Origin of the sequence: Pseudomonas sp. NFIX10 (genome assembly GCF_900111955.1) — a bacterium.
In the GTDB taxonomy this organism is placed as follows: domain Bacteria; phylum Pseudomonadota; class Gammaproteobacteria; order Pseudomonadales; family Pseudomonadaceae; genus Aquipseudomonas; species Aquipseudomonas fluorescens_AA.
The window spans coordinates 1-56,956 of sequence record NZ_FOKH01000010.1 but is presented as its reverse complement, the minus strand read 5'-3'; the positions used below and the strand labels follow the sequence as shown (position 1 = coordinate 56,956).

The 56,956-nt window shown below is 62.3% G+C and carries 51 protein-coding genes (1 of these 51 cut by a window edge); 25 read left to right on the top strand and 26 right to left on the bottom strand.

Annotation, left to right across the window (positions count from 1 at the left end; genetic code table 11):
* On the bottom strand, window positions 1-937 hold the 5' portion of the coding sequence (locus tag BM321_RS11410; protein WP_063323627.1) for a methionine ABC transporter ATP-binding protein. The gene continues 71 nt to the left of window position 1, outside the view; 937 of the gene's 1,008 nt are visible here — the first part of the coding sequence; it begins with the start codon at window positions 935-937; the stop codon falls past the left edge of the window.
* 262 nt (window positions 938-1,199) lie between these two features.
* On the opposite strand from BM321_RS11410, the gene katE reads away from it, so the two are divergent.
* Window positions 1,200-3,338, top strand: coding sequence for a catalase HPII (gene katE, locus BM321_RS11405; protein WP_092442587.1), 2,139 nt, complete (start codon window positions 1,200-1,202; stop codon window positions 3,336-3,338).
* Window positions 3,339-3,447: 109 nt separating this feature from the next.
* On the opposite strand, the gene BM321_RS11400 is transcribed toward katE, so the two are convergent.
* The 4 genes from BM321_RS11400 to zur are packed head-to-tail and all read right to left on the bottom strand — an operon-like array spanning window position 3,448 to window position 6,244.
* Window positions 3,448-4,161, bottom strand: coding sequence for a PA5502 family lipoprotein (locus tag BM321_RS11400; RefSeq protein ID WP_092442586.1), 714 nt, complete (start codon window positions 4,159-4,161; stop codon window positions 3,448-3,450).
* A 37-nt stretch (window positions 4,162-4,198) separates the two neighbouring features.
* Entirely contained in the window at window positions 4,199-4,987 is a 789-nt protein-coding gene (gene znuB, locus BM321_RS11395; RefSeq protein ID WP_092442585.1) for a zinc ABC transporter permease subunit ZnuB, read from the bottom strand.
* Window positions 4,980-5,762, bottom strand: coding sequence for a zinc ABC transporter ATP-binding protein ZnuC (znuC, locus tag BM321_RS11390; RefSeq protein WP_060739886.1), 783 nt, complete (start codon window positions 5,760-5,762; stop codon window positions 4,980-4,982). Before znuC ends, znuB begins: the two co-directional genes overlap by 8 nt.
* Window positions 5,762-6,244, bottom strand: a complete 483-nt coding sequence (zur, locus tag BM321_RS11385) for a zinc uptake transcriptional repressor Zur (RefSeq protein ID WP_092200115.1) — start codon at window positions 6,242-6,244, stop codon at window positions 5,762-5,764. Before zur ends, znuC begins: the two co-directional genes overlap by 1 nt.
* 64 nt (window positions 6,245-6,308) lie before the next feature.
* Between zur and BM321_RS11380 the strand changes: the two genes are divergently transcribed.
* Window positions 6,309-7,238: a zinc ABC transporter substrate-binding protein ZnuA gene (locus BM321_RS11380; protein WP_092442674.1), complete on the top strand. Its 930-nt coding sequence runs from the start codon at window positions 6,309-6,311 to the stop codon at window positions 7,236-7,238.
* Between the two features lie 156 nt (window positions 7,239-7,394).
* Here BM321_RS11380 and BM321_RS11375 read toward each other — a convergent pair whose 3' ends face one another.
* On the bottom strand, window positions 7,395-8,345 hold the full coding sequence (locus BM321_RS11375) for a homoserine kinase (protein WP_092167876.1): 951 nt from the start codon (window positions 8,343-8,345) through the stop codon (window positions 7,395-7,397).
* Between the two features lie 59 nt (window positions 8,346-8,404).
* A complete protein-coding gene (locus tag BM321_RS11370) occupies window positions 8,405-8,692 on the bottom strand; it encodes a DUF2782 domain-containing protein (protein WP_025211087.1) in 288 nt (95 codons plus the stop codon).
* A gap of 74 nt (window positions 8,693-8,766) precedes the next feature.
* On the opposite strand from BM321_RS11370, the gene polA reads away from it, so the two are divergent.
* Complete coding sequence (gene polA, locus BM321_RS11365) at window positions 8,767-11,535, top strand: DNA polymerase I (RefSeq protein WP_092442584.1); 2,769 nt, start codon at window positions 8,767-8,769, stop codon at window positions 11,533-11,535.
* A gap of 437 nt (window positions 11,536-11,972) precedes the next feature.
* Here polA and yihA read toward each other — a convergent pair whose 3' ends face one another.
* Window positions 11,973-12,614, bottom strand: a complete 642-nt coding sequence (gene yihA / locus BM321_RS11360; protein ID WP_092442583.1) for a ribosome biogenesis GTP-binding protein YihA/YsxC — start codon at window positions 12,612-12,614, stop codon at window positions 11,973-11,975.
* Between the two features lie 191 nt (window positions 12,615-12,805).
* Here yihA and BM321_RS11355 point away from each other — a divergent pair, with 191 nt between their 5' ends.
* The 7 genes from BM321_RS11355 to BM321_RS11325 all read left to right on the top strand — a co-directional run bounded on the left by BM321_RS11355 (window position 12,806) and on the right by BM321_RS11325 (window position 20,102).
* Window positions 12,806-13,096: a c-type cytochrome gene (locus BM321_RS11355; RefSeq protein ID WP_092333455.1), complete on the top strand. Its 291-nt coding sequence runs from the start codon at window positions 12,806-12,808 to the stop codon at window positions 13,094-13,096.
* Window positions 13,097-13,142: 46 nt separating this feature from the next.
* Entirely contained in the window at window positions 13,143-13,754 is a 612-nt protein-coding gene (locus BM321_RS11350) for a c-type cytochrome (protein WP_092200103.1), read from the top strand.
* Between the two features lie 186 nt (window positions 13,755-13,940).
* Window positions 13,941-14,582, top strand: a complete 642-nt coding sequence (locus BM321_RS11345) for a thiol:disulfide interchange protein DsbA/DsbL (protein ID WP_092442582.1) — start codon at window positions 13,941-13,943, stop codon at window positions 14,580-14,582.
* 15 nt (window positions 14,583-14,597) lie between these two features.
* Window positions 14,598-15,476 (top strand): endonuclease/exonuclease/phosphatase family protein, encoded by an 879-nt coding sequence (locus BM321_RS11340; protein WP_092333449.1) that lies wholly within the window; start codon window positions 14,598-14,600, stop codon window positions 15,474-15,476.
* Window positions 15,473-17,530 (top strand): GGDEF domain-containing protein, encoded by a 2,058-nt coding sequence (locus BM321_RS11335; protein WP_092442581.1) that lies wholly within the window; start codon window positions 15,473-15,475, stop codon window positions 17,528-17,530. Before BM321_RS11340 ends, BM321_RS11335 begins: the two co-directional genes overlap by 4 nt.
* Window positions 17,531-17,633: 103 nt before the next feature.
* Window positions 17,634-18,413, top strand: a complete 780-nt coding sequence (locus tag BM321_RS11330; protein ID WP_092442580.1) for an N-acetylmuramoyl-L-alanine amidase — start codon at window positions 17,634-17,636, stop codon at window positions 18,411-18,413.
* Between the two features lie 75 nt (window positions 18,414-18,488).
* Window positions 18,489-20,102 carry an EAL domain-containing protein gene (locus BM321_RS11325; RefSeq protein WP_092442673.1) on the top strand — a complete coding sequence of 538 codons (1,614 nt, stop codon included), beginning with the start codon at window positions 18,489-18,491 and terminating at the stop codon, window positions 20,100-20,102.
* A gap of 18 nt (window positions 20,103-20,120) precedes the next feature.
* Here BM321_RS11325 and BM321_RS11320 read toward each other — a convergent pair whose 3' ends face one another.
* The gene (locus tag BM321_RS11320) at window positions 20,121-21,911 is read right to left on the bottom strand and encodes an ATP-binding protein (RefSeq protein WP_092442579.1); all 1,791 of its coding nucleotides are present in this window, start codon (window positions 21,909-21,911) and stop codon (window positions 20,121-20,123) included.
* 10 nt (window positions 21,912-21,921) lie between these two features.
* Window positions 21,922-23,268, bottom strand: a complete 1,347-nt coding sequence (algB, locus tag BM321_RS11315; protein ID WP_053126909.1) for a sigma-54-dependent response regulator transcription factor AlgB — start codon at window positions 23,266-23,268, stop codon at window positions 21,922-21,924.
* Window positions 23,269-23,706: 438 nt separating this feature from the next.
* Here algB and BM321_RS11310 point away from each other — a divergent pair, with 438 nt between their 5' ends.
* From BM321_RS11310 to BM321_RS11290, 5 genes are all read left to right on the top strand, one after another.
* The gene (locus tag BM321_RS11310) at window positions 23,707-23,991 is read left to right on the top strand and encodes a hypothetical protein (protein ID WP_092442578.1); all 285 of its coding nucleotides are present in this window, start codon (window positions 23,707-23,709) and stop codon (window positions 23,989-23,991) included.
* Between the two features lie 80 nt (window positions 23,992-24,071).
* Window positions 24,072-24,236 carry a DUF1328 domain-containing protein gene (locus tag BM321_RS11305; protein WP_003177151.1) on the top strand — a complete coding sequence of 55 codons (165 nt, stop codon included), beginning with the start codon at window positions 24,072-24,074 and terminating at the stop codon, window positions 24,234-24,236.
* Window positions 24,237-24,238: 2 nt separating this feature from the next.
* Window positions 24,239-24,703 (top strand): inhibitor of vertebrate lysozyme family protein, encoded by a 465-nt coding sequence (locus BM321_RS11300; protein WP_092442577.1) that lies wholly within the window; start codon window positions 24,239-24,241, stop codon window positions 24,701-24,703.
* A gap of 703 nt (window positions 24,704-25,406) precedes the next feature.
* On the top strand, window positions 25,407-26,738 hold the full coding sequence (gltP, locus tag BM321_RS11295) for a glutamate/aspartate:proton symporter GltP (protein WP_092442576.1): 1,332 nt from the start codon (window positions 25,407-25,409) through the stop codon (window positions 26,736-26,738).
* A gap of 203 nt (window positions 26,739-26,941) precedes the next feature.
* Window positions 26,942-28,171: a nucleoside recognition domain-containing protein gene (locus BM321_RS11290; RefSeq protein WP_072407729.1), complete on the top strand. Its 1,230-nt coding sequence runs from the start codon at window positions 26,942-26,944 to the stop codon at window positions 28,169-28,171.
* Window positions 28,172-28,176: 5 nt separating this feature from the next.
* On the opposite strand, the gene BM321_RS11285 is transcribed toward BM321_RS11290, so the two are convergent.
* The 10 genes from BM321_RS11285 to BM321_RS11240 form a co-directional block, all read right to left on the bottom strand.
* Window positions 28,177-28,809 carry an ABC-type transport auxiliary lipoprotein family protein gene (locus tag BM321_RS11285; RefSeq protein WP_092333435.1) on the bottom strand — a complete coding sequence of 211 codons (633 nt, stop codon included), beginning with the start codon at window positions 28,807-28,809 and terminating at the stop codon, window positions 28,177-28,179.
* A complete protein-coding gene (locus BM321_RS11280) occupies window positions 28,806-29,744 on the bottom strand; it encodes an MlaD family protein (RefSeq protein ID WP_092442575.1) in 939 nt (312 codons plus the stop codon). The genes BM321_RS11285 and BM321_RS11280 overlap by 4 nt, the downstream gene beginning before the upstream one ends.
* Before the next feature lies 1 nt (window position 29,745).
* Window positions 29,746-30,552 carry an ABC transporter ATP-binding protein gene (locus BM321_RS11275; protein WP_092256950.1) on the bottom strand — a complete coding sequence of 269 codons (807 nt, stop codon included), beginning with the start codon at window positions 30,550-30,552 and terminating at the stop codon, window positions 29,746-29,748.
* Window positions 30,546-31,694, bottom strand: a complete 1,149-nt coding sequence (locus BM321_RS11270) for an ABC transporter permease (protein ID WP_092333431.1) — start codon at window positions 31,692-31,694, stop codon at window positions 30,546-30,548. The genes BM321_RS11275 and BM321_RS11270 overlap by 7 nt, the downstream gene beginning before the upstream one ends.
* Window positions 31,695-31,746: 52 nt before the next feature.
* A complete protein-coding gene (locus tag BM321_RS11265) occupies window positions 31,747-32,772 on the bottom strand; it encodes a DUF5924 family protein (protein ID WP_092442574.1) in 1,026 nt (341 codons plus the stop codon).
* Between the two features lie 135 nt (window positions 32,773-32,907).
* Window positions 32,908-34,299, bottom strand: a complete 1,392-nt coding sequence (locus BM321_RS11260; protein WP_092442573.1) for a M16 family metallopeptidase — start codon at window positions 34,297-34,299, stop codon at window positions 32,908-32,910.
* 184 nt (window positions 34,300-34,483) lie between these two features.
* Window positions 34,484-36,142: a Na/Pi cotransporter family protein gene (locus tag BM321_RS11255; protein WP_092442572.1), complete on the bottom strand. Its 1,659-nt coding sequence runs from the start codon at window positions 36,140-36,142 to the stop codon at window positions 34,484-34,486.
* A gap of 325 nt (window positions 36,143-36,467) precedes the next feature.
* Window positions 36,468-37,235: a TerC family protein gene (locus tag BM321_RS11250; RefSeq protein WP_092442571.1), complete on the bottom strand. Its 768-nt coding sequence runs from the start codon at window positions 37,233-37,235 to the stop codon at window positions 36,468-36,470.
* Between the two features lie 75 nt (window positions 37,236-37,310).
* On the bottom strand, window positions 37,311-38,618 hold the full coding sequence (locus BM321_RS11245) for a CitMHS family transporter (RefSeq protein ID WP_092200058.1): 1,308 nt from the start codon (window positions 38,616-38,618) through the stop codon (window positions 37,311-37,313).
* A gap of 381 nt (window positions 38,619-38,999) precedes the next feature.
* Entirely contained in the window at window positions 39,000-39,338 is a 339-nt protein-coding gene (locus tag BM321_RS11240) for a DOPA 4,5-dioxygenase family protein (protein WP_092442570.1), read from the bottom strand.
* 84 nt (window positions 39,339-39,422) lie between these two features.
* On the opposite strand from BM321_RS11240, the gene BM321_RS11235 reads away from it, so the two are divergent.
* Window positions 39,423-40,082: an NAD(P)-dependent oxidoreductase gene (locus BM321_RS11235; protein WP_092442569.1), complete on the top strand. Its 660-nt coding sequence runs from the start codon at window positions 39,423-39,425 to the stop codon at window positions 40,080-40,082.
* 84 nt (window positions 40,083-40,166) lie between these two features.
* On the opposite strand, the gene BM321_RS11230 is transcribed toward BM321_RS11235, so the two are convergent.
* Entirely contained in the window at window positions 40,167-41,117 is a 951-nt protein-coding gene (locus BM321_RS11230; RefSeq protein WP_092442568.1) for a choline sulfate utilization transcriptional regulator, read from the bottom strand.
* Window positions 41,118-41,231: 114 nt separating this feature from the next.
* Between BM321_RS11230 and betC the strand changes: the two genes are divergently transcribed.
* The 3 genes from betC (at window position 41,232) to BM321_RS11215 (ending at window position 45,566) form a co-directional block, all read left to right on the top strand.
* The gene (gene betC / locus BM321_RS11225) at window positions 41,232-42,746 is read left to right on the top strand and encodes a choline-sulfatase (RefSeq protein ID WP_092442567.1); all 1,515 of its coding nucleotides are present in this window, start codon (window positions 41,232-41,234) and stop codon (window positions 42,744-42,746) included.
* A gap of 15 nt (window positions 42,747-42,761) precedes the next feature.
* On the top strand, window positions 42,762-43,682 hold the full coding sequence (gene choX, locus BM321_RS11220; RefSeq protein ID WP_092442566.1) for a choline ABC transporter substrate-binding protein: 921 nt from the start codon (window positions 42,762-42,764) through the stop codon (window positions 43,680-43,682).
* Between the two features lie 315 nt (window positions 43,683-43,997).
* Window positions 43,998-45,566 (top strand): SulP family inorganic anion transporter, encoded by a 1,569-nt coding sequence (locus BM321_RS11215; protein ID WP_092442565.1) that lies wholly within the window; start codon window positions 43,998-44,000, stop codon window positions 45,564-45,566.
* Window positions 45,567-45,613: 47 nt separating this feature from the next.
* Here BM321_RS11215 and aroE read toward each other — a convergent pair whose 3' ends face one another.
* Complete coding sequence (gene aroE, locus BM321_RS11210; RefSeq protein ID WP_092442564.1) at window positions 45,614-46,435, bottom strand: shikimate dehydrogenase; 822 nt, start codon at window positions 46,433-46,435, stop codon at window positions 45,614-45,616.
* Between the two features lie 13 nt (window positions 46,436-46,448).
* A complete protein-coding gene (hemF, locus tag BM321_RS11205; protein ID WP_092442563.1) occupies window positions 46,449-47,363 on the bottom strand; it encodes an oxygen-dependent coproporphyrinogen oxidase in 915 nt (304 codons plus the stop codon).
* A gap of 163 nt (window positions 47,364-47,526) precedes the next feature.
* On the opposite strand from hemF, the gene BM321_RS11200 reads away from it, so the two are divergent.
* On the top strand, window positions 47,527-48,504 hold the full coding sequence (locus tag BM321_RS11200) for an NADPH:quinone reductase (RefSeq protein ID WP_092442562.1): 978 nt from the start codon (window positions 47,527-47,529) through the stop codon (window positions 48,502-48,504).
* Window positions 48,505-48,794: 290 nt separating this feature from the next.
* Here the strand turns inward: BM321_RS11200 and BM321_RS11195 are convergent, their stop codons facing one another.
* The 3 genes from BM321_RS11195 to BM321_RS11185 all read right to left on the bottom strand — a co-directional run bounded on the left by BM321_RS11195 (window position 48,795) and on the right by BM321_RS11185 (window position 51,614).
* On the bottom strand, window positions 48,795-49,352 hold the full coding sequence (locus BM321_RS11195; RefSeq protein ID WP_092205588.1) for an L-threonylcarbamoyladenylate synthase type 1 TsaC: 558 nt from the start codon (window positions 49,350-49,352) through the stop codon (window positions 48,795-48,797).
* 61 nt (window positions 49,353-49,413) lie between these two features.
* Window positions 49,414-50,508 carry a DNA-processing protein DprA gene (dprA, locus tag BM321_RS11190; RefSeq protein ID WP_060739851.1) on the bottom strand — a complete coding sequence of 365 codons (1,095 nt, stop codon included), beginning with the start codon at window positions 50,506-50,508 and terminating at the stop codon, window positions 49,414-49,416.
* Window positions 50,509-50,588: 80 nt separating this feature from the next.
* The gene (locus BM321_RS11185) at window positions 50,589-51,614 is read right to left on the bottom strand and encodes a LysM peptidoglycan-binding domain-containing protein (protein WP_092442561.1); all 1,026 of its coding nucleotides are present in this window, start codon (window positions 51,612-51,614) and stop codon (window positions 50,589-50,591) included.
* 170 nt (window positions 51,615-51,784) lie between these two features.
* Here BM321_RS11185 and def point away from each other — a divergent pair, with 170 nt between their 5' ends.
* The 5 genes from def to BM321_RS11160 all read left to right on the top strand — a co-directional run bounded on the left by def (window position 51,785) and on the right by BM321_RS11160 (window position 56,480).
* Window positions 51,785-52,291, top strand: a complete 507-nt coding sequence (def, locus tag BM321_RS11180) for a peptide deformylase (RefSeq protein ID WP_003196300.1) — start codon at window positions 51,785-51,787, stop codon at window positions 52,289-52,291.
* A gap of 71 nt (window positions 52,292-52,362) precedes the next feature.
* Entirely contained in the window at window positions 52,363-53,322 is a 960-nt protein-coding gene (gene fmt / locus BM321_RS11175; protein ID WP_092205586.1) for a methionyl-tRNA formyltransferase, read from the top strand.
* Window positions 53,319-54,629, top strand: coding sequence for a 16S rRNA (cytosine(967)-C(5))-methyltransferase RsmB (gene rsmB / locus BM321_RS11170; RefSeq protein ID WP_092442560.1), 1,311 nt, complete (start codon window positions 53,319-53,321; stop codon window positions 54,627-54,629). Before fmt ends, rsmB begins: the two co-directional genes overlap by 4 nt.
* Before the next feature lie 24 nt (window positions 54,630-54,653).
* Complete coding sequence (gene trkA, locus BM321_RS11165; RefSeq protein WP_092442559.1) at window positions 54,654-56,027, top strand: Trk system potassium transporter TrkA; 1,374 nt, start codon at window positions 54,654-54,656, stop codon at window positions 56,025-56,027.
* A gap of 141 nt (window positions 56,028-56,168) precedes the next feature.
* Window positions 56,169-56,480 (top strand): tetratricopeptide repeat protein, encoded by a 312-nt coding sequence (locus tag BM321_RS11160; RefSeq protein ID WP_072411121.1) that lies wholly within the window; start codon window positions 56,169-56,171, stop codon window positions 56,478-56,480.
* Window positions 56,481-56,956: the final 476 nt, after the last annotated feature.

The following is a 56,956-nucleotide window of genomic DNA, read 5'->3' as shown; positions in this document are numbered from 1 at the left end:
TGATGGCGAGGGTCAGTTGCCCGTAGGGGGTGTCTTTGATGCGGTCGATGCGACCGGCCAGGATGCTGTAGTCCACACCGGTTTCCCGGGCGACGGTGCCGAGCAATGGCGCGTAGGTCGCATCGCCCTGGAATGTCAGACGCACGATGCGCCCGGGCACGTGGGCGAAGTCGTCGCGCTGTTCGCTTTCGTCGATCTGCTCGTCTTCCTGGACAAAACGCTTGGTGGTCGGGTGCTTGGGGTGCAGGAACACCTCGGCCACCGGGCCTTGCTCGACGATCACGCCGGCGTCCATCACCGCCACTTGATCGCAAACGCGGCGGATCACGTCCATTTCATGGGTGATCAGCACGATGGTCAGCTTCAGCTCGCGGTTGATTTCCGCCAGCAGTTGCAGGACCGAGGCGGTGGTCTGCGGGTCGAGGGCGCTGGTGGCCTCGTCGCACAGCAGGATCTTGGGTTTGGTCGCCAGGGCGCGGGCGATGCCGACGCGCTGCTTCTGGCCGCCGGACAGTTGCGCCGGGTATTTGCGGGCGTGGTCGGACAGCCCTACCCGCGCCAGCAGCTCGGCGACGCGTTGGTCGATTTCGCTGCGGGACAATTCGCCCGCCAGCGTCAGCGGCAGCGCCACGTTGTCGGCCACGGTCTTGGACGCCAGCAGGTTGAAGTGCTGGAAGATCATCCCGACCTGTTGACGGAAACGCCGCAGGCCGCTGGCGTCCAGGGCGGTGACTTCTTCGCCGTCGACGATGATCTTGCCACCAGTGGAATCTTCCAGGCGATTGATCAGGCGCAGCAGGGTACTTTTTCCCGCACCGGAATGGCCAATCAGGCCGAAGACCTGACCGTTCTCAATCGTCAGACTGGTCGGATGCAGGGCGGGGATATCCCTACCGGCGACCCGGTAGGTTTTATGGACGTCTTGAAACTCGATCACGTAGCGAACCTTGTGGGGCGCGTTGGAAAAGGATCAGCGGTTAGCCGGGCGCGCATTTTAGCCTGTCCGTATAGAGGTTCTTAGCATTTATTTGCGATCGGACCAGTCATTTGGCAATAACGCGATCAAAGGCCATAAAAAAGGAACACGGCCAAACGGCATCGGTCACTCATTAAGCCACTCGAAAATGCCCGGGTACGGAACCTGCGGTATCGAACTCAAGAGTCCTGGCCTCCGGGATCGCAAAGAGGAGTTATGCCTGATGAGTACCAAAAAACCCACGGCCAACAAGAGCCAACTGGCCGGGACCGACACCCTGGATCGCGGCAACACCAACGCCAAGCTCGAAAGCCTGGAACAGTTCCGTTCCGACGCCACCGAACAGGCGTTGCGCACCAACCAGGGCGTGAAGATCGCCGATAACCAGAACACCCTGCGCGTCGGCCCCCGTGGGCCCTCGCTGCTGGAAGACTTCATCATGCGTGAAAAAATCACGCACTTTGACCATGAGCGTATCCCGGAACGCATCGTGCACGCCCGCGGGACCGGCGCCCATGGCTACTTCCAGAGCTATGAAGCGCATTCGGCGCTGACCAAGGCCGGTTTCCTACAGGACCCGAGCAAGAAAACCCCGGTGTTCGTGCGCTTTTCCACCGTGCAAGGTCCGCGCGGTTCCGGCGACACCGTGCGGGACGTGCGCGGCTTCGCGGTGAAGTTCTTCACCGACGAAGGCAACTTCGACTTGGTGGGCAACAACATGCCGGTGTTTTTCATTCAGGACGCGGTGAAGTTTCCGGACTTTGTCCACGCGGTAAAACCCGAGCCCCATAACGAAATTCCTACAGGCGGCTCGGCCCACGATACGTTCTGGGATTTTGTCTCGCTAGTGCCGGAATCGGCTCATATGGTGATCTGGGCGATGTCTGACCGGGCCATTCCAAAAAGCCTACGCACCATGCAGGGTTTTGGGGTGCATACCTTCCGCATGATCAACGCCGAAGGCAAAAGCAGCTTCGTCAAATTCCACTGGCGCCCTACAGCCGGGACGTGTTCATTGGTGTGGGACGAAGCCCAGAAGTTGGCGGGTAAAGATACCGATTACCACCGTCGCGATCTCTGGGAGTCGATCGAGATGGGCGACTACCCGGAATGGGAGTTCGGCGTGCAGATCGTTGCCGAGGAAGACGAGCATAAGTTCGACTTCGACCTGCTCGACCCGACCAAGATAATCCCTGAAGAGCTGGTGCCCATTACTCCCCTGGGCAAGATGGTGCTCAACCGTAACCCGGACAACTTCTTCGCCGAAGTCGAGCAGGTTGCGTTCTGCCCCGGGCATATCGTGCCGGGCATCGACTTTTCCAACGACCCATTGCTGCAAGGTCGGCTGTTTTCCTACACCGATACGCAGATCAGCCGACTCGGTGGGCCGAATTTTCATGAGCTGCCGATCAATCGTGCCATCACGCCAGTGCACAACGGTCAACGGGATGCGATGCACCGCACCACCATCGACAAGGGGCGCGCGTCCTACGAGCCGAACTCCATCGATGGCGGCTGGCCGAAGGAAACCCCGCCCGGCCCGGAAGATGGCGGCTTCGAAAGTTATCCAGAGCGTATCGATGCCTACAAGATCCGCCAACGCAGCGATTCGTTCGCCGACCATTTCTCCCAGGCGCGGTTGTTCTACAAGAGCATGAGCCCCCACGAAAAAGAGCACATCATTGCTGCCTACAGCTTTGAGTTGGGCAAGGTGGAGCGGGAGTTCATCCGAGCGCGGCAGGTCAATGAGATTCTCGCCAACATCGACTTGGAACTGGCTGGGCGGGTAGCGAAAAACCTCGGCTTGCCAGCTCCGACCGCGGGTACTGTCGATGTTCCGACGCCATCGTTGGAGGAGTCCCCGGCCTTGAGCCAGGCGAACCTGCTGTCCGGCGACATCAAGACGCGCAAAGTGGCGGTGTTGGTGGCCAACGGTGTCGATGGGGCGATCATCGATGCCCTCAAGCAGGCCCTGGAGGCCGAAGGCGCCCACGCCAAAGTGCTGGGGCCGACCTCGGCACCGGTCACCACGGCCGATGGGCAGGAACTGGCGGTGGATGCGTCCATGGAAGGGTTGCCGTCGATTGCCTTCGACGCGGTGTTCGTACCGGGTGGCGCGGAATCGATCAAGGCCTTGAGCGGCGATGGTGTGGCGTTGCATTACCTGCTGGAAGCCTACAAGCACCTGAAGGCCATCGCGCTGAATGGCGAAGCCCGGCAACTGCTGGTGTTGTTGAAGCTGGAGGCGGATGCGGGGCTGATTCCTGACGCGGATGCTGGCAAGTTCCAGGCGTTCTTCGATGCGATTGCCCAGCATCGGGTGTGGGCGCGGGAACCTAAAGCGAAGGCGATTCCGGCTTGATGGGTGTCTGAAAGCGGCTGGTTGCTGGTAGGACGCTATCGCGAGCAAGCTCGCTCCCACCGGGTGATTGATACCTCACCCTGTGGGAGCGAGCTTGCTCGCGATGCTTTTAAGGCTTACGCGGTGTCAGCACGACTTGCGCCGGCACACTGCGCACAATCTGCTTCTGCAGTTTCAGATCAAACCCGGGATCAAGTTTCTTGACCCGCTTGGTCAGCAACGTCGCCAACCACGGATAATCATCGGTGCGCGGCGCCTGGATGCTGACGTCGCACTGGTAATTCACCACATCCGCGGCAATGGCATCCAGTTGCCGACGCATTTGCTGTATATCGGCGAGGTTGAGCGCAACCGTGGTGCTGGGGGCGCTCGGGTCGATCACTTTGGCAACCGGTTTGGCTTCGGCGGCCTTGAGGTCGGCCTCGGCTTTTTCCAGGTCGGCCTTGCGGGCTTCGGCAATGGCGCTGTTGACCTCGCCGGTAAGGGCCGGGGCCTTGGGCATTAACGCCCGGGCACGGCTCAGGGCGGTGGCTGCGGCGTTTACGTCGCCTTTTTGCAAGTCGATCTGGCTGCGGCGCAAATACGCCTCGGCCAATTGCCGCTGGTAGGGTTCCAGCGGCCGGTCTTCGGGCGACTGGGCTTGCAAGGCGGCCAACTGGTCTTCAGCGGTGGCCAGCTCATTGCTGGCCAGGCTTTGCTCGAGCTGCGCGATGGCCGGGCCCCGCGTATCGGGAGCCTGGGTGACCGGCGGTGTACTCTGGCAAGCGCCCAGCAGCAGGGAAAATGCGACAAGGAGCAGATAACGGGAGGCGAACGGCTTCATTCCTGCGACTCTCTATTTGCGCAAAAAGCGAGCAAGTCTACACCCCTCGACGAGGCAGGACAAAACTCAGCAGAAACAACGCAGCGGCGCTGACCACGATCGACGGGCCGGCCGGGGTGTCCTTGAACCAGGAAAGTGCCAAGCCGCCGCACACCGCGAGCATGCCCAGCAGGCTCGTGCCGAGCGCCATCTGCTCGGGCGAGCGGGCGTGCCGCTGTGCCGCAGCCGCCGGGATGATCAGCAATGACGTAATCAGCAACACACCGACGATTTTCATCGCCACGGCGATGACCACCGCAATCAGCAGCATCAGCGTCAGTCGCAAACCCAGCACAGGCAAGCCTTCGACCCGGGCCAGCTCTTCGTGCACGGTGACGGCCAGCAATGGCCGCCAGAGCGCCACCAGCAACAGCAGCACTGCCGCGCTACCGCCCAGGATCCACGACAGGTCCGTCGGACTGATCGCCAGCAGGTCGCCGAACAGGTAGGCCATCAGGTCGATGCGCACATCATGCATGAAGCTCAGCACCACCAGCCCGAGGGACAAGGTGCTCGGCGCGAGAATGCCCAACAACGTGTCGGACGCCAGCGGCTGGCGATGTTGCAGGGTCACCAGGACCACCGCCAGCAACAGGCAACCGACGGTCACCGCTACCGCCGGGCTGACATCCAGCAGGAACCCCAAGGCCACGCCGAGCAATGCGGCGTGGGACAAGGTGTCGCCGAAATAGGCCATGCGCCGCCAGACCACGAACGAACCCAGGGGGCCGGCGACCAGGGCGAGTGCCAGGCCTGCGAGCAGGGCGTACAACAGAAAATCAGCCATGCTTGCAGCCATCTCCATGAACATGATTGGAAGCGGAAGGGGCGCTGACCACCGAGCCATGCAGGTCATGGGCGTGGTCATGGTGGTGGTGATAAATCGCCAGGCTTTGTGCGTTTTTTCCGAACAGCTCGACAAAGGCCGGATCGCCGCTGACCTGCTCGGGATGCCCGGAACAGCAGACGTGGCGGTTGAGGCAGACCACCTGGTCGGTGGTGCTCATCACCAGGTGCAGGTCGTGGGACACCATCAGCACGCCGCAGCCATGGCGGTCGCGCAGGCGCGTGATCAGGCTGTACAGCTCGGCCTGCCCCGCCACATCGACTCCTTGCACCGGCTCGTCGAGCACCAACAATTCAGGCTCGCGCAGCAGGGCGCGGGCCAGCAGCACGCGTTGCATCTCGCCCCCGGAAACACTTTGCACCGGGCTGTCGATCACCTGTTCGGCGCCGACTTCGTTGAGCGCGGCCAAGGCCCGTGCGCGGTCCACGCCAGGCACTAGGCGCAGGAAGCGCAGCACGGACAGCGGCAGCGTCGGATCGACGTGAAGTTTTTGCGGCATGTAGCCGACGCGCAACCTGGGCTTGCGCCAGACGCTGCCGCTGTCGGGCTTGAGCAAACCCAACACGGCGCGCACCAGGGTGGTCTTGCCGGCGCCGTTGGGGCCGATCAGGGTGACGATCTGCCCCGGCTCGACGCTCAGGTGAATGTTGTCCAGCACGTTCTGCCCGGCGAACGTCACGGCCACCTGCTCGAGGCGGATCAACGCATTGCTCATCAGGCCCCCTGGCAGCCGGAGCAGAGACCGACCACCTCGACGGTCTGGGTGTCGACCACGAAGCCGACGTCCTTGGCGCTGGCGATGATGGCATCGCTGATGGACTTCTGTTCCAGCTCGATGGCGGCGTGGCATTCGCGGCAGATCAGGAACTGGCCCTGGTGGGCGTGCTCCGGATGGTTGCAGCCGACGAAGGCGTTCAGCGACGAAATGCGATGCACCAAGCCGTTTTCCAAGAGGAAATCCAGCGCCCGATAGACCGTCGGCGGCGCGGCACGGCGGCCGTCCTGCTCGCTGAGCACGGCGAGGATGTCGTAGGCGCCCAGCGGCTTGTGGCTTTGCCAGACCAATTCCAGCACGCGCCGCCGCAGGGCGGTCAGGCGCAACCCTTGGCGCGCGCAGATGGCGTCGGCCTCGGACAGCGCGGTATGCACGCAGTGGGAGTGATCGTGGGGACGACTGGCAAGGGGCGTAATAGGCATGGGCAGCGACGAGTTTAGTGAGAGACGTTATTATGTTACCCGTTCGCCTCTTCGAGTGGTCATCGTGTCCCGATTTTTTTCGCTCTTTGTCGCTTTTATCGCAAGTTTTCTACTGATTGGCCCGGCCCAGGCCGAGGTCAAGGTCCTCACCAGCATCAAGCCGTTGCAGTTGATTGCCGCCGCCGTGCAGGACGGCGTGGCCGTCCCGGAAGTGTTGCTGCCGCCAGGGGCTTCGCCGCATCACTATGCGTTGCGGCCATCGGACGTGCGCAAGGTGCAGGCGGTGGACTTGCTGTACTGGATTGGGCCGGACATGGAAGGTTTCCTGCCGCGCGTGTTGAACGGTCGTACGCTGCCGTCGGTCGCGGTGCAGGCGCTGCCGGGGCTCAAGTTGCGTCACTTCGCCCAGGACAGCGCGTCCCACGAGGACGATGATCATGACGGCGATGAGCACGATCACGACCACCGCCCCGGCTCCGTGGATGCCCACCTGTGGCTATCGTCGCACAATGCGCGGGTGATCGCCGCGAAAATGGCGGCTGACCTGAGCGCCGCGGATCCGGCGAATGCGGCCCGCTACCAGAGCAATCTCACGGGTTTCAACCAGCGTCTCGACGCCTTGGACGCGCGCCTCAAGACGCGTCTGGCCGGGGTCGCGGGCAAACCGTATTTCGTGTTCCACGAAGCGTTCGACTATTTCGAAGACAATTACGGCCTCAAGCACGCCGGGGTGTTCGCCGTGGCCGCCGAAGTCCAGCCCGGCGCCCAGCACGTGGCGGCGATGCGCACGCGCTTGCAAGCGGTGGGCAAGACCTGCGTCTTCAGCGAGCCGCCGTTGCGCCCGCGCCTGGCCGAAACCCTGGTGGCCGGGTTGCCGGTGAAACTGGCGGAGCTGGATGCACTGGGCGGCTATACCCCGGCGACGGCGCAGGGGTATGAGCAGTTGTTGGAGAAGTTGGGGAATGATCTGGCGGGATGCCTGGAGTCGCTGTGACCCCGGCACGTCTCTCCTGCCGAACATGGATCCTGTGGCGAGGGAGCTTGCTCCCGCTGGGGTGCGGAGCAGCCCCAAGATCTTGCGGTCGCTGCGCAACCGAGCGGGAGCAAGCTCCCTCGCCACAAAAGCATTTAGCTTCGCGCTTGCCTGCTGTTACAGGGCGAACGGCAACAACGCGTGAACCGTCTGCCGCTGCGCCAGGCGCTGCTGGAACTCCATCGGATCGTGAATCAACACATCCTGCCCGGCGAACGACTCGGCGGCGATCAATCGCGACAGCCAGAACCGCACGCACGCCACGCGGAGCATGGTTGGCCATAGCTGGGCCTCGGCGGCGGTGAATGGCCGCAGCGCCGCATAGGCACCCAGTAAAGCTCGCGCCCGCGGGCCATCGAGCACACCGTTGTCATCCGAGCACCAGTCATTCAAGGCGATGGCGACGTCATACAGCATCGGCCCGGAGCAGGCGTTGTAGAAGTCGATCAAGCCGGTCAGGTGCGTGCCTTCGAACATCGCATTGTCGCGGAACAGATCGGCATGGATGTTGGCGCGCGGCAGCGCCAGGATGCCAACCTTCTGCTGCGCGATTTCATCCAGCGCCGTTTCGAGCAGCCGACGCGGCTCAGCGTCGAGGTGCGAGAGCAGCTTGGCGCCCTCCTCCTGCATCCAGTCCAGGCCGCGATCGGTCTTGCGCTTGATCATGTTGTCCCGGGTCGCCAAGTGCAGATGCGCCAGCAACTCCCCGACCTGGGCGCAGTGCTGGGCGTTGGCCTGCTTGATGTGCTTGCCCGCCAGGCGCGGTTGCAACAGCGCCGGCTTGCCCGCCAGCTCCCGCAGCGCCACGCCGTCGGTGGTGCGCAAGGCGTAAGGCACCGGCAGGTCGGCGTCATGCAGCACGTCCAGCAGTTCGATGAAGAACGGCATTTCCTGCACCGGACCGCGCTCGACCAGGGTCAGGACGAACTCGCCCTGCTCCAGGCTGATGAAGAAATTGGTGTTTTCGCTGCCGGCGGCGATCCCCTGGAAATCAAGCAGGCGGCCAAGCCCATAAGGGGCGAGAAAGGTTTCCAGCTCGGGCCGAGCCAGGGGCGTGAACACAGACATGGTTAAAACTGCCAGTACGGGCGCCCTTCAGCGGGCGCCGGTTGAAGTGCAGAGCGGTATTACCACTCAAAGATTTTCCAGGACGGAATCAGCATATCCGGCTGGTCCGAACGGATGAAGTTTGCATCGCTGCCGTCGGCGCGCACCAGGAAATAAGGCTTGCCGTTCTTGGGCGTGACCTTGATCGCGTACAGAAATCCGTTTTGCCGATACTCCTGAATGGTTTTATCGCCTTCGGTGCGGATGGTGACATCCGGGTCCGCCGAGGGGGCGTCGTCCGCTGCCATGACGGCCAACGGGGTGATTGCAAACAAGCCAGCCAGTAACAGGCGATTTAGTGTACGCATGATAACCTTGTCCCTTTGTCGTCAACGGTCCCGCTATTCTAGCCCCGGACCCGCCGAAAAGGTTGATCCTGCTCATGAGCCAAGCCCCCCTCGTCCTGGTGGACGGTTCTTCTTATCTGTACCGCGCCTTCCACGCGCTGCCACCGCTGACCACGTCCAAAGGCCTGCCGACCGGTGCGGTCAAAGGCGTGTTGAACATGCTCAAGAGCCTGCGCAAGCAGTATCCGGACAGTCCGTTCGCCGTGGTGTTCGACGCCAAGGGTGGGACATTTCGCGATGCGCTGTACGCCGAATACAAGGCCAACCGCCCGAGCATGCCCGACGACATGCGCGTGCAGATCGAGCCGCTGCATGCCAGCGTCAAGGCCCTGGGCTTCCCGCTGCTGTGTGTGGACAACGTCGAAGCCGATGATGTGATCGGCACCCTGGCCCGCAGCAGCGCCGCGGCCGACCGTCCGGTGGTGATCTCCACCGGCGACAAGGACATGGCGCAGCTGGTCGACGGGCACATTACCTTGGTCAATACCATGACCGGTAGCGCCCTGGATGTGGCTGGCGTGAAGGAGAAGTTTGGCGTCGCTCCAGAGCAGATCATCGATTACCTGGCGCTGATGGGCGATTCGTCCGACAACATCCCGGGCGTTCCGGGCATCGGACCGAAGACCGCTTCCGGCCTGTTGGTGGGCGTCAATGGCGGCCTGACCGAGCTGTACGCTCAACTGGACATCGTTGCCACCTTGCCGATCCGTGGCGCCAAGACCCTGGCCGCCAAGCTCGAAGAGCACAAGGAAATGGCGTTTCTTTCCTACGAGCTGGCGACCATCAAGACCGACGTGCCGTTGGACATCGGCCTTGACGACCTGCAAATGGGCGCACCCGATCACGAGAAGCTGGCCGAGCTGTACACGCTGCTGGAGTTCAAGAGCTGGTTCGAGGAAAACCAGCGGGACGCCAAGCGTGTCGGCCAGGAGATCGTCGAAGTGGCCGAAGAACAGCCCGGCGCCGCCGAGGCCAAGTACGACCTCATCCTCGATCAGGCGCAGTTCGAGGCGTGGCTGGCGAAACTGGAGAAGGCGCCGCTGTTCGCTTTTGTCACCGAAACCAACGGCGGTGATGCCCAGCATTCGCAACTGGTCGGCCTGTCGTTCGCCGTGGCCCCTTTCGAGGCGGCCTACATCCCGCTGACCCACTCCTACATGGGCGTGCCGGAGCAACTGGACCGCGACACGGTGCTCACGGCGCTCAAACCGCTGTTGGAAAACCCGAACAAGCTCAAGATCGGCCAGCACGCCAAGTTCGAAACCAACATCCTGGCCAACTGCGCCATCGGTGGCGACCAGAACAATGGCATCCTGGTCCAGGGCATCGCCTTCGACACCATGCTCGAATCCTACGTGCTGGACTCCACCGCGACCCGCCACGACATGGACAGTCTGGCGCTCAAGTACCTGGGTCAGAGCAAGACCGATTTCCAGGACATCGCTGGCAAAGGGGCCAAGCAACTGACCTTCGACCAGATCTCCCTGGAACTGGCCGGCCCTTACGCCGCCGAAGACGCCGACGTGACCTTCCGCCTGCACCAGGCCTTGCAGGAAAAGCTGGCCGCCACGCCAAGCCTGGGCCCGGTGCTCAACGACATCGAAATGCCGCTGATGCCGGTCCTGGCCCGCATCGAGCGCCAGGGGGCATTGGTCGATGCCAACCTGCTGGGCGTGCAAAGTGTCGAGCTGGGCGAAAAACTGGTGGCACTGGAGCGTGAGGCGTTTGCTATCGCCGGCGAGGAATTCAACCTGGGTTCGCCGAAGCAATTGGGCGTGATCCTGTACGAAAAGCTTGGCTTGCCGGTGCTCAGCAAAACCGCCAAGGGACAGGCGTCCACCGCCGAAGCGGTGCTCGCCGAGCTGGCGGAGCAGGATTACCCGCTGCCCAAGGTGCTGATGCAGTACCGCTCCCTGAGCAAGCTCAAGAGCACCTACACCGATCGCCTGCCGGAACAGATCAACAGCCGCACCGGCCGCGTCCACACCAATTACCAGCAGGCCGTCGCCGCGACCGGGCGCCTGTCGTCCATCGATCCGAACCTGCAGAACATTCCGATTCGCACGGCCGAAGGCCGACGCATCCGCCAGGCGTTCGTCGCGCCGAAAGGCTACAAGCTGCTGGCGGCGGACTATTCGCAAATCGAACTGCGGATCATGGCGCACCTGGCCAAGGACGAAGGGTTGCTCCATGCGTTCCGTAATGACCTGGACGTGCACCGGGCCACGGCCGCCGAGGTGTTCGGCGTCGACTTGGACGCGGTGACCCATGACCAGCGCCGCAGCGCCAAGGCGATCAACTTCGGTTTGATCTACGGCATGAGCGCGTTCGGCCTGGCCAAGCAGATCGGCGTCGATCGCAAGCAGTCCCAGGCCTACATCGACCGCTACTTCACTCGCTACCCAGGTGTGCTGGCGTACATGGAACGCACCCGCGCCCAGGCGGCCGAGCAAGGTTTTGTCGAAACCATTTTCGGTCGCCGGTTGTACCTGCCGGACATCAACGCGAAAAACCCGGCCCTGCGCAAAGGCGCCGAGCGCACCGCCATCAACGCGCCGATGCAGGGCACGGCGGCCGACATCATCAAGAAAGCGATGGTCGCCGTGGACCGCTGGCTGACGGCGTCCGGGCTGGATGCGAAGGTCATCCTGCAGGTCCACGACGAACTGGTGCTGGAAGTGCGTGAAGACCTGGTCGATCAGGTGCGCGAAGAAATCCGCCAGCACATGAGCACCGCCGCCACGCTGGACGTGCCGCTGTTGGTGGAAGTGGGCGTGGGCAATAACTGGGACGAGGCGCACTGATTCCCAAGCCCTGAGGTCGAGGGCTCTTTTGGCGGCGGATACCGCTGCGGGGAATGAAAGATGGTCATCGCGAGCAAGCTCGCTCCCACAATGGGTTTTGTGTCGAGCCGAATACCGAGCCCGACACCTATCCCTGTGGGAGCGAGCTTGCTCGCGATAGCATCGGCCCAGCTACCCCATGCCACATTGGCTCACTGAAAACCCAGGGATGATGTCTTTAGTTCGGAAAATTCCTACGGTTATTTCCAAAAATAATCTGAACTAAACCCGTGAATCGCCACTCAGAGATTCTGAATGGCTGGTGAAGCCCTTCAATGCTCCTATGTTGTGTTAAGTGTTGGCAGATATCTGGACCCCGCCCTAGCGGTCCGGAACTTGGACCCCGAACTTCCCCCTCCCCATAAGAAGTCCGGGGTTTTTTTTGCCTGCGATTTGGCTTATTCGGCGCCTTCGCTGCCCTTGTCCGCCAATTCCATCCAGTCGGCCAGCACCGTATAGGCTTCTTCCAGGCCCATGCGCTTGGGCGCCGAGAACAACTGGATGGTGATCGCGTCGCCCCAGCCCTTGCGAATTTCCGACTGCACTTTGAGCAAGGTATTTTTCGCCGCGCCGTAGGTGAGCTTGTCGGCCTTGGTCAGCAGGATGTGCATCGGCATGCCGCTGGCGACCGCCCAATCGAGCATCAACAGGTCGAAGTCGGTCATCGGATGGCGGATGTCCATCATCAGGATCAGGCCTTTCAAACTCTCGCGGCTGCCCAGGTACGCTTCCAGGTGGCGCTGCCAATGTTGCTTGAGCGGGATCGGTACTTTCGCGTAGCCGTAGCCGGGCAGGTCGACCAAACGTCGTTCATCGTCTAGCTTGAAGAAGTTCAAGAGCTGCGTGCGACCCGGGGTTTTCGAGGTGCGCGCCAGGCTCGCATGGGTCAAGGTGTTCAGCGCGCTGGATTTGCCGGCATTGGAACGCCCGGCAAAAGCCACTTCGAAGCCTTCGTCGTCTGGGCATTGATCGACTTTGGCGGCGCTGAGCATGAAGGTGGACTGTTGGCACAGGCCAAGGATGGGGTTCTTCAGTTGCATGGGATTTCCGATGTGGGCGGCGTCGGGAATGGACGCGGCAAGCTGTGTCGTTTCCGTTTCAGTGACGCCAGTATATAATGCCGCAGATTTTGTGTGCGCTTTGTCCCAGCGTAGGATGAGGCCCACGGGAGCGACCGACCGAAATTGCGCATTAGAACGCAGCTCGTTCCCAACCCTGAAAAGGTCGTTTTATGACGAAATGGCTGCTAGCTGCCGGTGTCTTGATGCCGCTTTACAGCGCTCAGGCTACACAGGATCCGGAAGCTGTGTACAACCGTGTTTGTGGTGCCTGTCATTCCGGCCAACTCCCCATGGCGCCCCGCAAGGGTGATCAGGAAGCTTGGACGCCGAGGTTGGCGAAAGGTATGGGGACGCTGGTGCAACACGTGACCCAGGGTTTCAAGGCGATGCCGCCGCGTGGTTTGTGCATGGACTGCAGTGCCGAGGATTACCGAGCCATCATCCAGTGGATGAGCGAGTAAACCCGGTCCATAACTCTTTAACCCTTAGCCGTAGTTGGATTAGCTGATGAACAAACTGATCGTGAGTCTGCTGTTGACCTTGGGGATATCCGGCGTAGCCCACGCCGCTGGCGATGCCGCTGCCGGTCAGGCGAAAGCGGCCGTATGCGGGGCCTGCCACGGCCCAGATGGCAATAGCATGGCGCCCAACTTTCCGAAACTGGCGGGCCAGGGCGAGCGTTACCTGAACAAGCAGCTGCACGATATCAAGTCCGGCAAGCGCACGGTGTTGGAAATGACCGGCCTGCTGACCAACCTGAGCGATCAGGACCTGGCGGACATCGCGGCCTATTTCGCCAGCCAGAAGGGCAGCGTCGGCGCCGCCGATCCAAAACTCGTGGCTCGCGGTGAAGCGCTGTTCCGCGGCGGCAACCTCGACAAAGGCTTGCCAGCCTGCACCGGTTGCCACTCCCCGGATGGCAAAGGCAACGCCGCTGCCGGTTTCCCACATCTGGGCGGCCAGCATGCCCAGTACGTCGGCAAGCAACTGACCGACTTCCGCAAAGAAGAAGGTGGCCGGACCAACGATGGCGACACCAAGCCCATGCAGAGCATCGCCAAAAAGCTGAGCGACGAAGATATCGCGGCCCTCTCCAGCTACATCCAGGGCTTGCACTAAGGCCGTTGGGGGGATACACCTCTTGCAACGTTAACGCTCGATTAATCTGTCGATGCGAGCATCAAAAGGGTGGCTTTGGCCGCCCTTTTTTGTGGCCGCTACCGTTACACTAGCGAACTTGAACTCGCCACGGTCTGTCTTAAGAAGCAGGTCTTGCGAGGCCCCCTCATTGTCCAGGAGTAAAGCATGCGTAATCTGATCATCAGCGCCGCGCTCGTCGCCGCCAGCCTGTTCGGCATGACTGCCCAAGCGGCTGAAAAGCCCGCCGCCCCCTATGTCGAATTGACCAACCCCGTTGCGGTGGCAGAGCCTGGCAAGATCGAAGTCGTGGAGTTGTTCTGGTACGGCTGCCCGCATTGCTACGCGTTCGAACCGGTCATCAACCCATGGGTCGAGAAACTGCCGTCGGACGTTAATTTCGTCCGGATCCCCGCCATGTTTGGTGGCCCATGGGACGCTCACGGCCAGATGTTCCTGACCCTCGAAGCCATGGGCGTCGAGCACCAGGTTCACGCTGCCGTTTTCAACGCGATCCAGAAAGAACACAAGAAGCTGACCGACAAAGATGACATGGCCGACTTCCTGGCGACCCAAGGCGTAGACAAGGACAAGTTCCTGGCCACCTTCGACTCCTTTGCCATCCAGGGCCAGATCAAGAAGGCCCGTGACCTGGCGAAGAAGTATGAGATCACCGGTGTACCGACCATGATCGTCAACGGTAAATATCGCTTTGACATCGGCTCCGCCGGCGGCGCCAATGAAGCGCTGCAACTGGCCGATCAACTGATCGCCAAAGAGCGAGCGGCCACCAAGGCTGCCGCCAACTAAGCGCGGCCCACGCCCATGGCCCGCTGGAGTAGCGAACGTATCGTTGGCCTGCATGAACCACGGGTCAACGAGCACCATGTCACGTCCACGGGCCTGCCTGCCGATAGCCGCCTGCGATTGCTCAGCTTCAATATCCAGGTGGGCATCAGCACCGAACGCTACCGGCATTACCTGACCCGCGGCTGGCAACATTTGCTGCCGCACACCGGGCGTGCCGGCAACTTGCAGAAAATCGGCGACCTGCTCAAGGATTTCGACCTGGTAGCCCTGCAAGAGGCCGACGGCGGGAGCCTGCGGTCAGGCTACGTCAATCAGGTGGAACACCTGGCCCAATTGGGCGCCTTCCCCTACTGGTACCAGCAACTCAATCGCAACCTCGGACGTCTCGGCCAGCACAGCAATGGCGTGTTGAGTCGTTTGCGTCCCTGGGCGATCGAGGACCATCCGCTGCCGGGCCCCAAGGGGCGCGGGGCGATTCTTGCGCGTTTCGGCGAAGGGCCGGAGGCGCTGGTCGTGGTCATGATGCACCTGGCGCTCGGGGCGCGCACCCGGACGATGCAGCTGGCGTACATTCGCGAGCTGATCGGCGGCTACAAGCACCAGATACTGATGGGTGACATGAACACCCACGCCAACGACCTGCTGCAGACCTCGCCCCTGCGCGATCTCGGTCTGCTCGCACCACAACTGGAAGCGACATTCCCCAGCTGGCGCCCCCAGCGCTGCCTGGACCATATCCTGTTGAGCCCGACCCTGACCCTCGAACGTGTCGAGGTGTTGGCCCAACCCATTTCCGATCACCTGCCGGTCGCGGTAGAAATTCGTTTGCCGGGTTCGCTCACGGTCGATGCATTCCCCGCGCTGAGTACTGCCCCTCGCGGATCCGATGAATGAGCGACGAAGCCGAACGCTGGAGAGAGAAATACTTCAAGAGTATCGAACAGCAGGAAAAGCTCGAGCGCCGTTGGGATGCTCGACTCGACTTGCTGCGTCGTGGCCTGGTGCGCAGCACACTGGCCGCCGAGGGCACTGATCGGGTCGTCGACCAATGCATGAAAGAGATGCGCGAGGTGGTGCGCACCGATGACATGGACGCCGGCCTCGCCGCCCTGCTGCCGCGCCTGGAGAAAGCCGTACTCGATTCCGAACAGCGCCGCGAAACCCGCATCGAGCAGATGAGCACCGCATTGACGGCCCTGGTGGCCCAGTTGCAAAGCCTGCCGCTGCCGAAGGAAGTCAGCCGGCCCCTGAAGAAATTTTCCAAGCAGTTGGAAGAGCGGGTCGGCCAGGCCCGGGAGATTCCGCTGCTGCTCAGCGAATTGAGCGGTTTGCAAGGCAAGGCCCTGAGGGTTCTGGACGCCCCTGTCGAACCGAGCCGCCCCGGATTGCTGCAACGGCTGTTTGGTGGCCAAGTCCATGAGGACCCGCCGCCCCAGCCTCACGAGCCTGCCCTGGCCAGCGTGGCGCCCGCGGCAGACGCGGCCCTGCCAGTAGTCGTTGAGCCAGCGGCTCACACAGCATCCGTCGCACCAGCACCGTCGGTAGCGGAGCAAGCACCCACATTGGAGGTAACGCCCGAACCGGTCGACCAGGTTGCGCCGCAGGCCGAACCCGCTCCGGCGCCCGCCCTGGCACCAGCAGCCGAAGTGGCTCAGCCGATCGACGAGCCGGACGAGGCCGCCCAGCCAGCCCCCTTGCCAGCGGTGGTTGCCGACGAGCTCTCGGTAGCGGCACCTACCCTGGAAAATCCCGACGAGCTGATGCCCGAGGAGGCGCCACAGGCCCTCTCCGACCCCTCGGCGCCTCCAACAGAAGCCGAGCCTGACGCGCCCGCGCTCGCGCCCTTGGCCGCCGCCGATGTGGCTGACGCCCAATACGCCCTACCTGACTCGCCGGAACCGTCCTACAGCTCGGTCGCCAAGCACATCGAAGACACTTTGCTGGGCCTGTTGGGCGACCTGACCTTGCCCGAGCGTCATCGGCCACAAGCCGAAGCCATGGGTGAGCGGTTGCGAAATGGCTTGAACTGGTACGAATTGCTACCGATCCTCGATGATCTGGCGGTATTGATGCTGGCCATCACCGACACTGGGCAGCATGAATTCGAAGCGTACCTGCAACGCCTCAATGATCGTCTCGAGTCCTTCCAGAGCAGCCTGCAGGCCGCCAGTGAAGACCACGCCGACCACCTCTCGGCCTCCCGGGAAATGGACACCCAGATTCGCGAACAGGTGGACGGCCTGCAAAGCAGCGTGCAACAAGCCGATGACTTGGAGGGCCTCAAGCAGGTGCTTGAGAATCACCTTGAAGGCTTGCTTGGGACAATGGACCAGCACCGCCGGCAACGTGATCAACGCGAGCAGGAAGTCTCGACGCGCCTGAAAAGCCTGTCCGATCGCGTCGCGCTGATGGAGCAGGACGCTCAGGTCGTGCGGGAAAATCTCGAGGAACAGCGGCAGAAAGCGCTGGTCGATCCGCTCACCGGGTTGCCCAATCGCGCCGCCTGGTCCGAGCGTCTGGAGCATGAAGTCGTTCAGTGGCAGCAGCACGGCAACAGCTTGCTGCTGGCCATGCTCGATCTCGATCATTTCAAGCGCATCAATGACAACTACGGCCATCTGGCCGGGGACCGGGTGTTGAAACTGATCGCTTCGGTCCTGCGCAAACGCCTGCGTGGCGGCGATTTCATTGCGCGTTTTGGTGGCGAGGAGTTTGTCCTGCTGGTGCCGGATACCCCCATGGCGGCTGGCGCCAAGCTGGCCGAGGCACTGCGCCTGGCCATCGAAGCCTGCCCGTTTCATTTCAAGGGCGAACCGGTGACGGTGACGGTCTCGGTGGGCATGACGGCTTTCAAGTCGGGGGAACACAGCGATTCGGTGCTTAAAAGAGCCGATCAGGCGCTGTACCGGGCCAAAAATGCCGGACGCAATCGCGTGGAGCTGGGCTGAGGGCTAATTGTTCCAATTTGTTTAATATCGCCCCACGCAGCGGATCATCGCGGGGCGATACGTTACACTGTTGCATTACCTCCAGCGCGTAATGCCTTCCGCTATGAAATTTTTTTCGCTCATTGTTTCTTTATTTATCCTGGCCGGCTGCACCAGCGGCCCTCGGTTCGACACCAGTCACCCCTCCGTCAACCATGACAACCGCATTCAATTCGTGGTGGTGCATTACACCTCGGCGTCCCTGGAGCGTTCGCTGGCCCTGCTGACCCATGGTGAAGTCAGTGCCCATTACCTGATTGGCGACGATAAAGACGCGACCATCTACAAGCTGGTGGATGAAAGCCGGCGCGCCTGGCACGCCGGGGAAAGTGAATGGGAAGGCCGGACCTGGCTCAATTCCAGCTCCATCGGCATCGAAATCGTCAATCCGGGGTTCGTCGACACGCCCACCGGGCGCCGCTGGTATCCCTACAGCGAAGCTCAGGTCCAGGCCTTGACCGTCTTGCTCAAGGACATCATCCAGCGCAACGGGATCAGCCCGCGCAGCATTATCGGCCACAGTGACATCGCGCCCCTGCGCAAGCTCGATCCGGGGCCGCTGTTCCCCTGGAAGCGTCTGGCGCAAGCGGGCCTGGGGGTCTGGCCGGATGAACAGGCCGTCGCACGCCAGCAGGTTTTCTTCGCAACGCAGCTACCGCCCGCCACTTGGTTCCAGGCCGAGCTGGCCCGTCTGGGCTACCCGACGCCCCAGACCGGTGAATGGGACGTAGCCACCCACCACGTGCTGGCCGCTTTTCAGATGCACTACCGGCCGACCCGCTTCGATGGCATGCCGGACCCGCAAAGCGCGGCGATTCTGCAGGTACTCAACCAGACAAAATAATGACGCCCGTCCGACGAATCGGGCCAAATTCAAATCAGAAGCTATAACTCATTGGTAACTTTCGGATTACCCATGATGACGGCTGCGCGCGAAACCTTACAGAGCTGGCTCCATCGCCCCCTGTTCCTGGCGATGATGGCGGCTGCCCTGAGTACGTTCCTGCTGCTGACGGGCAGTCTGTTCGTGGTCGTGGAGCAGATCCAGCAGCGTGAAAGCGACCAGATGAATGCCCAGGGCGAGCGCTTTCTGCAACGGCTGGAACAGCTTTTCGGGCAATTGCGTGAAGGCCTCGACGACCTGCAGAACCAGCCGTTGCGCGGCTGCGACGATGACATGATCGCGACCTTGCGAGAAGTCAGCTTCAATTACCGTTTCGTTTATGAAGCGGTGTACATCGATGGCAGCGGCGTCTGCTCCAATCGTCCGCGCCAGAGCGGGTTGTCGGTGGCCCGGCCGCCCGATCTTCGAGGCCCCACCTACAGCTATTGGCTCAATACCACCACCGAACCCAACGAAGACCGCGCTGCGTTGATGCTGGGCCGTGGCAATTTCCGAGTCGCCACCTCCCGGGGGCATTTGGCCGACGTGGTCGACCTGCCACCGGGCAGCAGCCTGCTGGTGGTCCTGGATCACGGCACGCGGGCCATTCCCGTGTTGGGCACCCAACAACACTGGCCGCCTACAGAGCCTTGGCCACCGAAAAGCCAGAATGCCTTGCAGGTGACGCAGACCCGGCTGATTTATCGGATGCCCACCGACAGCCCGGAATATCAACTGGTGCTGATCGCCCAGCGCAACGGTTTCAAGGTGCCGGCCTATGCCTGGTGGATGTTGCCCATCAGCTTGGTGCTGGGCCTGGGGATTGGTTTCCAGGTGTTTCTGCTGGCGCGCCATCGCCAGTCCATGGACGCCGAACTGCACGGGGCCATCCGGCGCGGTGAATTACAGGTGCTGTACCAGCCGATTTTCGATCTGGACAGCCGCAACTGCGTCGGTGCCGAAGCCTTGCTGCGCTGGCGACGACCGGATGGCACCCTGACCAGCCCGGACTTGTTTATCCCGATGGCCGAGAACACCGGGCAGATCCGCCAGATCACCGATTTCGTGCTGCAGCGGCTGTTCGATCAATTGGGCCAGCTGTTGCGGGCCAATCCGCAGCTGTATATCTCGGTGAACCTGGCGGCCTGCGATGTGATGGTGCCGCGTATTGGCGAAGTGATCGCTCGCCTGCTGGCGTTGCATCGGGTCTCGGCGCACCAGATTGCCTTCGAAGTGACCGAGCGCGGGCTGATCGATGTGTTGGTTGCCCGGGATAACCTGCAATCGCTGCGCGACGTTGGGCATCAGGTGCTGATCGACGATTTCGGCACCGGTTATTGCAGCCTGGCCTACCTGCAAACCCTGCCGGTGGACTGCCTGAAAATCGACAAGGCCTTCATCGATGCCTTGGGCCACGATGCCGCTAGCAGCGGCGTGGCCCCACACATCATCCGCATGGCTCACGCGCTGGAGCTCAAGGTGATCGCCGAAGGCATCGAGCATGAAGCCCAGGCCTCTTATTTAAGCAGCGAAGGGGTGAGGTTCGGCCAGGGCTGGCTGTTCGCCCATGCCCTCAGCGCGGTCCAGCTCATCGAATTGATTACCCGTGGCCGACGCCTGCGTGGGCGTCGCCTTGATGATGAAGCCTAGGTTTTCCAGGCCTGGTGCTCAGACCGTCAGCGCCATGTAGAACTGCGTGCCCTGCCCCGGCCTTGAATAAACGCCCATGCGTCCGCCGTGGAGCTGGACGATCTCCTTGCACAAGGCCAGCCCGAGGCCGGCGCCACCCTTCTTGCGTCCGACCTGGACGAAAGGCTCGAAGATCCTTCCCTGTTGGCCGTAGGCAATGCCTTCACCGTTGTCTTCGACACTGATGATCACCCGCTCGCCGTGGCGTCGGGCCTGCAAGCGGATCTGGCCGTCTTCGCCGGTGTGGCGCATGGCGTTGTCGATCAGGTTATCGAGCACCCGATCCAGTTGCGCAGCGTCGGCATGCAGCCGCGGCAATGGGCCCTGAATCGCCACCAGCAGCTCGATACCTTTGGCTTGGGCCTGCTCGGCGAACCGCAGCCGGGCCTCTTCCAACAGGTCGTCGATGGAACAAGGCGCCAGGGTCAGCTTTTGCAGACCGTTCTGGTAGCGAGAGAAATTCAGCAGGTCATTGATCAGTTGCATCAGCCGCTGCATTTCTTCCGTGACGGTGTTGAGCAGATCGGCCTCGCGGGACTCCGGTGGGAAGTGCAGGCGCTCCTGCAACAGGCCGAATGCCATGTGCATGCCCGTCACTGGCGTGCGCAGCTCATGGGAGGCACGCAGGACGAATTCGCTGCGCACCCGTTCGAAGGCGCGCTGTTCGGTGACGTCATGCAGCACCATGACCGCGCCGAGGATGTGGCCCTGGGTGTGGCTGACCGGCGTGAGGCTGTAGGTCAGCACCCGCGACTCGCCATCGACCTCGATGCTCAGGTCTTCCGGCGCACGCTCCAGGGTTCCACCGCGCAGCACCAGGTGCAATTCTTCATCCAGCTCCAGGCGTCCCAGCGCCTCGCCGAGCCCTTGTCCCAGGCGCGCCTCATCCCAGCCCAATTGACGCTGGGCCACCGGGTTGAGGTGCTCTAGCTGGCCTTGGCGATCGATCATCAGCAAGCCGTCGTCGATGCTGTCGAGCACCGCCTGCAAACGTTGCTGGCCGGCGAGCAGTTCATCGACATTGGTGGCCTGATGCTCGCGCAGTGCCTGGGCCATGACCCCGAAACGACGGGTCAGCAAATTCAACTCGGCGGCGGAAGAAACGGGCAGCGTGACCTCGAAATTGCCCTGGCCGATATCATCCGCCGCCGCGGCCAGCGCCTCGATCGGTGCGCCGAAACGCCGGGCAAGGCCATGGGCCGTGATAAAACCGATGACCAGGACCGCAAACCCCACCAGCCCCAGCAGCCCGGAAATCCACAAGGCGCGTTCGCGCGCGCGGTCCTGGGTTTCACCGATCTTGGTCAGGGCCTGGCGATAGCTGTCGATCAGTCCATTACGCAGCACGTTGAATTTTTCGGTGAGGTCCTTGATGCCCGTGAGCTGTCTCGGTTGCTGGCGAGACGCGGTGAAGGCCTCGAGAAATTCAACGTAGTCGGCCTTGGCCCTGCTGAAGCTGACGGCCGTGTTGTCCAGCTTTCTTTCGTGGGCGATCCCTTGGTCGATCAGCGCCAGGTATTGCCGCTCGGATGCCTCCAGGGCGGCCAGGTCGGGCTTGTCGTCGAGCATGATGATCAACTGATCGCCGAGGGTCTGGCGCAGCTTGAGGCCCAGGTCCAGCAGGATGAAGTTGTCGCGTACCGATTGTTCCTGGGTATTGGCCATTTGCATGACGCTGACCAAGCCAAGCACCAATCCCAGCAATGCCACGGTGATCAGGGCCGAGATACTGAGAAACAGTCGTGTGCGCAGCTTCATCGCCAGTTTCATAAGGTGTCGCTCACAGGTTGTACTGCTTGCGTTTGCGATACAGCGTGGAGGCATCGATACCCAAGGTCTTGGCCGCCTGATCGAGCGTGTCAGCCGTGGCCAGCACCGCCCCGATGTGGGCTTTTTCCAGCTCGTCAAGGCTCAGTGCGGCACCGATGCGCGGTGCATTGTTGACCGGCTGCTCGGCCATGCCCAAGTGACTGATTTCGACTTTTTCCTGCGGGCAGATGATGCTGGCGCGCTCGACCACGTTGCGCAGTTCGCGGATGTTGCCGGGCCATCGGTAGCCTAGCAGCGCTTCGCGAGCCTCGTCGCTGAAGCCCCGGGCCGGGCGCGCGTATTCCTTGACGAAGCGGGCCAGGAAGCGGTCGGCCAGGGTCAGGATGTCTTCGGCGCGCTCACGCAACGGTGGCAGATGCAGGGTGATGACGTTCAGGCGATACAGCAGGTCTTCGCGAAAGCGCCCGTCGCGCACCATGTCCTCGAGGTTGAGGTTGGTGGCGGCGAGAATCCGCACGTCGGCGCGACGGGTGACCGGGTCCCCTACCCGCTCATATTCCTTGTCCTGGATGAACCGCAATAACTTAGGCTGCAAAGTCAGGGGAAAATCGCCGATCTCGTCGAGAAACAGCGTGCCGCCGTCGGCCTGGTTGACCCGCCCCAGGGTACTTTCGCTGGCGCCGGTGAAGGCCCCACGGCTGTGACCAAACAACTCGCTTTCCATCAATTCGGCGGTCAGCGACGGGCAATTGATGGTGACGCAGGACTTTTTCGCGCGTTTGCTCCAGCCATGGATCGCCCGGGCCAACTCACCTTTACCGGTACCGGATTCGCCGAGGATCAGGATATTGGCGTCGGTGCTGGCGACTTGGCGGGCGGTCTCCAGGACGACTTTCATCGCCGGGCTATGGGAATCGAGACCGTCCTTGGGTTTGCGCACTTCCCCTTCCAGGGCTTCGAGCCTTGCCGACAGCTGGCGCACTTCCAATTGCTTGGCGGTGGCCAGGCGCAGTTGATCCGGGCTGCAAGGCTTGACCAGATAGTCGGCGGCCCCGGCCTGGATCGCATCGACTGCGGTGTCGACGGCCGAGTGGGCGGTGACGATGACGACCCGCATCCAGGGCGCCTGGATACGCATTTGTGCCAGGACATCCAGGCCGTTGTCCTCCCCGAGGCGCAGGTCGAGAAAACACAGGTCAAACACCTGGCGTTGCAGCAGTGTGTCGGCCTGGGCGGCGCTGTTGGCGGTGGCGACGGTATAACCTTCGTCTTCCAGGCAGTAACGGAACGTACGCAGGATGGCGGACTCATCGTCTACCAGCAGAATGCGGCCTTGGTGCTCAGTGGCGGATTCCATTTTTCCTACGCTCCTTTAATGAATGATGTGGGTTAGTGTCAGAAAAATCGGGCAAGTTGCATGGTCGATTCTGAGGGGATATTACCCACCGAACCTGCCTCTGTGGACGTCTGACTCCTAAAAGACTGATTTGAGTTCCTTTTTTTCTTATTTATAAGGGTCGGACGGTTCGCGTCGCTGATTCCGACGCCTGCGTCTGACAGGAAATTCCAAAACAACCTTACGCCTTTTCCTTCCCATTCGTGCAATACGCACGACGTGCGCGTGGGCCATCGTGCAGGATGCGTTCCCCATGTCTTTCAATCATTTACTAACTATTTGATTTTAAAGGGATTTAGCGCTTAAAAAATCCTGGCACGCCGGCTGCAATGCTTTGGTCAACGTGGCGTAAGAGCGCCTCAACCAGATCACCACACCCGGGTGGGGAGGAATTTCAGGATGAATCGTCAATGTGCCGTGCAGTTTCGACTCTCTTCCTTGAACGTCCAGCAGGGCTTATGGGCTGCCTTGGCATTGCTGGTCACGCTCGTGATTGGCCAGCAATGGTTGCTCTGGCATGAACGTCAACAGCCAGAAGCGCCCCAGGTGTCCGTTTACCGTGCCCCACAAACCCATTTCACCGCCGTCAGCGTCGCAGAAGCTTCCGCTTCGATGCGCATGATGGATGTCGATCAGGCTCAGCCAGTGACCGATATGCCGCGTGAAGAGCGTTGGGTGTTTTAACTCGAGGTACCGGTCGTCCACTGTGCCGGAACCATCACCGCGAGACCCTCACTAAATAGAAAAGCGTAAGGAGAATCACCATGTTGAGCTGGGCAATTACTTTCCTGATCATTGCCATCATCGCCGCCGTACTGGGCTTCGGTGGTATCGCAGGCACCGCCACGGGCATCGCCAAGATTCTCTTTGTCGTGTTCCTGGTGATGTTCATCGCTTCTTTCTTCTTTGGCCGTCGCGGCCGAGGCTGACCATGAGCGTTTCATTCAAAGGACTGGCCGCCGCCCTGTTGTTGGGCGGCAGTGCCATGGCAATGGCTGCCAATGACGGACAGATGCGCGCCAACCAGTTGCTGGAGGCGGACCCGCAATACCGCGAGACTTGGCAGCATGTCGTCAAAAAAGAAGAACGCCTGCCCGAATGGGTGATGAACCTGTCAGGCGATTCGGAACAGATGAATGCTGTCGAGGAGGACGGCGACAAGTACCTGGTGGGGCCGCTGTGCGAAACCCAGGCCACGTGTCGCAGCAAGCGCCTGATCGTCGCCTTCAGTTTCGACAAGGACGAGGCCTACGCCATGTTGGTGGAAGTCCCTGCCGGACTGCCGGCCGACAAGTCGCCGACCCGTCATGCCGACTACCGTTTTCTCGGTGATCCCGATGAAGGTATGCAGAAACTGTTAATGGAACAACTCAAGAAAGATCCAAACTGGTACTGATTCTGAAAACGAGAAAAGCAGCCCTGCTTTTCTCTGCTGCACAGCCCGAGGAGGGCCGGTGCATGACCAGGGGGCCGGGATGCTCTGACGGATGAGCGTCGGAGTGACCTACGGGCACAAGGGGTGCCTGCGAAAGGGCCGGGTCAGGTAAAAGCTGTGACGCAAGTTCGCAAAGCCCTCACGGCTTGGCGAACTTGCGTAGAGCTTCGCATCACACTATGCATGCCCAGAGCGCTTGCTCGATGCTGGCGTCGCAAGCAGGCCGCGATGCGGCATTTTGTCTCCTTCCGCCAATTTATTGCCCTTTCCCTGACCGTATATCGGAGAATACCGAGACGATTTCACTCCTGGGTCGCGTCTCGATCCGTTGCCGTTTCATCGCCTCCTCATGCCAGGAAGAAAAAGCCCGGCTACGCTGAAATGGCCGGTTCACGGCACTTATGCCAGCAAGAATGTCGCATTCGAGCCGCTCGTAATGCGGGTTTCGTTTGGAAATTCTCATGCCGATTCGGCATAGGGTAGGCGTTTACGGCATTAGACGAGCCCCCCTGGCATCGCAATAGTTGCGCCTTTTTTCGCCTGCCAGTAAGCCGCTCATGCGCTCGGGGTGACCTTATACGGGGGCAGTGGCGCGAATGTCTTTTTCGTCAGCGACGAGCCGTTCGCGCCACTGCCCGAGTCCAACTGAAGTAAGGGTAACGATATGAAGAAGGCACGACTAAGCCTCGCCTGGCAGATCCTCATCGGTCTGGTGCTCGGGATTGCATTGGGCGCGCTGCTCAACCATTTCAGTGCCGAAAAGGCCTGGTGGATCAGCAATGTGCTGCAACCGGCGGGCGACATCTTTATCCGTCTGATCAAGATGATCGTGATCCCGATCGTGATTTCCTCGCTGATCGTCGGCATTGCCGGGGTCGGCGACGCGAAGAAACTCGGGCGTATCGGCCTCAAGACCATTCTCTACTTCGAAATCGTCACCACCATCGCCATCGTCGTTGGCCTGTTGCTGGCCAATTTCTTCCAGCCGGGCAGCGGCATCGACATGAGCACCCTGGGCACGGTGGATATTTCCAAGTACCAGGCCACCGCCGCTGAAGTCCAGCATGAGCATGCGTTCATCGAGACCATTCTCAACCTGATCCCGTCGAACATCTTTGCCGCGGTCGCTCGTGGCGAGATGCTGCCGATCATCTTCTTCTCCGTATTGTTCGGCCTGGGCCTGTCCAGCCTGCAATCGGACCTGCGCGAACCGCTGGTGAAAATGTTCCAAGGCGTGTCGGAAAGCATGTTCAAGGTCACCCACATGATCATGCAATACGCGCCAATCGGTGTGTTCGCCCTGATCGCGGTGACGGTCGCCAACTTCGGCTTCGCATCCCTGTTGCCGCTGGCGAAACTGGTGATCCTGGTTTACGTCGCCATCGCCTTCTTCGCCTTCGTGGTGCTGGGCCTGATCGCCCGCCTGTTCGGGTTCTCGGTGCTCAAGCTGATGCGCATCTTCAAGGATGAGCTGGTGCTGGCCTACTCCACCGCCAGCTCCGAAACCGTGCTGCCGCGGGTGATCGAGAAGATGGAAGCCTATGGCGCTCCGAAAGCCATCTGCAGTTTCGTGGTGCCCACCGGTTATTCGTTCAACCTCGACGGCTCGACCCTGTACCAGAGCATCGCGGCGATTTTCATCGCCCAGCTGTACGGCATCGACCTGTCCATCAGCCAACAGTTGCTGCTGGTGCTGACCCTGATGGTCACCTCCAAGGGTATTGCCGGCGTGCCGGGCGTGTCCTTCGTGGTCCTGCTGGCTACCTTGGGCAGCGTGGGCATTCCCCTGGAAGGCCTGGCCTTCATCGCCGGTGTCGACCGCATCATGGACATGGCCCGTACCGCGCTGAACGTCATCGGCAATGCCTTGGCCGTGCTGGTCATCGCCCGTTGGGAAGGCATGTACGACGATGCCAAGGGCCAGCGCTACTGGAACTCCCTGCCGCACTGGCGCAGCAAGGAGCCGCTGCCGGCGGGAGAAATCTCCAGCCGCTGATGCGCACCCCCTCTGTGGGAGCGAGCTTGCTCGCGATTGCGGAGTGTCAGCCAACATCCATGCTGACTGATCCGACGCCATCGCGAGCAAGCTCGCTCCCACAGGAGGCTTGCGCAGTGACTATCAAACCCCGGAAAAATCCGGGGTTTGTCGTTTCTGCCAGCCCCGCTATCATTCGCCGCATCTTCCGGGGGGTTTAACCGATGCTCAATGGCCTGTGGCTTGGCTTCTTTATCGTGGCAGCCGTGTCGGCGCTGGCGCAGTGGTTGATCGGCGGCAACGCCGGGATCTTCGCGGCCATGGTGGAAAGTATTTTCGCCATGGCCAAGCTGTCGGTGGAGGTCATGGTCCTGCTGTTCGGCACCCTGACCCTCTGGCTGGGCTTCCTGCGCATCGCCGAAAAGGCCGGCATCGTCGACTGGCTGGCCAAGGCCCTCGGCCCGCTGTTCTTGCGCTTGATGCCGGAAGTGCCGGCCGGCCATCCGGCGATCGGCCTGATCACCCTCAACTTCGCCGCCAACGGCCTGGGGCTGGACAATGCGGCCACCCCCATCGGCCTCAAGGCCATGCGTGCCCTGCAAGACCTCAACCCCAGCCCGACCATCGCCAGCAATGCGCAGATTCTGTTCCTGGTGCTCAACGCCTCGTCGCTGACGCTGCTGCCGGTGACCATCTTCATGTACCGCGCCCAGCAAGGCGCGCCGGACCCGACCCTGGTGTTCCTGCCAATCCTGATCGCTACCAGCGGCTCGACCCTGATGGGGTTGTTGTCCGTGGCATTCATGCAGCGCCTGCGCCTCTGGGACCCGGTGGTGCTGGCCTACCTGATCCCGGGGGCACTGGCGCTGGGCGGCTTCATGGCGTTGCTGGCGACGCTCTCGGCCACGGCCCTGGCGGGGTTGTCATCGATCCTGGGCAACCTGACCCTGTTTGGCCTGATCATCCTGTTCCTGGTGGTGGGCGCGCTGCGCAAGGTCAAGGTGTACGAGGCCTTCATCGAAGGCGCGAAAGAAGGGTTCGACGTTGCCAAGAACCTGCTGCCGTACCTGGTGGCGATGCTCTGCGCCGTCGGCGTGCTGCGGGCGTCGGGGGCGCTGGATTTCGGCCTGGACGGCATCCGCCACCTGGTGCAATGGGCCGGCTGGGATACGCGGTTCGTCGATGCCTTGCCGACGGCCATGGTCAAGCCGTTCTCCGGCAGCGCCGCCCGGGCGATGCTGATCGAGACCATGAAGACCTCCGGCGTGGACAGCTTCCCGGCCCTGGTGGCGGCGACTATCCAGGGCAGCACCGAGACCACGTTCTACGTGCTGGCGGTGTACTTCGGCGCAGTGGGCATCCAGCGGGCGCGCCACGCCGTGGGTTGCGCGCTGTTGGCTGAACTGGCGGGCGTCCTGTCGGCGATCGGGGTCTGCTACTGGTTCTTTGGCTGAGGCCTTCAGGGGGTCGGCGTTGCGAAACGCTGGCCCTGCTCCAACGTCCAGTTCACCACCTCGGCGGTTAGCCGGTCGCTGGCCCGGCCAAAGCCGTCCACCACCGCCGGCACCTTCACATCGTTCAATGGCTGGCGCACTTCGAAACGGCGGCTGGCCAGGATGCGCTGGTCGAACCCTCGCACCAGTAACGCGTCCAGGCGAACCACCACGCTGGCGGCGCTGCCCTGGTACTCGGTCTGGAATGCCTGCAATTGCCCGCCCAGCTCCAGGTCTGCCTGCAGGTTGCTGTCAGCGACACTCAACAGCCGGACACGCCCGTCCTGGGCAAAGCCGTCGAGCAGGCGGTTGCGCACCAATACCGGGGCAGGGTCGCTCCAGCGCGAGGCGGCGTAGCTGCTGAACAGGTTGCCTTGGGGAATGACCGCGATTTTCGGGCTGTTGAGCACTTCGCTGGCCTGCGGGCTGGCCAGGCGCAACGACCAGCTCACCGGCGTGCCGGCGGAAGCCGGCGCCTGGGCGGCGGGCAAGCGATAGATGTCCGAGGGCTCGGCCTTGGGCAGGATCGAACAACCGGCCAACAGGATAAACCCCGCCAGCACCAGGCCCGGACAGACGAATCGATGGAACGGTTTCATGGCGTGAATTCCTTGTCCTTGTCATTGCCCAGCAAATAGCCGCTGGGGTTGGCATCCAGGCGTCGGGATATACCGCGCAGGGCACTCAGGGTTTCCCGCAGCTCGCGCACGGCTGGCGCCAGGGCATTGAGGCCCTGCATGCCGTTGTTCAGCGAATCGCGGTTGTCGTTCAGCAGTTTGTCGAGGGTCGCCGTGCTGCGGGCCAGAGAATCCATGGCCTGGCCGGCACTGCCGAAGGCCTGTTTGCCCTGGTCGTTGAGCAGCCCATTGGCATTGCGTATCAACGCCGTGGTCTGCTCCAGCGTGGCGCTGGCCTGTTTGCCGACGGCCGCCAATTGCTGCATGGCCTGGCGAATATCGCCACGCTGATCGGCGATGACCCCGGTGGTTTGCTCCAGATGATCGAGGGTATTGCTCAGGCGCTGGACGTTGTCCGAGGAAAACACCTCATTGGCGTTGTGCAGCAGCAGGTTGATGCTGGTCATCAAGTCATCGCTGTTGTTCAACAGGCGGGCGATCGGCGAGGGCGCGGCGATGATCACCGGCGGTTCGCCGTCGTGCCCGGTCAATGGCGGGCTCTGGGGCGTGCCGCCGCTGAGCTGGATGATCGAGGTGCCGGTGATGCCGGTCAGCGCCAACTTGGCCTGGGTGTCCTGCTTGATCGGGGTCTCACCGCTCAAGCGCACCCGCGCCAGCACCCGGCGCGGGTCGTTCGGGTCCAGGCGCAGGTTCACCACGTCGCCGACCTTGATGCCGCTGTATTCCACCGAGCTGCCCCTAGACAAGCCGCTGACGGCCTCGTTGAACACCACTTCGTAATCCTTGAACTCGCTGTCCACGCTGGACTTGGCCAGCCAGAGGCCGAACAGCAGGGCGCTGATCACCACAATGACGGTGAACAGGCCGATCAGCACATGATGGGCTCGGGTTTCCATGTCAAACCTCGTTGGACTGTGTAGCGGCGGATAAAGCCGCGCGGCCGCGAGGGCCATGAAAGTATTCATGAATCCAGGCGTCGTCGGTTTCCGACACCTTGTCGATGACATCGGCCACCAGCACTTTTTTCTGCGCCAGTACCGCCACCCGGTCGGTGATGGTGTAGAGGGTGTCCAGGTCATGGGTGACCAGGAACACGCTCAGGCCCAGGGCGTCGCGCAGCGTCAGGATCAATTGGTCGAACGCCGCCGCGCCGATGGGGTCGAGGCCGGCGGTGGGTTCGTCGAGAAACAGGATGTCCGGGTCCAGGGCCAGCGCACGGGCGAGGGCGGCGCGTTTGATCATGCCGCCGGACAGCGAGGCGGGGTACTTGTCCGCGGCCGAGAGCGGCAGCCCGGCCAGGGCGAGTTTCACCGCCGCCAGGTGTTCGGCATCGGCCCGACTGAGGCCGGCGTGCTCGATCAGGGGCAGGGCGACGTTTTCTGTCACGGTCAGGGACGAAAACAGCGCGCCTTTCTGGAACAGCACGCCAAAGCGCCGTTCCACCCGCGAACGCTGCTCCTGGGACAGGCTCGGCAAGTCCTGGCCGAACACCCGCACCGAACCCTCGCTGGGCTGGTTCAAGCCGACGATGCTGCGCAGCAGCACCGACTTGCCACTGCCGGAGCCACCCACCACGGCGAGGATCTCGCCCTTGTAGACGTCCAGGTCGAGGTTTTCATGCACGCTCTGGCGGCCAAAGCGATTGCACAGGCCACGCACCTGGATCACCGCCTCGGCGGGCGGTCGGGAAGCCGGACTCACCATTGCATCTCCATGAAAAACAGCGCGGCCACGGCATCCAGCACAATCACCACGAAAATCGACTGCACCACGCTGGAGGTGGTGTGGGCCCCGACCGATTCGGCGCTGCCGCTGACCTTGAAGCCTTCCAGGCAGCCCACGGCAGCGATCAGGAAGGCGAAGATCGGCGCCTTGACCATCCCCACCACGAAGTGCTGCACACCGATGTCCGATTGCAGCAGTGACAGGAACATGGCCGGGGAGATGCCCAGCGACAACGCACACACGACACCGCCGCCAATGATGCCCGAGAGCATGGCCACGAACGTCAGCATGGGCAGCGCCACCAGCAGGGCCAGCACCCGCGGCACCACCAGCAGCTCGACGGGGTCGAGGCCAAGGGTGCGGATCGCGTCGATTTCTTCGTTGGCTTTCATCGAGCCGATCTGCGCGGTGAACGCGCTGGCGGTGCGGCCCGCCATGAGGATCGCCGTCAGCAACACGCCGAATTCGCGCAGGAACGAGAACGCCACCAGGTCCACGGTAAAGATACTGGCGCCGAAATCCGCCAGCACCGTCGCCCCGAGAAAAGCCACCACCGCGCCCACCAGGAACGTCAGCAAGGCCACGATGGGCGCCGCGTCCAGGCCGGTCTGCTCGATGTGCACGACCATCGGCGTAATGCGCCAGCGCCGCGGGTGAAACAGCCCACGGGCCAGGGTTTCCAGGATCAGGCCGACAAAACCGAGCAATTGCAGGGTGTCCTGCCAGACCTTCTCCACGGCGCGACCGATGCGCGTCAGCAACTGGGTCACGACGCTGACTTTCGGTTCTTTGTCCGGTACGCAGAAATCCGTCAGCGAGCAGTACACCGTCTGCAACAACGCGCGCTCGGCTGCCGGCAAACTGCAGTCCGGGTGTTCGGTGGTCTTGCCCAGCCGTTCGGAGCCCAGCAGTTCCACCAATAACGAGGCCCCGGCGGTGTCGAGGGCACCAAGGCCGTTGAGGTCGATCCGGGTATTTTCGTCGTACCGGCCGCGCAGCGATTCGCCCAGGCGCTTGAGCTGGGGATAATGGGCCAGCGTCCAGTCGCCGCTGATCCACAGCTGCGCCGGCGAGCCGGACGTGTCGAGTCGGGCACTGCCCATGTGGGGGCTGGGGGTCATAAGTTCCATGCTCGTTCGGCTTGAACAGCGCTACCTGATAGCACAATCGCCATTATTTTGCTTCGGGTGCAGCGGCGCTCACGTTGAAACGCAGCACACCGATCATCTGGCCATTTTCCGTCAGCACCCGTACCTGCCATTTGCCGGTCGGGTCGTCCGGGAAATTCTGTTTGTGCGTCCAGGCGCGATAGCCTTCCTTGCGCCCGCCATGGATGTCCAGGGCGATACGATCCACTTCCTTGCCGTTGAACTGCCAGACGTGATAGATCCGCTCGTCGAGCCCACGTGGTGCGTTGATCGCGGTGTAGGCGTACAGGCCGTTGCCGCGGATCTGGGCGGCGCTGACTTCCTTGAGGCTGGCTCCGGGGGTGCGGTCTTCCAGCTGGGTGCTGATCGCCACCTTGGTCATCCACAATGTCGCTGGCGGCACCCAGGAGCGCAGCACCCAGCCGGCGGCGCCAATCCCGACGGTGATACACAGAATGGCCAGGGCGTTGCGCACGGTGCGGATCGGGAAGATCGAGGCCAGGCTGGGAAACGACAGCAGCATGGCAATGCCCAGGGCCAGCTTGAAGCTCTGGTCGGTGGTCAGGTGCAGGATGACCGGCAACGCGGTGAGCAGGGCGGCGAACAGCGTCAGCGTGTGCAACGCCAGGAACGCCCAACGCCGCGGTGCAAGCCATTTGTAGTACAGCGGATCGGTGATCGAGATCAGCGCCGCGATGCTCAGCAGGCCGGTGAAAATCAGTTGGCTGCTGTTCCAGGTGGTGGTGATGAAGAAAAACGGCAGGACGAAAAACAGGCTTTCCTGGTGAATCATCTGCGTGGCGTAGCGCAACAGCGGCTGGGGGATCTCCCGTTTGAAAATCCGCGTGAACAGCCGGGTCATGCTGTTCTCGACCATCAGCCAGAGCCAGCTCACCAGCATCATGACGGCAATCCAGGTCGCCAGGCCCTGCTGGCGGTCCACCAGCATGAAACTGCCGACTCCGGAGATGAAACCACCGAGCGCAATGACCCCTGGATAGCGCTTCATCAATTCAAGGATGCGCTGGATATAGACCGTCAGGTTTTGCATTCGGTAGTTTCACAGTAAGTCGTGGGAAATATCCCTGACAGAGTATCGCCAGGACATCGATGTGACGAGCACTCTTGTGGTGAGGGCGTTTTCTGTGGGAGCAAGGCTTGCCCGCGATGGGCGCGATGCGCTCTTTCAGTCTTCGTTCGGTCGGGCCCGCCGGCGTACCTGCCACATCACCAATCCGAGCAGCAACAACCCCAGCAAGCCGCCCAGCCCCCAGACGAGTTCATCGTCACTGAGCAACGGCTTCTCGATGCGCAGGTAACCCGGGTCCTTGAGCAGTTCGCGCAGGGCCACGTTGGCCTGTTCCAGGCTCACCTCCTGCAGGCGCACGGCCGGGTTGGCGAAGCGCCCGTCTTCGTAATCGCCCAAGGCACCCCAATAGTAATCGGCCAGTGCGCTGTTACCTTGAACCGCCCAGGACTGGTGGGCGATGGCCGCGCGTTTGATGCGCACGAAACTGGCGGGGTCCAGGCCATCCTTGAGCAAGGTCTGGCGCAGTTCTTCCAGCGCCTGTTCGGCCTCGGGCAGGTCTTCGCGGGACAGGTCGGCATTCAGGCTGAAGAAGCCGACGCCGCCGAACACTTCGCGCTCGGTCCACGGCCCGTAGGACAGGCCGCGGGCCAGGCGTAGCTGGCGATAAAGTGCCCAATCCAGGTAGTCCTTGAGCAGGTCGAAGGTTTCGTCATGCTGCTCGTCCAGCACCGGCTCCGGGAACAGCCAGTGGAGCTTGGCACTGTCGCCGGCCAGGCCACGGATCAGGTTGCGCTTGGTGACCGCCTTGTAGCGGATCTGCGGCAGCGCCTCGTGGGCACTGGGCTCCACCGGCTCGAGTTCGCCAAAGGCGCGTTCCAGGTAGGCGGGCAGCAGTCGGTCGAGATCCCCGACCACGATCAGCGTCATGTTGTTCGGCGCATACCAGGCCTTGCGCACTTGTTCGAGGCGGGCGAGGGTATGGCGCTGGACCTCGGCCCGTTCCGCGCAGCGCAGGCCCAACTCGACCGCCAGTTGGTTGCTGGCCTTGTGGCCCAGGTCCTGGTGATCGAGCCAGCGTTGCAGGTGGGTGTAGTGACCACCGTCCTCGCGCTCCACTACTCGCTTGGCCGCCTCCAGGGCTTTTTCGTCGATACGGGTGCGGGTCAACAGCGTCAGCAGCAGGTCCAGCACCTTGCGTTGATTGCGCGCCGGCGCCTCGATGACGAACGTGGTGTCGGCGTTGCTGGTGAAGGCATTCCACTCGCCACCCAAGGCCTGCATGCGCTCTTCCAGGCCGCCTTCACCACTGTCGTCGACGCCGCTGAACAGCAGGTGTTCGAGCAGGTGCGGCAGTTCCTTGTCGGCGCAACTGAAGTCGTCCAGGCCCACGCCGACCACCAGCCGGATCGCCACATGCCCGCGCTCGGTGCCGGGCTTGAGCATCAGCTGCATGCCGTTGGGCAGCGTATAGCCTTCGACCTGGAACCGGTCCAGGGCAACCACGGGCAGCGAGCCGAGCAAAAGAAAGGCGAGCAACAGACAACGCATAGGGGCTTCCTGGCGGCTGGGTGGAGGTCCATGGTGCCGGGCAGGCGTCATCGGCGGATCGCGCCCGGAGTTGGCTCGCTCCCCCTATCGAATCTATGCAGTATTCATGACAACGGGAGCAGGCGGGCCGCTGAACGGTTTCAGGCCCGAGCCATTGTTACTGACTGACCAATGCGCCAGTTGTTCAAGGCGAATGGGTAATGTCGCTAATTTCATCCGCCGCCAGCGCACCGATCTCGGCCGTCTCCAGCACCACATAGGCGCTGCCGCAAAACAGCGAATTGAGGCGCCTCATGTCGGCAATCAGCTCCAGGTGCAGGGAACTGGTCTCCAGGCTTTGGACGACTTTGCGTTGCAGGCGGCTGACATGGGCATGGGCCATGCGCCGTTCCTGCGCCCGAAAACGACGTTTCTCACGCAGCAACTGGCGGGCGCTTTCCCGGTCGGCGCTGAGGAATACCGACAACCCCAGCCGCAGGTTGGCGATCAGGTGGCTGTGCAGCCCCGCCAACTCTTCCAGGCCCACATCGGAAAAGGAGCGGCGCTGCGAGGTCTTCTGCTGCTGGACCTTGCGCAACATGCGCTCGATCAGGTCGCTGGCCAGCTTGAGGTTGATCGCCAGTTCGATGATCTCGGCCCAGCGGCGGCTGTCCTGTTCGCTGAGGTCTTCACGGGGCATTTGCGCCATGTACAACTTGATTGCACTGCACAATGCCTCGACGTCATCGCTCATGCGCCGTACTTCCTGGGTCACCGCGGTCTGCTGGCCGCGCAGCACGTCCAGCATGGCTTCGAGCATGTTTTCGATCAGGTCGCCAATGCGCAGGGTTTCACGGGCCGCGTTGGCCAGCGCCAGGCTTGGGGTGGCGAGGGCCGTGGGGTCGAGGTGGCGGGGCTTGGCCGTGCCGTTGGTCTCGGGCCGTTCCGGCAGCAACCAGGTACAGAGCCTGGCCATCGGGGCGACGCTGGGCAGCAGCACCAGGCACCGCACGGTGTTGTAGAGCAGATGAAAACCGATCACCGTTTCCTGGGGGCTGAAATCCAGGCTGTCGAGCCAGCCCACCAGCGGATCGAGCACCGGAATGATCAACAACAGCCCGATCAGCTTGTACAGCAGGCTGCCCAGCGCCACCTGGCGTCCGGCGGTGTTCTGCATGCTGGTGCTGAGGAACGCCAATACGCCGCTGCCGATGTTGGCGCCGATCACCAGGCCGATGGCCACCGGCAGGCTGATCACCGCGGCACCGGCCAGCGTCGCGGTCAGCAGCACGGCGGCCAGGCTGGAATAGGAAATCATCGCGAACAGCGCACCGACCAGCGCATCGAGCAGGATGTCGCCGGTCAGCGAGGCGAAGATCACTTTCACGCCTTGGGCATGGGTGATGGGCGCGGCGGCTTCGACGATCAATTGCAGGGCCAGGATGATCAGGCCCAGGCCGATGCTGACCCGGCCCATTTGCCCGACGCGGGTCTGTTTGCGCGAAAGGAAAAAAATCACCCCGAGGAAAATCAGCAGCGGCGACAGCCACGACAGGTCGAGGGTCAGCACCCGTGCCATCAGCGCGGTGCCGACATCGGCGCCCAGCATGGTCGCCAGGGCCGGCGTCAGCGCCATCAGGCCCTGGCCAACGAACGAGGTGACGAGCATGGCCGTGGCGTTACTGCTCTGGACCATGGCCGTGACCATGATCCCAGCGATAAACGCCAGCCAGCGCCGGGACATGTTCTGCCCAATGACATGGCGCAGGTTCGAGCCGTAGACCCGCAAGATGCCGGTACGCACGATATGCGTGCCCCAGATCAGCAGGGCCACGGCGGAGAGCAAATTCAGCAGGGTCAGCATGAGAGGCCCCCTGTTAGCGTTCCAAAGGAACAAATTGACGATGCCACATGCTTCTTTCTTGTACTTAAGCTGTAGTTGGCGAATGGTTCGGGCGCCAGCATTGCACAGCTAAAGAATCGTTTGAAACAAAACTGTCATAAAAAACACCCCACACCCCCTGTGGGAGCGAGCTTGCTCGCGATGGAGCCCTGACAGTCAACATTGATATTGGCTGACAGACCGCTATCGCGAGCAAGCTCGCTCCCACAGGGTTATGCGCCCCGGGCTTTTCTCGGGGGATGAAAAAGGGGCTCCAAAGAGCCCCTTCATTCATTGCCCCGTGCCGTTACTGACCCGGTACGTCCTTGCGCAGTTTCACCGGATCCTGCTGCTTGCGCTTGCGTGCGATCGCGGTGCGCATCTTGATGTTGACCGCTTCCACCGCCAGGGAGAACGCCATGGCGAAGTAGACGTAGCCTTTTGGCACGTGCACGTCGAACGACTCGGCGATCAGCACGGTACCGACCACCAGCAGGAACGACAGCGCCAGCATCTTCAGCGACGGGTGCTTGTCGATGAACGTGCTGATGGTGCCCGAAGCCAGCATCATCACCAGTACGGCAACGACGATGGCGGCGACCATCACCGGTACATGGGAGACCATGCCGACCGCGGTAATGACCGAGTCCAGGGAGAACACGATGTCGATGATCGCGATCTGGATGATGGTGTAGATGAAATTGCCGCCCTTGCCCGAAGGTGCGTCGTTGCTTTCATCTTCGCCTTCCAGCGCGTGGTACATCTCCTGGGAGCTTTTCCATAGCAGGAACAGGCCACCGAAGAACAGGATCAGGTCACGACCGGAGATGCCTTGGCCGAACACTTCGAACAAATCCGCCGTCAGGCGCATGACCCAGGTGATGGAAAGCAGCAACAGGATCCGCGTGATCATGGCCAGCGCCAGGCCGAAGATCCGGGTGCGCGCCTGCATGTGCTTGGGCATGCGGCTGACCAGGATCGAGATCATGATGATGTTGTCGATACCCAGGACGATTTCCAGGGCGGTCAAGGTAAAGAAGGCAACCCAGATTTCGGGGTTGGTCAGCCATTCCATGTGAGTTCCTTTGAGCGAGTGTTAGGCCGAGCCGCGCCTTCTTGTCAGATCGGCACGGCACAGCGAGCGTTGCTTTTATAGAGTGCTGAACAGCGGAAAAATCCCCATCAGCAAGGCGGCGAACATTATGCACAGGCAAACCAGTACTGCCCACTTCAAGGTGAAGCGCTGGTGATCGCCGAACTCGATCCCGGCCAAGGCTACCAGCAGGTAGGTCGACGGAACCAGTGGGCTCAACAGGTGGACGGGCTGGCCGACGATGGAGGCACGGGCCATTTCAACGGCGGTGATGCCGTAATGGCTGGCGGCCTCGGCGAGAACCGGTAACACCCCGTAATAAAATGCATCGTTAGACATGAAGAAAGTGAAGGGCATGCTCACCAGCGCAGTGATGACCGCCAGGTAAGGGCCGAGGAAATCCGGGATCACCGCCAGCAGGCTCTTGGACATGGCGTCGACCATGCCGGTACCGGACAGGATGCCGGTGAAGATACCCGCGGCGAAAATCAGCCCGACCACCGCCAACACACTGCCGGCGTGCGCCGCGACGCGGTCTTTCTGCTGTTGCAGGCACGGGTAGTTGACGATCATCGCGATACTGAAGGCCACCATGAACAGCACCGGCAGCGGCAACAGGCCAGCGATCAGGGTGCACATCAGGGCCAGGGTCAGCGCGCCGTTGAACCAGATCAGCTTCGGACGACGGGCATCCGGGAACTGGGACACGCTGATTTCGCTGTGGTCGATCTCGTCGCCGGCCAGGTGCAGTTCACCCAGGCGTGCGCGCTCGCGTTTGCCGTACATGTAGGCAATCGCCAGGATCGCCACGACACCGGCCAGCATCGCCGGAATCATCGGCACGAAGATGTCGGACGGGTCCACATGCAGCGCACTGGCCGCCCGGGCCGTCGGGCCGCCCCACGGGGTCATGTTCATCACGCCGCCGGCGAGGATGATCAGGCCGGCCATGATGCGTGGGCTCATGCCGATGCGGCTGTAGAGCGGCAGCATCGCGGCCACGCAGATCATGTAAGTGGTCGCGCCGTCACCATCGAGGGAAACGACGAGCGCCAGAACGGCGGTACCGACCGAAACTTTCAACGGGTCGCCCTTGACCAGCTTGAGGATCTTGCGCACGGCCGGGTCGAACAGGCCGGAGTCGATCATCAGGGCAAAATACAGAATCGCGAACATCAGCATCACCCCGGTCGGAGCGAGCTTGGTGATGCCTTCGAGCATCATCGGGCCGATCTTCGGCGCGAAGCCACCGAACAGGGCGAACAGGATCGGGATGATGATCAGGGCGATCAGCGCGGACAGGCGCTTGGTCATGATCAGGAACATGAACGTGATGACCATGGCGAAGCCAAGGAAAGTCAGCATGGGGAATACTCCAGGCGTAGCGCGGCTATGAAAGGCGAACCGGACAGGTCAGCGCGAAATGCAAAGCACGAGGGGGACGGATGGAGTGGGTGCGGCGGGACGGGTAGCAGCGGACATCAGAATCACCATTGTTGTTGTTAAAAGGGCCGAACGAGCCTTGAACGCTCGCTTTTGGCCGACCGGTCTTTTGCCGGAAGTGCGGTGATCCTAATCGCGCTAGCTTTCAGCAAGCTTTCGCAGGGTAAATGGGCGACGAGTCGCGTTGATCGTTCCCACGCTCTGCGTGGGAATGCATCCCGTGACGCTCTGCGTCACCTTTCAGAAGCGGAACGCGGAGCGTCCCTGGCGGCATTCCCACGCGGGAGCGTGGGAACGACCGAGTCAGGGTTTTGCGGCAAATACCGAAAGATTCAACGGCCGCACCGCGCCCATCCAGATCGCATGCTCGGTGTGGTCCGTCAGGTCATCGCCGGTTTCCGGATGCAGGAAAATCACCAGGCCCTTGCGATTCAGCGCCAGCCACGGCAGGACCACGCCGATGTACTGCGGATCGAACGCCAACTGACAACTCCAGTCCGGGTGCGGGCCGACCGGACGTTGATGGATACGGCCCATTTTCAGCGGGAACAGCCGCGCCGCTTCCTCGCACAGGGCCCGCGCTTGGTCGAGGGTGCTGGCGTCGAAATACACATGGGCGTGGTAGCCCTTGATCTGCTGCATCTGTACTCCTTGGAAAAGAGGCCGAACCCTCGCCGTTTGCTGCGGGTCAGAGCCTTTACATGCGCGTTAAAGAGGAAAACAGCCATGAAAAACGCTGAAACCCCGGTCATCAAAGTGGTGCTCTATGGTGCCATGAGCAGCCTCGGCAGTGCGTTGATGGCTGAAATGTTGCGGCGCCAGTATGAGGTCATCGCCATTCTCGACGATCTTACCGCCCTGGCTCCACGCCCGGGCCTGCGGACCAAGACCGGCGATCTTTTCGATCCGGAGCGGGTCAAGCAAAGCGTTGCCGGCGCCAGCGCCGTGGTGTGTCTGTTGAACGCGCCGGGGTTGCCGATGAACAGCGAACAAGTGGAGCGCACCTTGATTCCCGGCCCGGTGGAGCAAGTCCTGGCGGTGGATGCACTGATCGCCGGCATGCAGGCGGTGAACGTGCCCCGGTTGTTCCTGATCGGTGACTTCGCCGTGCTCGACGAAGAGCAGGCCGACGACGATTTGCAGCGCCATGCCGCCGAAGAAGTGCTCGATGCCCTCAAGAACAGCACCTTGCAATGGACCTTGGTCAACGCCCCTTACGCTGCGCCAGGCCTGGGCATTGAGCATTTCAGCCAAGTCAGCACCAGCCTGGAACCCGGCATGGCCGAATCTCTGGAGCGGCTCAACCGCGTGGCGGTCGGCATCGCTGACGAACTGCACTTGAACCTGCATGTGGGCGAGCATGTCAGCTTTGTCGCGGCCCACTAGCTGTCGACATCCACATCCGTGGCGAGGGAGCTTGCTCCCGCTAGGCTGTGAAGCAGCCCCAAAAACATGGCGCTCGCCACGGCCTCAAACCGCAATCGAAGGCAACGGCAACCCCGTGAGCGACTCAGCACTGTTGGCCTGTTCTTCCATCAGCCAATCGACGAATTGCCTGATCAGCACACCGCGCCGTTTACGCTGGGGCAAGACCACGTAATACCCCAGCCGCGACAGCACCGTTTCGGCGATCGGACGACACAGCAGCCCCTGGGCCAATAAGTTATCCACAAGGTGACGCCAACCGATGGCGACGCCTTGGCCGCCAATCGCCGCCTGGATGAGGAGCGTGTAGTTGTCGAAGCGCAATTGTCCAGGGGCGGGCGGCGAGGTGATGCCCAGCTCGCGGAATACGCCGCTCCAGTCGAACCAGCTGTTGCTGTTGCCCGCGCGCAGGTGCAGCAATGGAAATTCCGCCAAGGCCTGGGGGGGCAAGGGCAGGGGACGTTCCTGGAGCAGCAGCGGGCTGCACACCGGAAAGACTTCTTCGCTGAACAGCCAGCGACTTTCACCTTGTTTGAAGCGACCGTCGCCGAACAGCACGGCAACGTCGATATCGGTCCGCAGCATGTTGTGGTTGCGTTCACTGGTCACCAGGCTCACGTCCACCTGGGGGTTGGCGGCGTGAAAGCGATGCAGGCGTGGCATCAGCCAGTAAGCGGCAAAGGCGAAGTCCGTGGCGACCTGCAGCACCTCATGCTGGTGTTGGGCGGTGATCGCGCTCAGCCCGGCATCGATGCTTTGCAAACCGGCCTGCACCTGCTCGAACAGGATCGTCCCGGCCTCGGTCAGTTCGATGCCGCGGTAGATCCGGTCGAACAGCCGTGTGCCCAGTTGTTCTTCCAGGCGCTTGATCTGCTGGCTGATGGCTGGTTGCGTGGTGCCCAGCTCAATCGCCGCCGCCGTGAAGCTTTGTTGGCGGGCCGCGGCTTCAAAGGCACGGAACAGTTCCAGGGACAGGTTACCCAGGGCGTCATACATAAGCTGTGCTTATCCTAGTCATTATCCTGCATGGGCTTTACCCCAAAACCCGGGGGCTACATGCTCGATCGCAGCAATATCGCATAACTGCCTACTATGGAATGCCGCGAATACATGAAGCGCAAGAACATTCTTTTCATCATGGCCGATCAAATGGCCGCGCCAATGTTGCCGATCTACGGTCCATCGCCGATCAAGCTGCCGAACCTGTCGCGCCTGGCCGCCGAGGGCGTGGTGTTCGACGCCGCCTATTGCAACAGCCCGCTGTGCGCGCCGTCGCGTTTTACGTTGGTGAGCGGCCAGTTGCCCAGCAAGATCGGCGCCTACGACAACGCGGCGGATTTTCCTGCGGACGTGCCGACCTACGCCCATTACCTGCGTCGCCTCGGCTATCGCACGGCGTTGTCCGGCAAGATGCACTTTTGCGGTCCCGACCAACTGCACGGCTACGAAGAGCGCCTGACCAGCGACATTTACCCGGCCGACTATGGCTGGGCAGTGAACTGGGACGAGCCGGACGTGCGGCCTAGCTGGTACCACAACATGTCGTCGGTGTTGCAGGCCGGCCCTTGCGTACGCACCAACCAGCTGGATTTCGATGAAGAAGTGGTGTTCAAGGCCCAACAGTACCTGTTCGACCATATCCGCGAAGACGGTGACCAGCCGTTCTGCCTCACCGTGTCGATGACCCACCCACACGATCCGTACACGATTCCCAAGGCGTTCTGGGATTTGTATGACGACAACGACATTCCGTTGCCGCAGACGCCGGCGCAAACGGACCTCGATCCACATTCCCAGCGGCTGCTGAAGGTCTATGACCTGTGGGACAAGCCACTGCCTGTGGATAAGATCCGTGATGCCCGCCGCGCCTATTTCGGCGCGTGCAGCTACATCGACAGCAACGTTGGCAAGCTGCTGCAAACCCTGGAAGACACCGGTTTGCTGGACGACACGATCATCGTCTTCTCCGGCGATCATGGAGACATGCTCGGCGAAAAAGGCCTGTGGTACAAAATGCACTGGTTCGAAATGGCCGCCCGCGTGCCGTTGCTCATCAGCGCTCCGGGGCAGTTCGCCAGTGGCCGGGTGGGTGCGGCGGTGTCCACCGCCGACCTGCTGCCGACCCTGGTGGAACTGGCTGGCGGTACATTGGAACCCGGCTTGCCACTGGATGGCCGTTCGCTGGTGCCGCATCTGCAAGGGCAGGGCGGGCATGACGAAGTCTTCGGGGAATACATGGCCGAAGGCACCATCAGCCCCTTGATGATGATCCGTCGTGGCCCGTGGAAATTCATCTACAGCGAAGATGACCCGTGCCTGCTGTTCGACGTGAGCAACGATCCCAAGGAGCTGGAAGATCTCAGCCAATCTACCGAGCATCAAACCCTGTTCGCCGATTTTCTCGCCGAGGCGCGCGCCAAGTGGGATATTCCGGTTATTCACCAACAGGTGCTCGCCAGCCAGCGCCGCCGCCGTTTTGTCGCCCAGGCGCTGACCCTGGGCAAACTCAAGAGCTGGGACCACCAGCCGCTGGTGGACGCCAGCCAGCAGTACATGCGTAACCACATCGATCTCGATGATCTGGAGCGCAAGGCCCGTTATCCACAACCCTGCCAAAACCAATAACGTAAGGGGAAGCACATGCAAAAGTTATCCACAGTACTGACCGCTGGGCTGTTGGCGTTGAGCAGTGTTTCGGCGTGGGCCGAGCAGAGCTGCGAGACCGTGAAAATGGCCGACCCAGGCTGGAGTGACATCGCCGCGACCAACGCCATTACCGGTTTCCTGTTGGATGGCATGGGCTACAAGGCCAAGGTCGACACCCTCGCGGTGCCGATCACCTTCGGTGGCCTCAAGGACGGCCAGGTGGATGTGTTCCTGGGTAACTGGATGCCGGCGCAGCAGGGCTTCTATGACAAATTCGTGGCCACGGGCGACGTCACGCAACTGGCCAAGAACCTCGACGGCACCGAGTTCACCCTGGCGGTCCCGGACTACGTCTGGGACGCCGGTGTGCATAACTTTGCCGATCTGAACAAATTCGCCGACAAGTTCGAGAAGAAGATCTATGGCATCGGTTCCGGCGCCCCGGCCAACCTCTCTCTGAAAGAAATCATCAAGACCAATGATTTCGGCATGGGCGAGTGGAAACTGGTGGAGTCCAGCGAGCAGGCGATGCTGGCGGAAGTCTCCCGGGCGGTGAAGAAACAGAAGTTCGTGACCTTCCTGGGCTGGACGCCGCACCCGATGAACGTGCAATTGAAAATGCACTACCTCAAGGGCGGCGAGAAATACTTCGGCGACACCGGCAGCGTCTACACCTTGACCCGCAAGGGTTATGCACAGGCCTGCCCGAACGTTGGCAAGCTGTTGACCAACCTGAGTTTCACCCAGGAAATGGAGAACAGCATCATGGCCGAGGTGGTGAACAACAAAGTCAGCAACGCCGATGCGGCCAAGGCCTGGATCAAGGCCAACCCGGCCGTGCTGGACAAGTGGCTGGACGGCGTGAAGACCGTGGATGGCAAGGATGCGTTGGCGGCGGTGAAGGCCAAGCTGTAAAGCCGATATGCCGGTGAGTTGCGCTTGTGGCGAGGGAGCTTGCTCCCGCTGGAGGGCGAAGCCCTCCCAAAACCGAGACGGTGTCGTGCCGTCTCAGATTTGAGATCGTTCCCACGCTCTGCGTGGGAACGCCGCCAGGGACGCTCCGCGTTCCGCTTCTGCCAGGTGACGCAGAGCGTCAGGGTATGCATTCCCACGCAGAGCGTGGGAACGATCAGTCCGCGCTTCACCACTTTGTTCCATGAGCGTTTGCGCCTTCGCCACGGGTGATCACTCGCCTGATACTCTTGCGCCAAACCCCATCCTTGAGGCCCCATGGCAATCCCCACCCGCCATTCACTCTTTCCCTTCCTGAGCTGGCTGCCTCGACAGACTCGCGCCAGTGTCGGCCGTGACCTGATCGTCGGCCTGAGTGGCGCGATTCTGGCGTTGCCGCAGTCCATTGCCTACGCACTGATTGCCGGGTTGCCGCCTGAATATGGCTTGTATGCGGCGATTGTCCCGGTATTGATCGCCTGCCTCTGGGGTTCGTCCTGGCACTTGATCTGCGGTCCTACGGCGGCGATCTCCATCGTCCTGTACGCCACCGTCAGCCCTCTGGCGGTGCCCGCCAGCCAGGACTACATCACCTTGATCTTGCTGCTGACAGTCCTGGCGGGGATTTTCCAGTGGCTGCTGGGGCTGTTGCGTTTCGGCGCGCTGGTGAATTTCGTCTCCCACTCGGTGGTGCTGGGTTTCACCCTGGGGGCGGCGGTGGTGATCGCATTGGGGCAGTTGCCGAACCTGCTGGGCCTCGATTTGCCCAATGAAGCCACGGCATTGAAGGGCCTGCTGACGTTGGTCAGCCATATCGAGGCTGTGGATAAACCGTCATTGCTGCTGGGTTTGGGCACGCTGCTCCTGGGCGTGGTGCTCAAGCGCTTGCTGCCGCGCTGGCCGAGCCTGTTGATAACGTTGGTCATCAGCAGCCTGGTGGTCTGGTTGTGGCCGGCAATGTTCGGGCATGTGGCGCTGGTCAGCGCCTTCGCCGGGCGCCTGCCGCCGCTCACGCTGCTGCCGCTGGACCTGGAACTGATCCTGCGCTTGCTACCCGGGGCCGTTGCGGTGGGCATGCTCGGGCTGGTCACCAGCCTGTCCATCGCCCGTTCGTTGTCGGTACGTTCCGGGCAATTGCTCGATGCGAATCAGGAGGTGAGGGCGCAGGGGCTTTCCAACCTCGTTGGCGGATTTTTCTCCGGATCCTTGTCGGCCGGTTCCTTCACCCGTTCCGGCCTCAGCTATGAAGCCGGCGCCTGCTCGCCCCTGGCCGGGGTGTTCTCGGCCTTGTGGGTGGCGTTGTTCGCGGTCGCCGGGGCGAAACTGATCGCGCACATCCCGATTCCGGCCATGGCCGGCAGCATCCTGCTGATCGCCTGGGGGCTGGTGGACCACCGTGGTATCCGGGCGTTGTACCGCGTGAGCCGCGCCGAATTCATGGTGATGAGCCTGACCTGCCTGGCCACGTTGCTGCTGGAACTGCAGACCGCCATTTACGCAGGCGTACTGGCTTCGCTGTTCTTCTACCTCAAGCGTACCTCACAGCCGCGGGTGCAGCACTTTCGCGAGGGGGAGGCGGAGATCCTGCGGGTGGGAGGCTCGATCTTTTTCGGCGCCAGCCATTACCTGCAAGTACGCCTGCAACGGTTGCAGGCGCAGCGGGTGGTCATCGATGCCCAGCAGATCAACTTCATCGATTATTCCGGGGTGGAAATGCTCCACCAGGAAGCCCGGCGCCTGCGCGGCCAGGGGCGTGGCCTGACTTTGCGCGGGGCCCGGCCCCAGGTGGTGGAGGAGTTGTTGAAGCTGGAAGGATCGGAGCATTGCCCGATCCATTTTGAGGATTAAAAACTGTAGGGGACTGGAGGCAGATACACACCACAACAGCCTAAAGCCTACAGCGCGAGCTGGCGGCGCAACTCGGCCAGCACCGGCGCGGTGTCCGGACGAACTCCACGCCACAGGAAGAAGGCTTCGCCCGCCTGCTCGGCCAACATGCCCAGGCCATCCATCGCCACCGCCGCCCCGTGCTCACTGGCCCAACGGCAGAATGAAGTCGGTTCCTTGCCATACATCATGTCGTAGCAGACCGTCTTGCCGGGCTCGATCAAGCTGGCGGCAATCGGCGGTACCTCCCCCGACAGGCTCGCGGAGGTGGCGTTGATGATCAGGTCCACCGGCTCTTGCAGCCAATCGAACCCACTGGCCGAGACCGGGCCCAGGTCGGCGAACGACTCGGCCAGCCCTTCGGCTTTTTCCACCGTGCGGTTGGCGATGATCACTGAGGCTGGCGCTTCGGCCAGCAGCGGCTCCAGGGCGCCGCGCACCGCGCCGCCGGCCCCCAGCAACAGGATGCGCTTGCCCTGGAGGCTGAAGCCGGCATTGACGGTCAGGTCCCGGACCAGCCCGGCGCCGTCGGTGTTGTCACCCAACAGGCGGCCGTCGGCCAGTTTGCTCAACGTATTGACCGCCCCGGCCCGCTGGGCCCGCTCGGTCAGGGTGTCGGCCAGGCGAAAGGCGTCTTCCTTGAACGGCACCGTAACGTTCGCCCCACGCCCCTCGCGGAAAAATGCCCGGGCGCAACCGGAGAAATCCTCCAGCGGTGCCAGCAGCGTGCTGTAGTCCAGGGTTTGCCCGGTCTGCTCGGCGAACAGGCGGTGAATCAACGGCGACTTGCTGTGGCCGATCGGGTTACCCATTACAACGTAGCGATCCATGGAATATCCCCGTTCAGGCCGTTGCCAGCCAATCGCGATCCTGCAGGAAGTACTCGGTCAGCCGCGCCTCTTCGCTGCCCGGTTCGGCTTTCCAGTCGTAGCCCCAGCGCACTTGCGGCGGCAGGGACATCAGGATCGACTCGGTACGCCCGCCCGATTGAAGCCCGAACAGGGTGCCGCGGTCGTAAACCAGGTTGAATTCCACGTAGCGCCCACGGCGATATTCCTGGAATTCCCGTTGCTTGGCGGTGAACGCGTCATGCTTGCGCCGGCGCACGATGGGCAGGTAGGCATCGATGTAGGCGTCGCCGATGGCGCGGATGAAGGCGAAGCAGGTGTCGAAACCCCACTCGTTCAGGTCGTCGAAAAACAGGCCGCCGATGCCCCGGGGCTCGTTGCGATGCTTGAGGTGGAAGTAGCTGTCGCACCAGGCCTTGTAGCGCGGATACACCTCGGGGCCGAACGGCGCGCAGGCTTGCTCGGCGATGCGGTGCCAGTGGACGCAGTCCTCTTCGACGCCGTAGTAGGGCGTCAGGTCGAAGCCACCGCCGAACCACCAGACGGCTTCTTCGCCTTCCTTTTCGGCGATGAAGAAACGCACGTTGGCGTGGGAAGTCGGTACGTGGGGGTTGTGCGGGTGGATCACCAGCGACACGCCCAAGGCTTCGAAGCCGCGTCCGGCCAGCTCCGGCCGATGGGCGCTGGCCGAGGGTGGGAGACCGCTGCCAAATACGTGGGAAAAGTTGACGCCGCCCTTTTCGATGACCGTGCCGTTTTCGATCACCCGCGTGCGACCGCCACCCCCGGCCGGCCGGGCCCAGGCATCTTCGACGAAGCGCGTGCCGCCGTCCTCGGTTTCCAGGGCGGCGCAGATTCGGTCTTGCAGGTCGAGCAGATAGGCTTTCACGGCCTCGGTACGAGTGGACATGACGTCACCTTGATCAGGGCTACGCTACGCGGCGTATAGCGGGCCGGTGGCAAATGGGCGCACAGGATACCACCGCACTTGCCCACGCCACAGTTGACGACGGTCAAGCTTAGGAGTCCGATAGCAGGCTTGGTAACCGATACGCGACAAGGAGAAAGTGAAGATGGCCAAACGTATCCAGTTCAGTTCCCACGGCGGTCCCGAAGTGCTCGAGTACGTCGACTATCAGCCGGCCGAGCCGGGCCCGCAGCAGGTACGCGTCAGCAACAAGGCGATCGGCCTGAATTTCATCGACACCTACTACCGCAGCGGTCTCTATCCGCCACCGGCGCTGCCTTCGGGCCTGGGCGCCGAGGGCGCGGGCGTGGTGGAGGCTATCGGTCCGGGCGTCACGCGGTTCAAGGTCGGCGACCGGGTGGCGTACGGCAGCGGGCCGCTGGGGGCCTACAGCGATGTGCATGTATTGCCCGAAGCCAACCTGGTGCATCTGCCCGAATCCATCAGTTTCGAACAGGCCGCCGGCGTGATGCTCAAGGGCCTGACCGTGCAATACCTGTTGCGCCAGACCTACGAACTCAAGGGTGGCGAAACCATCCTGTTCCACGCCGCCGCCGGTGGCGTGGGCTCCTTGGCCTGCCAATGGGCCAAGGCCTTGGGCGTGAAGCTGATTGGTACCGTCAGCTCGCCGGAAAAAGCCGCCATCGCCAAATCCCACGGCGCCTGGGAAACCATCGACTACAGCAAGGAAAACGTCGCACAGCGCGTGCTGGAATTGACTGACGGCAAGAAGGTGCCCGTGGTGTACGACGGCGTTGGCAAGGACACCTGGTTGACCTCCCTGGACTGCGTCGCCCCCCGTGGCCTGGTGGTGAGCTTCGGCAATGCCTCGGGGGCGGTGGACGGTGTGAACCTGGGGATTCTCTCGGCCAAGGGCTCGCTGTACGTCACCCGCCCGACCCTGGCGACGTACGCCAACAATGCCGAAAACCTGCAGCGCATGGCCGATGAACTGTTCGGGATGATCAGTAGCGGCAAGCTCACAGTGGACATCAACCAGCGTTATCCACTGGCGGAAGCGGCCAAGGCCCAGACCGAACTGTCGGCGCGGCGCACGACGGGGTCGACCATTCTCCTGCCTTGAGCTACAGGGACGAAGGTGTCCTGCAGAACCTGTGGGAGCGAGCTTGCTCGCGATAGCGGTGTGTCAGTCAACATCAATGCTGGCTGAGCTGATGCCATCGCGAGCAAGCTCGCTCCCACAAGGGTTTTGCAGTGTCCACAGATCCGGCATTCGCCACAAATCTCCGTGGGAGCGAGCTCGCTCGCGATAGCGGTGTGTCAGTCAACATCAATGCTGGCTGAGCTGATGCCATCGCGAGCAAGCTCGCTCCCACAGTGGTTTTGTGCAAGATGCAGAATTTGTATCCCGGCTCAGTCCGGTCGCACCACTTTGCCGCTGGCCAGGTCGCGAATCACGCTGGGGTTCTTGCGCCCGCCCAGGTTGCCGCCCAGCACCAGATCGATCTGCCCACGGAAATACTGCTCGACGCGAATCCGCGTGCGCGCCGCCGGACGCCCTTGGGGGTTGGCCGAGGTGGACACCAGCGGCCCGACCAACGAGCACAAATCGCGCACGGTGGGATGGTCGCTGACCCGCAACGCGACGGTGTCGTGCACGCCGGTGATCCATTCCGGCAGCAGGTTCTGGTGCGGCACCAGCCAGGTGTTGGGGCCCGGCCAGGTGCTGGCCATGCGGTCCATCCAGGTTTCGGGGAAGTCTTCGAACAGGAAGTCGAACTGGTGGATGTTGTCAGCCACCAGGATCAGGCCTTTGTCGGGCAGCCGCGACTTGATCGCCAGCAGGCGCTCCACCGCCTCCTCGTTCCACGGGTCACAACCCAGGCCCCAGACCGCTTCGGTTGGATAGGCAATCACCGCCCCGGCGCGAATTTCTCGCGCGGCTTGTTGCACACGCCAACTGTTGACCATGAAAGATTCTCCCGCAACGCAAATAAGGCTGTGGGCAGTTTACCGATCTTCCCCATAAAACCTAGCGCGCAAACCAGCGCCCGTTGTCACAGGTGGCGCGTCCTTCCATTTCCAGCTCGGTCAACGCCGCCAACACTTTGGGCAAGCCCCAGCCGCTGGCGTCGGCCAACGCCTCGCTGCTCAACGGCGCGGCGTGCAGCAGGCGCAGCAGCGGATGGGTCACCGGCTCAGGCGTTGCGGCCAGCGGCAACTGCTGCCAACCGCGCAACGCTTCGAGGATGTGCTCGACGGTTTCCACCAGCGCCGCACCGTCGCGGATCAGCTGATGACAGCCCCGGGCGCCGGGGTGATGGATCGATCCAGGAATGGCATACACCTCGCGGCCCTGTTCCGCCGCCAATCGGGCGGTGATCAGCGAGCCGCTGGCGACACTGGCTTCCACCACCAGCACCCCCAGGGACAAGCCGCTGATGATCCGGTTGCGACGCGGAAAGTTACTGGCGTGGGGCGGCGCGTCCAACGGAAACTCCGACAGCACCGCGCTGCCTTGGGCAATCATCGCGTCCGCCAGCCGACGATTGCGCTGTGGATAAAAATTTTCCAGGCCGGTGCCCAGCACGCCGACGGTGCGCCCGCCAACGTCCAGCGCCGCCTGATGGGCCGCCGCATCGATGCCCAGGGCGAGGCCGCTGGTGATGACAAAACCGGCCCCGGCCAGGCTGCGGGAAAACGCCGCCGCGGTGTCCATGCCCGGCCGCGATGCCCGGCGACTGCCGACCATCGCCAGCTGGGGTTTTTCCAGAATGGTGGCGTCGCCAGCGACGAACAGCAGCGGCGGTGCGTCGCTGATCTGTGCCAGCAGCGCCGGGTAGTCGGGTTGGTCCCACATCAGTAAATGCTGGCCCGCACGCTCTAGCCAGGCCAATGCGTGGGCGGCGCCGTCACGCACATCCGGGTTGCGTCGCGCCTCGGCGCAGGCGATGGGCAAGCCCAGCGCCCGCCAGGCGCTGGCCGGTGCACTGATGGCTTTGGAGGCCGAGCCGAAGGCCTCCATCAGGGTCATGAAACGCTTGGGACCGAGTTCCGGCAAGCGGTGAAGGCGTAGCCGAGCCTCCAGTTCCGCAGGGGAAACCGGAGCAGATTCAGGTAATGACATGCGATCATCCTTGACCGTTATAAATCCCGTACAAACGGGAACAAGCTGTGGATAACTCTGTTGGTAACTTGTGAGACCCGTTATGGATTACGGACCTTGTCGAGCACCGACAGCGAGCGCGAGGCGTACAGCACCAAGCCGTAGCTGAGCTTGTCGTAAGTGCGGAACACCATCAGCAGGCCGGCGCGCTCATCGGGGATTTTCACCGGCTCGCCAGTGATGCGGTCGCGCACGGTCTCACCGGTCTTCATCACTGCCAGCACGTTGCCTTCGATCAGCCCATCGCGGCGGCCCTTGTTCAGGGTGACCACGTCCAGCGCGCCGATCTGGGTCACGCCGCGAGGCACGTCCAGGATCAACCCGTTGATGTCCGATTTTGGCGCGCTGGGCATGAAGGTCGAGTTGATCGAGCGCTCTTCGCCGCTGAACAGGCGATCACCCAGGCGCACTTCCTGAGTGGTGCGTTGCAGGGCCAGGGTGGTGACATCGCCCTCGGTGGCGACCACTTCGCCGCCGCCGATGTCGTCGGCGTTGATGCCTAGAAATTCCTTGGTCTCGGGGTCGGTGTAGACCTTGCCCTGGCGGAAGATGCCGTAGGCCGACTGGTTCGAGTCGAATGTGCCACGGGCGAAGACCCGATCCCCCATGCCACTGAGCACCCGCTCGGCATTGCCGGCGACGACGTAGGGCGCCTTGTCGAAATCCTCAGGCGTGTCGACGATGCGGTTGCTCAGCAGGAAGCTGTTGATGGCTTGCAGCGGAATGCTCGGGATGGCGTCGGCCACCGGCGAACTGCGAATGCGTGGCGACAGCTTGATGGTGCCGCGGGAGGCGCCGCGATCGAGGGTCAGGCGTGGCTGGCCGTTGACGTAGACCAGCGACAGGGTATCGCCCGGATAAATCAGGTTGGGGTTTTCGATCTGCGGGTTGGCCTGCCAGAGTTCGGGCCATTTCCACGGCTCGCGCAGGTATTTGCCGGAAATGTCCCACAATGTGTCCCCCGTCACCACCGTGTATTGCTGGGGAAAACCTTCCCGAAGTTGCACTTGCCCGTGCGCGATACCGGCCGAAGCCAGGAGCAGCAGGGCGAGTAGTGATTTCCTCATGCGGTGAATCCCTTTATTATGTGCGTTCGCGTAAAACGCCAGAGCCCCCGTGGCTCGCTGCCCTGCGGAGCTGTTTTCCCCAAGGGCAACGTTTTACAACGGTAGCCTGCATCCCAAGACACGCCAGGCCAGCCACCCGACTTTACCTCACACGTGCATTTATCAAGCTTATGGCCATTTTGAACATTCTCGAATTTCCGGACCCGCGCCTGCGCACTATCGCCAAACCGGTGGCCGTAGTGGACGACGAAGTGCGTCAGTTGGTCGATGACATGTTTGAAACAATGTATGAGGCGCCAGGCATCGGCCTCGCCGCGACCCAGGTCAACGTGCACAAGCGTATCGTCGTGATGGACCTTTCCGAAGACCGCAGCGAGCCGCGGGTGTTCATCAACCCCGAGTTCGAAACCCTGACCGACGAGATGGACCAGTACCAGGAAGGCTGCCTGTCGGTGCCAGGCTTCTATGAAAACGTCGACCGTCCGCAGAAGGTCAAGATCAAGGCCCTGGACCGTGACGGCCAGCCTTATGAACTGATCGCCGAAGGCTTGCTGGCGGTGTGCATCCAGCACGAGTGCGACCACCTCAACGGCAAGCTGTTCGTGGACTACCTGTCTACCCTCAAGCGTGACCGGATCAAGAAAAAACTGGAAAAACTTCATCGCCAGAATGCTTGATGCCCCCCTTCAAAGGCTTGCCGCGGCAAGCCTTTTTCTTTTTGCGACTGCTTTGTAATTGAGAGCTTCCCATGACTGAGCCCCTGCGCATCGTCTTTGCCGGCACTCCCGAATTTGCCGCCGAACACCTCAAGGCCCTGCTGGCCAGCCCCCACGACATCGTCGCGGTCTACACCCAGCCGGACCGGCCGGCCGGTCGCGGGCAAAAACTGATGCCTAGCCCGGTCAAGCAGCTTGCCCTGGAACACGGCATCCAGGTGTTGCAGCCGCCGACCCTGCGGGACGCGCAGGCCCAGGCCGAACTGGCAGCGCTGCAGCCGGACTTGATGGTGGTGGTCGCCTACGGCCTGATCCTGCCCCAAGTGGTGCTGGATATCCCGCGCCTGGGCTGCATCAACAGCCATGCCTCGCTGCTGCCGCGCTGGCGCGGTGCGGCGCCGATCCAGCGCGCCGTGGAAGCCGGCGATGCCGAGAGCGGCGTGACCGTGATGCGCATGGAAGCCGGCCTGGACACCGGGCCGATGCTGCTCAAGGTCAGCACCCCCATCAGTGCCGACGACACCGGCGGTAGCCTGCACGACCGCCTCGCGCTCATCGGCCCGCCGGCCGTGGTCGAGGCCATTGCCGGCCTGGCTGCCGGCACGCTGGAAGGCGAAGTGCAGGATGACAGCCTCGCCACTTACGCACACAAATTGAACAAGGACGAAGCCCGCATCGACTGGAGCCGTCCGGCCGTCGAGCTGGAGCGCCTGGTGCGGGCCTTCAACCCGTGGCCGATCTGCCACAGCACCTTGAACGGCGAAGCCCTGAAAGTGCTGGCGGCCAATTACGCCGAAGGGAAGGGCGCACCGGGTGAAATCCTCAGCGCCAGCAAGGACGGCCTCGTCGTTGCCTGCGGTGAACAGGCGTTGTGCCTGACGCGCCTGCAACTGCCCGGTGGCAAGGCGCTGAATTTCAGCGACCTGTTCAACAGCCGCCGTGAGAAATTTGCCGTCGGCACCGTCCTCGGCCAAGCGACGGACGCCTCATGAACCCGCGTCTGGCCGCCGCCAAGGCCCTTGCCGCGGTACTCAGCGGGAAAGCCTCGCTGAACAGCTCCCTGCCGACTCAACTGGACAAGGTCGACGACCGTGATCGCGGTTTCACCCAGGACTTGGCCTTCGGCACCGCCCGCTGGCAGCCACGGTTGTCGGCCCTGGCGGCCAAGCTGTTGCAGAAGCCGTTCAAGGCCGCCGATGCCGACGTCGAAGCGCTGCTGCTGGTGGGGCTCTATCAACTGCTCTACACCCGCGTCCCGGCCCACGCTGCCATCGGCGAAACCGTGGGCTGCGCCGACAAGCTGAAAAAGCCCTGGGCCAAGGCCCTGCTCAATGCCGTGTTGCGCCGTGCCCAACGGGAAAGCGAAACCCTGCTGGCCGAGTTGGAACACGACCCGGTGGTGCGCACCGCCCACCCGCGCTGGTTGCAGAAATCCCTGAAGGCCTTCTGGCCCGAGCAATGGGAAGCCATCTGCGCGGCCAACAACGCCCACCCGCCGATGATCCTGCGGGTCAATCGCCGCCACCATACCCGCGACGCCTACCTGGCGCTATTGGGCGAGGCGGGCATCCCGGCCATCCCGTGCCAGTACAGCCGCGACGGCATCGTGCTGGAAACCCCCGGCGACGTACGAGCACTGCCAGGCTTCGCCGAAGGCTGGATCAGCGTCCAGGACGAAGCCGCGCAACTGGCCGCCGACCTGCTGGAGCTGGCGCCCGGGCAACGGGTACTGGACGCCTGTTGCGCGCCGGGTGGCAAGACCTGCCACATCCTCGAGGCCGAGCCACAGCTGGCCGGCGTGGTGGCGGTGGACCTGGAAGCCAAGCGCCTGGTGCGGGTGAAGGAAAACCTCGAACGCCTGGGCCTCGACGCTCAACTGATCGCCGCCGACGGCCGCTACACCGCGACCTGGTGGGACGGCAAACCGTTCCAGCGCATCCTGCTGGACGCGCCGTGCTCGGCCACCGGCGTGATCCGTCGTCACCCGGACATCAAGCTCACCCGCCAGCCGGACGACATCGCCGCACTGGCCACGTTGCAGGGCGAATTGCTCGATGCCCTGTGGCAGACCCTGGAAGTGGGTGGCATGTTGCTCTACGCCACCTGTTCGACCTTGCCCACCGAGAACACCGACGTGATCGAGGCCTTCCTCGCCCGCACCCCGGGCGCCCGGGAACGGGACATCGCCAGCCAGGCCGGGCTGAAGCAGCCCCATGGTCGCCAGTTGCTGGCCCAGGAGGGCGGTCACGACGGGTTCTACTACGCCAAGCTGATCAAGATCGCCGCCGCACGCGGTTAAGACCGATTCGATAGGAGTGACTGGATGAAAATCATCATCCTCGGCGCAGGGCAGGTCGGCGGTTCGCTGGCGGAACATCTGGCCAGCGAGGCCAACGACATCACCGTGGTCGACACCGACGGCGAACGCCTGCGCGACCTCGGTGATCGCCTCGACATCCGCACGGTACAAGGCCGGGGCTCCTTGCCTACGGTGCTGCGCCAGGCCGGCGCCGACGATGCCGACATGCTGGTGGCCGTGACCAACAGCGATGAAACCAACATGGTCGCCTGCCAGGTTGCCCACACCCTGTTCCACACCCCGACCAAGATCGCCCGGGTGCGCGAGGCCGCCTACCTGACCCGCGCCGACCTGTTCGACAACGAAGCGATCCCGGTGGACGTGCTGATCAGCCCCGAGCAGGTGGTGACCAACTACATCAAGCGCCTGATCGAGCACCCCGGCGCCCTGCAGGTGATCGGCTTCGCCGAAGGCAAGGCGCAACTGGTGGCGGTCAAGGCCTACTACGGCGGGCCGCTGGTGGGCCAGCAACTGCGCCAATTGCGCGAACATATGCCGAACGTGGAAACCCGGGTCGCGGCGATTTTCCGCCGGGACCGGCCGATCCTGCCCCAGGGCGATACGGTGATCGAAGCCGACGACGAAGTGTTTTTCATCGCCGCCAAGGCGAATATTCGCGCGGTGATGAGCGAAATGCGCCGCCTCGACGAGAACTACAAGCGCATCGTCATCGCCGGCGGCGGGCAGATCGGCGAGCGCCTGGCCGAAGCCATCGAAAGCCGCTACCAGGTCAAGATCATCGAGATGAACCCAGCCCGCTGCCGCTACCTCTCGGACACCCTCGACAGCACCGTCGTGCTGCAAGGCAGCGCCTCGGACCGCGACCTGCTGCTGGAAGAAAACATCGCCGACGCCGACATCTTCCTGGCCCTGACCAACGACGACGAAGCCAACATCATGTCGTCGCTACTGGCCAAGCGCCTGGGGGCGAGGAAAGTGATGACCATCATCAACAACCCGGCCTACGTCGACCTGATCCAGGGCGGCGACATCGACATCGCCATCAGCCCGCAACTGGCAACCATCGGCACCTTGCTCGCCCACGTGCGCCGCGGCGACATCGTCAGCGTCCACTCCCTGCGCCGCGGCGCGGCCGAAGCCATCGAGGCCATTGCCCACGGCGATGCCAAGTCCAGCAAAGTGATCGGCAAAGCCATCCGCGACATCGGCCTGCCCCCCGGCACCACTATCGGCGCGATCATCCGCGACGAAGAAGTCCTGATCGCCCACGACGACACCACGATCAAGACCGGCGACCATGTCATCCTGTTCCTGGTGGACAAGAAGCACATTCGCGACGTCGAGAAGCTGTTTCATGTGGGGTTGAGTTTCTTCTGACCACCACTGATCGTTCCCACGCTCCGCGTGGGAATGCAGCCTGGGACGCTCCGCGTCCCCTCAAGAGCTGAACGCAGAGCGTTCGTGGAGGCATTCCCACGCGGAGCGTGGGAACGATCTTAGTCATGAGGAGTTTTTAAAATGCTCGATTCCCTGGAAAAAATGCTCGCCAAAGGCGTGGACAACGCCTTGCTGCGCTTCGGCCTGGGCAAAGGCTACCTGGACCTCGGTGAATTCCCCCGCGCCGCCGAACACTTCCAACGCTGCGTCGAACTCGACCCCAAGTATTCAGCCGCCTGGAAACTCCTGGGCAAAGCCCACCAAGGCCAAGGCGACCTACCGGCCGCCCGCCAAGCCTGGGAACAAGGCCTTGAAGCCGCCCGCGCTCACGGCGACAAGCAGGCGGAGAAGGAAATGACGGTGTTCCTGAAGAAACTGGATCGCCATTCCTGAATCCACACAACACCGCTTTTCGTGGCGAGGGAGCTTGCTCCCGCTTGAGTGCGAAGCGCTCATATTCAATACCAGCCCCGCCAAGCAACCGACACACAAAACCTGTGGCGAGGGGATTCATCCCCGCCAGGCTGCGATATAGGTAGTCCGTTCCTTGCTCCCCCATACTGATACTCGCTGGAGTCCGGTTGTCGCGAGGAAGGAACATGCACCTGCGAGCTACGAATAGGGCTGCAACGCATCTCGATGATTACTGCTTCACCTTCGAGCCCAGCAGGTGCGCTTGCGCCCTCTAACGAACACTCAGGGAAAGCCGGGCACGGCTCTCTATATCGCCTTCGCTGGACGCAAGCATGCATGTTCCTGCATGTACTTTAGCGTCTGTGGAGGTGTGCAATGCAAACGCTCTTGTCTCAGAAATTCACTGCTTATATCGGAATTGATTGGGCCGATACCAAACATGACGTCTGTTTGCA

Bases quoted from the DNA above. Each gene is read 5' to 3' on its own strand.
- katE (WP_092442587.1), top strand. From the start codon at position 1,200: ATGAGTACCAAAAAACCCACGGCCAACAAGAGCCAACTGGCCGGGACC.
- BM321_RS11400 (WP_092442586.1), bottom strand. From the start codon at position 4,161: ATGAAGCCGTTCGCCTCCCGTTATCTGCTCCTTGTCGCATTTTCCCTG.
- znuB (WP_092442585.1), bottom strand. From the start codon at position 4,987: ATGGCTGATTTTCTGTTGTACGCCCTGCTCGCAGGCCTGGCACTCGCC.
- znuC (WP_060739886.1), bottom strand. From the start codon at position 5,762: ATGAGCAATGCGTTGATCCGCCTCGAGCAGGTGGCCGTGACGTTCGCC.
- zur (WP_092200115.1), bottom strand. From the start codon at position 6,244: ATGCCTATTACGCCCCTTGCCAGTCGTCCCCACGATCACTCCCACTGC.
- BM321_RS11375 (WP_092167876.1), bottom strand. From the start codon at position 8,345: ATGTCTGTGTTCACGCCCCTGGCTCGGCCCGAGCTGGAAACCTTTCTC.
- BM321_RS11370 (WP_025211087.1), bottom strand. From the start codon at position 8,692: ATGCGTACACTAAATCGCCTGTTACTGGCTGGCTTGTTTGCAATCACC.
- polA (WP_092442584.1), top strand. From the start codon at position 8,767: ATGAGCCAAGCCCCCCTCGTCCTGGTGGACGGTTCTTCTTATCTGTAC.
- yihA (WP_092442583.1), bottom strand. From the start codon at position 12,614: ATGCAACTGAAGAACCCCATCCTTGGCCTGTGCCAACAGTCCACCTTC.
- BM321_RS11355 (WP_092333455.1), top strand. From the start codon at position 12,806: ATGACGAAATGGCTGCTAGCTGCCGGTGTCTTGATGCCGCTTTACAGC.
- BM321_RS11350 (WP_092200103.1), top strand. From the start codon at position 13,143: ATGAACAAACTGATCGTGAGTCTGCTGTTGACCTTGGGGATATCCGGC.
- BM321_RS11345 (WP_092442582.1), top strand. From the start codon at position 13,941: ATGCGTAATCTGATCATCAGCGCCGCGCTCGTCGCCGCCAGCCTGTTC.
- BM321_RS11340 (WP_092333449.1), top strand. From the start codon at position 14,598: ATGGCCCGCTGGAGTAGCGAACGTATCGTTGGCCTGCATGAACCACGG.
- BM321_RS11335 (WP_092442581.1), top strand. From the start codon at position 15,473: ATGAGCGACGAAGCCGAACGCTGGAGAGAGAAATACTTCAAGAGTATC.
- BM321_RS11330 (WP_092442580.1), top strand. From the start codon at position 17,634: ATGAAATTTTTTTCGCTCATTGTTTCTTTATTTATCCTGGCCGGCTGC.
- BM321_RS11325 (WP_092442673.1), top strand. From the start codon at position 18,489: ATGACGGCTGCGCGCGAAACCTTACAGAGCTGGCTCCATCGCCCCCTG.
- BM321_RS11320 (WP_092442579.1), bottom strand. From the start codon at position 21,911: ATGAAACTGGCGATGAAGCTGCGCACACGACTGTTTCTCAGTATCTCG.
- algB (WP_053126909.1), bottom strand. From the start codon at position 23,268: ATGGAATCCGCCACTGAGCACCAAGGCCGCATTCTGCTGGTAGACGAT.
- BM321_RS11310 (WP_092442578.1), top strand. From the start codon at position 23,707: ATGAATCGTCAATGTGCCGTGCAGTTTCGACTCTCTTCCTTGAACGTC.
- BM321_RS11305 (WP_003177151.1), top strand. From the start codon at position 24,072: ATGTTGAGCTGGGCAATTACTTTCCTGATCATTGCCATCATCGCCGCC.
- BM321_RS11300 (WP_092442577.1), top strand. From the start codon at position 24,239: ATGAGCGTTTCATTCAAAGGACTGGCCGCCGCCCTGTTGTTGGGCGGC.
- gltP (WP_092442576.1), top strand. From the start codon at position 25,407: ATGAAGAAGGCACGACTAAGCCTCGCCTGGCAGATCCTCATCGGTCTG.
- BM321_RS11290 (WP_072407729.1), top strand. From the start codon at position 26,942: ATGCTCAATGGCCTGTGGCTTGGCTTCTTTATCGTGGCAGCCGTGTCG.
- BM321_RS11285 (WP_092333435.1), bottom strand. From the start codon at position 28,809: ATGAAACCGTTCCATCGATTCGTCTGTCCGGGCCTGGTGCTGGCGGGG.
- BM321_RS11280 (WP_092442575.1), bottom strand. From the start codon at position 29,744: ATGGAAACCCGAGCCCATCATGTGCTGATCGGCCTGTTCACCGTCATT.
- BM321_RS11275 (WP_092256950.1), bottom strand. From the start codon at position 30,552: ATGGTGAGTCCGGCTTCCCGACCGCCCGCCGAGGCGGTGATCCAGGTG.
- BM321_RS11270 (WP_092333431.1), bottom strand. From the start codon at position 31,694: ATGACCCCCAGCCCCCACATGGGCAGTGCCCGACTCGACACGTCCGGC.
- BM321_RS11265 (WP_092442574.1), bottom strand. From the start codon at position 32,772: ATGCAAAACCTGACGGTCTATATCCAGCGCATCCTTGAATTGATGAAG.
- BM321_RS11260 (WP_092442573.1), bottom strand. From the start codon at position 34,299: ATGCGTTGTCTGTTGCTCGCCTTTCTTTTGCTCGGCTCGCTGCCCGTG.
- BM321_RS11255 (WP_092442572.1), bottom strand. From the start codon at position 36,142: ATGCTGACCCTGCTGAATTTGCTCTCCGCCGTGGCCCTGCTGATCTGG.
- BM321_RS11250 (WP_092442571.1), bottom strand. From the start codon at position 37,235: ATGGAATGGCTGACCAACCCCGAAATCTGGGTTGCCTTCTTTACCTTG.
- BM321_RS11245 (WP_092200058.1), bottom strand. From the start codon at position 38,618: ATGCTGACTTTCCTTGGCTTCGCCATGGTCATCACGTTCATGTTCCTG.
- BM321_RS11240 (WP_092442570.1), bottom strand. From the start codon at position 39,338: ATGCAGCAGATCAAGGGCTACCACGCCCATGTGTATTTCGACGCCAGC.
- BM321_RS11235 (WP_092442569.1), top strand. From the start codon at position 39,423: ATGAAAAACGCTGAAACCCCGGTCATCAAAGTGGTGCTCTATGGTGCC.
- BM321_RS11230 (WP_092442568.1), bottom strand. From the start codon at position 41,117: ATGTATGACGCCCTGGGTAACCTGTCCCTGGAACTGTTCCGTGCCTTT.
- betC (WP_092442567.1), top strand. From the start codon at position 41,232: ATGAAGCGCAAGAACATTCTTTTCATCATGGCCGATCAAATGGCCGCG.
- choX (WP_092442566.1), top strand. From the start codon at position 42,762: ATGCAAAAGTTATCCACAGTACTGACCGCTGGGCTGTTGGCGTTGAGC.
- BM321_RS11215 (WP_092442565.1), top strand. From the start codon at position 43,998: ATGGCAATCCCCACCCGCCATTCACTCTTTCCCTTCCTGAGCTGGCTG.
- aroE (WP_092442564.1), bottom strand. From the start codon at position 46,435: ATGGATCGCTACGTTGTAATGGGTAACCCGATCGGCCACAGCAAGTCG.
- hemF (WP_092442563.1), bottom strand. From the start codon at position 47,363: ATGTCCACTCGTACCGAGGCCGTGAAAGCCTATCTGCTCGACCTGCAA.
- BM321_RS11200 (WP_092442562.1), top strand. From the start codon at position 47,527: ATGGCCAAACGTATCCAGTTCAGTTCCCACGGCGGTCCCGAAGTGCTC.
- BM321_RS11195 (WP_092205588.1), bottom strand. From the start codon at position 49,352: ATGGTCAACAGTTGGCGTGTGCAACAAGCCGCGCGAGAAATTCGCGCC.
- dprA (WP_060739851.1), bottom strand. From the start codon at position 50,508: ATGTCATTACCTGAATCTGCTCCGGTTTCCCCTGCGGAACTGGAGGCT.
- BM321_RS11185 (WP_092442561.1), bottom strand. From the start codon at position 51,614: ATGAGGAAATCACTACTCGCCCTGCTGCTCCTGGCTTCGGCCGGTATC.
- def (WP_003196300.1), top strand. From the start codon at position 51,785: ATGGCCATTTTGAACATTCTCGAATTTCCGGACCCGCGCCTGCGCACT.
- fmt (WP_092205586.1), top strand. From the start codon at position 52,363: ATGACTGAGCCCCTGCGCATCGTCTTTGCCGGCACTCCCGAATTTGCC.
- rsmB (WP_092442560.1), top strand. From the start codon at position 53,319: ATGAACCCGCGTCTGGCCGCCGCCAAGGCCCTTGCCGCGGTACTCAGC.
- trkA (WP_092442559.1), top strand. From the start codon at position 54,654: ATGAAAATCATCATCCTCGGCGCAGGGCAGGTCGGCGGTTCGCTGGCG.
- BM321_RS11160 (WP_072411121.1), top strand. From the start codon at position 56,169: ATGCTCGATTCCCTGGAAAAAATGCTCGCCAAAGGCGTGGACAACGCC.